The following is a 55,723-nucleotide window of genomic DNA, read 5'->3' on the forward strand; positions in this document are numbered from 1 at the left end:
GCAGCCGCTTCACCATGGGTCGCGCCGCCGCCGTCGCGCAAATCCCCGAACTTCGGGTCATCGAGATCAACCGCCGTGGCGATGAGATCGAGCGTCCGCGCACCGTCGTCCCCTGGGCGCTGGCGATCAAGGCGCGCGCCCGCAACCGCCTGATCGTCACTGGCCTGGGCCTCGACAGCGAATGGCGCGCCGATCTCGACATTGGCGGCACCGTCACCAATCCCGCCATCGGGGGCACCGCCGACCTCGTCCGCGGCACCTATGATTTCGCCGGCCGCCGCTTCGACCTCAAGGAAGGCAAGATCCAGTTCGACGGCCGCACCCCCGTCAACCCTATGCTCGACATCGATGCGGAGGCGAATGTCAGCGACCTGACCGCCACCATCCATGTCGGCGGCACGGGTCTCAAGCCCGTCATCAGCTTCACCAGCGTACCGGCGTTGCCGCAGGACGAACTGCTCTCCCGAATCCTCTTCGGCACATCGATCACCAACCTGTCCGCGCCAGAAGCGCTGCAATTGGCTTCGGCGGTCGGTTCGCTCCAGGGGCAGGGCGGCCTTGACCCGATCAACGCCGTGCGCAAGGCGGCGGGGCTGGATCGTCTCCGCATCATCGCCGCTGACCCGACGCAGGGGCAGGGGACTTCCATCGCGGCGGGCAAATATCTGACGCGCAAGACCTATGTGGAGCTGATCACCGACGGGCAGGGCTATTCCGCCACGCGCATCGAATATCAGGTCACGCGCTGGCTCTCGCTGCTGGGCGCCATCTCGACGCTGGGCCGTGAAAGCGTCAACGTCCGCGTTTCAAAGGATTATTGAGCGTGACCAAGTCCCGCATCGACGCCGCCGCCGCAATCAGCGTCATGGACCTGTTCACCATCGGCATCGGTCCGTCCAGTTCCCACACGGTCGGCCCGATGCGCGCGGCGCTGCTGTTCATGGACTCGCTGCCCGCAACCCCGACGCGGGTGCAATGCGAACTTTACGGCTCGCTGGCCCTCACCGGCAAAGGCCACGCCACCGACACGGCGATCCTGCTCGGTCTGTCCGGCTATCGTCCTGAAGGCGTCGATCCGGACGCTGTTCCCACGATCCTTGCCGCCATCCGCCGCGAAGGTCGCATCCGCGCGGGCAGCGCCGTCAAGCTCTTCATCCCCTTTGACGAAGCCACCGATCTCCTCTTCCGCAAGGGCGAATTTCTGGAAGCGCATAGCAACGGCATGCGCTTCTCCGCCTGGTTCGAGGGCAAGGACGATCCGCTGATCCGCGACTATTATTCCGTCGGCGGCGGCGCCGTCCTTCCCGGCACGGCGGAAGGGTTCGATCCGCAACTCGGCCATAATGTCGTCCAGCCGCATCCCTTTTCCTCCGGCGCCGAAATGCTCGCCCTGGGCGAAGCGACCGGCCTCAGCATCGCCACCCTTGTCCTGCGCAACGAGGGCGCCTGGCGCACCCGGCCGGAAACCGAAGCCTTTCTCGACAGCGTGATCGACGCCATGAGCGCCTCGATCGACCGGGGTCTCAAGGAAGAGGGTCTGCTCCCCGGCGGGCTCAAGGTCCGTCGCCGCGCCCGCTCCATCCACAATCGGCTGGTCTTGCAGCAAAACGCCCTCGGCCCGGCGCAGATCTTCGAATGGGTCAGCCTGTTCGCCCTCGCCGTGAATGAGGAAAATGCCGCAGGCGGCCGCGTCGTCACCGCGCCCACCAATGGCGCGGCGGGCGTCATCCCGGCGGTGCTGCATTATTATCGCCGTTTCGTCCCCGGCGCCGACCGCGAAGGGGAGCGCTGCTTCCTGCTCACTGCCGCGGCGATCGGTTTCCTCTACAAGAAGCGCGCCTCCATCTCCGCCGCCGAAATGGGTTGCCAGGGCGAAGTCGGCGTCGCCTGCTCCATGGCCGCCGCCGGCCTTGCCGCCGTGCTGGGAGGCACCAACCAACAGATCGAAAATGCCGCCGAAATTGGCATGGAACATAATCTCGGCCTCACCTGCGATCCGATCGGCGGCCTCGTCCAGATCCCTTGTATCGAGCGCAACACCATGGGCGCGGTAAAGGCGATCAACGCGGCCTATCTCGCCCTGCAAGGCGATGGCCGTCACATCGTCAGCCTGGATGCGGTGATTGAAACCATGCGCCAGACCGGCGAGGACATGGCCAGCCGATACAAGGAAACCAGCCTCGGCGGCCTTGCCGTCAATGTGGTGGAATGCTGATCGGCTCGTCGTCCCGCCCGCTCATCTTCGCGGCGAATGGACTTCATTTCGTGACATTAATGACACATAATCAATCGTTTATCTGAGGTTCATGAAACCTGACGGCATCTCCATGACTTCACCGTCTTCCCTCCTGACAGGGGGACGAGAAGAAGAATGGAGTATCCGAATATGCGTAAGATCCTGGCCGCAACCCTCCTGACCGGCGCAGCGGTCGCAAGCCCCGCTCTGGCGCAGGAAGCCGCCCCGACATTCACTGGTCCGCGCGTCGAAGCGATATTGGGCTATGATCATACCGGCGCAGGCAGCAGCGTCGACAATGACAATAATCGCAACGATCAGTCGATTGACGGCCTGCTCTACGGCGTCGGTGCCGGTTATGACGTGAACCTTGGCAGCGCCGTCGTCGGCGTGGAGGGGGAATATACCGACTCCACCTCAAAGAGCAGCCGGACCGACTTCACCGACCAGTTCGGCTTCGGCCGGGTCAAGCAGGGCCGCGATCTTTACATCGGCGCGCGGGCGGGCATCCTCGCCAGCCCCAACACGCTGGTCTATGTGAAGGGCGGCTATACCAATACGAAGCTCGACGTGCTGGCTGGCGACACCAATCAGGAAACCAGCACCAATTTCAAGCTGGACGGCTGGCGCATCGGCGCGGGCGTGGAGCGGGCCATCAACGCCAACACCTTCGCCAAGCTCGAATATCGCTATTCCAAATATGAGGATGCGCATATCGACTTCGCCAACGGCGCGACCAGCGACGAATTCGGCATCGACACCGATCGTCATCAGGTCGTGGCCAGCCTCGGCTGGCGCTTCTGACGGAAGGGAGGGGCCGGGTCGCTCCGGCCCCTTCACCTCACGCCATGGCGCGCAGCCCTGTCGGCGCCACTGCGGACCTGCTATGACGGTCGCCGTGCGCGACGCGATTCCCCATCTTTATTCTGTCGGCATCAAGCCGGATGACATCGACTTCATGGGTCATGTCAACAATGCCAGCTATTTGAAATGGGTGCAGGCGGCGGTGCTGGACCATTGGCGCGCACTCGCTCCGACGGAGGTGGTTACGCGCCATCTCTGGGTCGCGCTCAAGCATGAGATCACCTATCGCAAGCCGACCTTTCTGGAGGACGACGTGATCGCGACCGTCCTGCTTGAAAAGGTGCAGGGTGCGCGAGCCTTTTACGAAACGATCATCCGCCGGGGCGAAGAGGTTCTGGCGGAGGTCAAGTCGAGCTGGTGCTGCCTGGATGCCGACACGCTGCGCCCCGCGCGCCTGGCGCGCGAAGTCATCCAGCATTTCTTTGCGGCCGATCAGGAAAACGGTCGCAACGGCAAAATCTAGAGCGTCGCCTCGATTTCGCGAGCGGCAATATCCGGCTTCTCCGCCAGGCTGATCGGCCGCCCGACCACCAGGATCGAGGCGCCCCGATCCAGTGCCTCACGCGGCGTCACTGCCCGCTTCTGATCGCCCATCGCGCCACCGGCGGGGCGGACTCCCGGCACCACGAAGAAGCCGTCGCCCCAAGCCTTCTTCGCCAGCCCGACTTCCTCGCCGGAACAGACGATCCCGTCCAGCCCCGCGCTGCGCGCCAGATCGGCCAGACGCGCCACCTGATCCTCAGCCCGGCCGCCCACGCCGATGTCGAGCAGGTCGCCATTGTCCAGGCTGGTCAGCACCGTCACCGCGACGACCTTTGTATTGATGCCCGCCGCCGCCTTGGCATCCTCCAGCATTGCGCGCCCGCCCGCCGCATGGACGGTCAGGATAGCCGGTTCCAGCATATGCAGCGCCTGCACCGCCTTGGCCACGGTATTGGGGATGTCGTGCAATTTCAGGTCCAGGAAGATCGGCAGGCCGAACTTCATCATCTCATGCACGCCATGATGGCCATGGGCGCAGAAAAATTCCAGGCCCAGCTTCAATCCGCCCACATGATGGCGCACCTGCTGCGCAAGTTCCTGAGCCTTGCGCAGGTCGGGCGTATCGATGGCGACGTAGATCGGGCTGGTCATGCTTGTCCTGTAACGGAGAGGGAAGGGGCCGAAGCCGCCGGATTGACGGCGGCGGGGACGGCGGGGGAAGGGGCTGCGGTGGCGGCGACCAGCGCTCTTTCGGTGCTTTCCAGCTTGCGCTTCATTCGCCAGCGCGTGGCCCGCGCCATGATCCAGAAAGGCAGCGCCCCCAACAGATAGGCGCCGATCAACAGGACTGGGAGCTTGGTTTCCATGACCAGGTCGCCCCACAGATTGACTTCCACGCGAGTATAGTTTGCCACGCAGAATAACGCCAGGGCGACGGCGATGACGACCCAGAAGGCAGTCCGCAGAAATTGCATCAACGCTCCTATAGCTGCTGAACGATGCAGCTTAGGCGATTTTATCGCGCTTCGGAAGCGCTTCGTCGGATGTACCGGCCGCGATGCGCGGAAAGGCGCCTTTTTCCTGCCCGCGCCGTCTCCGCCGCCGCTCTTCGGAACCCGCGCCGCACCCCGCGCATTTCGTCCTGGCAAAGGAGGCAGCACGCCATGGCCGCGCGCGCATATTGGCAGGGCCAGATCCGTCTGGCGCTGGTGTCCATCCCCGTGGAGATCTACGCCGCCACCAAATCCGGTGCGCAGATCGCCTTTCACCAGATCCATCAGCCCAGCGGCAAGCGGGTCCGCTACGAAAAGACAGTCCCCGGCCTGGGGCCGGTCAAACCCGAGGACATCGTCAAGGGCTATGAGGTGTCGAAGGGCGACTATGTCCTGCTGCAACCCGACGAGATCGAGGCGGTGAAGCTGGAGAGCAAGAAGACGCTCGAACTCACCCAGTTCGTCGATGCGGCCGAGATCGACGTCCTCTATTATGAGCGGCCCTATTATGTCGTCCCCGCCGACGATCTGGCGGAGGAAGCCTTCATCGTCCTGCGGGAAGCGCTGCGGCGGACGAGGAAGGTGGGCCTTGGCCAGCTCGCCATGCGGGGCCGCGAATATATCGTGTCGCTAAAGCCCTGCGGCCGGGGCATGGTGCTCGAAACGCTGCGCTATGCCGATGAGGTCAACCGCGCCCAAGGCTATTTTCGCGACATTGAAGATGTGAAGCCGGACGCCGAATTGCTCGACCTGGCCGAAACGCTGATCGAGAAGAAGACCGCGCCCTTCAAGCCCGACAGCTTCCACGACCGCTATGTCGATGCGCTGGAACGGCTGATCGAGAAGAAGAAAAAGTCGAAGGGCCGCCGCATCATCGAGGACGCGGAAGAGGCTCCGGCCCGGCGCGGCAGCAATGTGATCGATCTGATGGCGGCGCTCAAGAAATCGGTCGATACAGGCGCTCCCCCCAAAACGCCCGCCGCCAAGACCTCAGCGCGGAAGGCGCCCGCCAAGCCGACTACCCGCAAACGGGCCTGATCCATGGCTGAGGTCGACCCGCTCAGCACCTATAACCGCAAGCGCGATTTCACCCGCACGAAGGAGCCGTCGGGCAAGCGCGGCCGCAGCCACGGCAACAGCTTCATCGTGCAGAAGCATGACGCGACCCGCCTGCATTACGACTTTCGCCTGGAAATGGATGGAGTCCTCAAGAGTTGGGCAGTGACTCGCTGTCCCAGCCTCGATCCGGAAGACAAGCGCCTCGCCGTCCGCACGGAGGATCATCCGCTGTCCTATGCGACGTTCGAAGGCACGATTCCCAAGGGCGAATATGGCGGCGGCACCGTGATGCTCTGGGACGAAGGGACGTGGGAACCCGTCCCCGGCAAGAGCGTGCATGATCTGGAGAAGGGCCATCTCCACTTCATCCTGCATGGGCAGAGGATGCGCGGCGAATGGCTGCTGATCCGGCTGAAACCCCGCGGCAGGGAGAAAGGGGAGAATTGGCTGCTGCGCAAGATCGAGGATGGCTATGCCGGCAGCGCGGAAGACCTGACCGCCCGCGAACTGACGAGCATCAGGAGCGGCCGGACCATGGGCGAAATCGCGACCGACGCGCCGGCCATATCCCTGAAGGGCAAGAAGGGAAAAGCCTTTGACGCGGCGATGAAACAAGCCGTTCGCGCAACCCCGGTCAAGCCGCCAGACAAGGCCAGGACGCGCCCCGCGCCCGCTTTCCAGCCGCCGCAACTCGCGACGTTGGTCGATGCCGTTCCCACTGGCAATGGCTGGATGCATGAGATCAAATATGACGGCTATCGCTGCATGCTCTCCGTGGCGGGGGAGAAGGTCAAGATCTTCACCCGCACAGGTCTCGACTGGACGGAGCGTTTCGCGGCTCTTGCGGGCGAAGTCGCGGCCATGGATCTTCCCGCTGCATTGATCGACGGGGAGATCGTCGCGCTCGACAGCGACGGAAACCCGGACTTCTCTACCCTTCAGCAGATGTTGAAGGGGGAGGCCAAGGCGGCGCTCCACCTTTTCGCCTTCGACCTGCTCCAGCTCGACGGACAGGATTTGACCTCGCTGCCCAATATCGCGCGCAAGGAAAAGCTGGCCGCTTTGCTGGGGGACGGCTCGGCGCATGTCCATGTCGGAGATCATGTCGTCGGCGCAGGGGAAAGGCTGTTCCAGGCCATGTGCGGGGCAGGGCAGGAGGGGATAGTCTCCAAGCGCGCCGACGCTTCCTATCGCGGCGCCCGCACGAAGAACTGGCTCAAGGTCAAATGCACCCGCCGCCAGGAATTCGTCATCATCGGCTGGACGCCCAGCAGCGCCAGCGGGCGCGCCATCCGCAACTTGCTGCTCGGGCAGCGGGAAGGGGAAGGACTGGTCTATGCGGGCAAGGTCGGCACGGGCTTCAACGCCGCCAATAGCGAAGGGCTGATCGCTGCCCTGCGCAGGCGGGGGCGCAAGACCGCCGCGCTGGCTGTGCCCCGCAGCGAAAGCCGTGGCGCGCAATGGGTCCGCCCCGATCTGGTCGCTGAAATCGCCTTTGCCGAGTTCACGGCGGAGAATATCGTCCGCCATGCCAGCTTCCTCGGCTTGCGCGAGGACAAGGCGGCCAGCGATGTTCAACGCGAGAAAGCCATGCCGACGCCCGAAACCCGCAGTGATGTCACGATCAGCCATCCCGACCGCCTGATCTTTCCGGAGGCGAAGGTCACCAAGGGCGAGCTTGCCGACTATTATGCCGCCATGGGTGCGGCAATGCTGCCCTGGATCGCGCACCGTCCGATCAGCCTGGTCCGCTGTCCGCAGGGGCGGGCGAAGAAATGCTTCTTCCAGAAACATGACAGCGGCAGTTTCGGTGATCATGTGAAGCATGTCGCGATCCGCGAGAAAGCGGGGAATGAGGAAGATTATCTCTATGTAGAAGATAGCGACGGACTTCTTGCCTGCGTTCAGATGGGGGCGATCGAATTTCACGGCTGGGGTTCCAGCGTCGCGGATGTCGAGCGGCCCGACCGCATGATCTTCGATCTCGATCCGGATGAAGGGCTGGATTTCGGGGATGTCAAAAAGGCCGCTCGCGATATCCGGCGGGCACTGGAGGATTTGGGGCTCACCAGCTTTGCCATGCTCTCGGGCGGCAAGGGCATTCATGTCGTCGTGCCGCTGACGCCGCAGGCGAAATGGCCGCAGGTCAAGGATTTTGCCGACCGTTTTGCCCGCGCGCTGGCCGCTTCGGAAGCGGATCGCTTCACGGCGACCATGAGCAAGGCGAAGCGCAAAGGCCGCATCTTCATCGACTGGCTGCGCAACCAGCGCGGCGCGACGGCCGTGCTGCCCTATGTTGTGCGAGCCCGCGAAAAGGCCTCCGTCGCCGCGCCGGTCAGTTGGGAGGAGTTGGACGATATCGACAGCGCCGCGCATTTCACGGTGAAGGATGCCGCCATATTGCTGGAGCGGGCCTCTTCGCGCGACCTTCGCGGCTGGGGTGAAGCGCATCAGCCCCTGCCAGCGCATTAGGGCGCGGGCGCGTGGGGATTCAGCCCATGCTGCGCGCAGGGAGGATTTTTTAGATCCAATATTTTCGCCGCATCCGCCTTTTCTGCGATCATGCTTTGTTGCATATCGGGAATCACCATGACGAAGCCGATCGAAGAAGCGCCCGAAAGCGGCGCCGCAACCCCCGTCTCCTCCACCGCCGACAAGACCGATATGGCCACCGCCGCGCGCAAGTCGGCGGGCAAGGCCGTCTGGATGGGCACCGCCGTCGGCATCGGCTCCGCCGCGATCGTCGCGGCTTTGCTCTACGCGAACAAGAAGCGCGGCTGACTTCCCTACGGCGCAAAAAAGAGGCGGCATGGCCTTCGCTCCATACCGCCTCATGATGCGACCCGTTTTGGGCTCTACCCCCGCCTCGGGACGGGGAATTTCTCCTATCCGGCGCCGCCGCTCAGATAGGCGATCAGTTCCGGCTTGCTGATGCTCGTGCTCTTGTCCGCATCGGCCGTGACGAAAGCGCCATCGGCCCAGGCCGTGACCTCGGCTGGCGCAAGCGATTTTCCGGTGGCCTTCAGTTCCTGATCCTTGAGCGCCACCATCCAGCGCGAAAATTCGGACTTGTCGAGCTGGCCGTCATGATTCTGGTCATAGGCCGGAAATTCCGTGTCCACGATCGAGGCGACCGCATCGCCGGATGTGGCGGGCTGCGCCTGATTGCCCTGCTGCGCGGGCGCGGCCTCCTGCGGCACGGCACCGGCCTGCGCCAGCGCGGGCGTCGCTACGAAAAAGGCACTCGCCAAAAGAAATGCGCGGATCATCCTATGCTCCAGGTCTGGCCGTCCGAATTTCGCATGTCACAATAGCCAAATAAAACATGGAGTTCCTGAACTTTTATTCACGATGCTCCATTCACCTGCCGATTCGGCTCGATTCGCCGCCTGATGCTGCGATTAATGGGACGAAGCACGGAAAAGCGCGTCGCTCCGCGTTCCTTGGCTGTCCGATTTGCCCCGGAAAGGCGGTGCTGCTAGGCGGCGCAGCGACTTTCAACTCATGCACGCAGGATTCGCCCGATGGTCCCCCGTTACGCCCGCCCGCAAATGACCGCCCTCTGGGAACCGGAAGCCCGCTTCAAAATCTGGTTCGAGATAGAGGCGCATGCGACCGAAAAGCTGGGTGAGCTGGGCGTGGTGCCCGAGTCCGCCGCCAAGGCGCTGTGGGACTGGTGGGCGACCAACCCCGCCATCGACGTGCCCGCCATCGACGCGATCGAGGCCGTCACCAAGCATGACGTGATCGCTTTCCTGACCTGGGTGGCCGAACAGGTGGGCGACGAAGCCCGCTTCATGCATCAGGGCATGACGTCGAGCGACGTGCTGGACACCTGCCTTGCCGTGCAGCTCACCCGCGCCGCCGATATCCTGATCGATGATCTCGACAAGCTGCTGGAGGTCGTCAAGCGCCGCGCCTATGAGCATAAGCTGACCCCGACCATCGGCCGCAGCCATGGCATCCATGCCGAGCCGGTGACCTTCGGCCTGAAAATGGCCGAAGCCTATGCCGAGTTCAGCCGCTGTCGCGCCCGTCTGGTCGCTGCGCGTGAGGAAGTCGCCACCTGCGCTATTTCCGGCGCGGTCGGCACCTTCGCCAATATCGACCCCCGCGTCGAGGAGCATGTCGCGGAGAAGCTGGGCCTCGCCATCGAACCGGTTTCCACGCAGGTCATCCCGCGTGACCGTCACGCCATGTTCTTCGCGACGCTGGGCGTCATCGCCTCGTCCATCGAGCGCCTCGCCGTCGAGGTTCGTCACCTCCAGCGCACCGAGGTATTGGAGGCTGAGGAATATTTCTCGCCCGGCCAGAAGGGCAGCTCGGCCATGCCGCACAAGCGCAATCCGGTGCTGACCGAGAATCTCACCGGTCTGGCCCGCATGGTGCGCAGCTATGCCCTGCCAGCGATGGAGAATGTCGCTCTGTGGCATGAGCGCGACATCAGCCACTCGTCGGTCGAACGCTATATCGGGCCGGATGCGACCATCACGCTCGATTTCGCGCTGGGCCGCCTGACCGGCGTCATCGACAAGCTGCTCGTCTATCCTGAGCGGATGATGAAGAATCTCGACAAGATGGGTGGCCTCGTGCACTCGCAGCGCGTGCTGCTGGCGCTGACCCAGGCGGGCGTGTCGCGGGAGGACAGCTACCGCTATGTCCAGCGCAATGCGATGAAGGTGTGGGAATCGGATGGCCAGCTTTCGCTGATGGAATTGCTGAAGGCCGATCTGGATGTGGCGGCGGCGCTGACCGCTGAGCAGATCGAGGAGAAGTTCAACCTCGATTACCACTTCCGTCAGGTCGATACGATCTTCCGCCGGGTGTTCGGGGAATAGGATCAGGGTGAGATAAGGACACGCTGAAAGGGCGCGGGAACGCGCCCTTTTAATCCTCCCCCTCTATATGCTTCCGCCCCGAGTCAGGTGCGGCTCTTGCTCCGGGGATGGCCGCTGGCGTCCAGCACGGTTTCCATCGCGACATAGGTGGAGGTGCTGGCGACATGTGGCAGGCTGGAGATCTTCTCCCCCAGCACCGCGCGATAGCGGCGGATGTCGGCCGTCCTGACCTTCAGCAGATAGTCGAAGCTGCTGGCGATCATATGGCATTCCTCGACTTCGGGAATGCGGCGGACGGCGGCGTTGAACTCATCGAGCGCCTTTTCCCGCGTGTCGGACAGTTTCACCTCGGCAAAGGCGACATGATCCATGCCAAGCTTCGCCGGATCGACGATGGCGCGAAATCCGCGGATCACGCCCGTTTCGATCAGCCGGCGCAGGCGGACCTGACAAGGGGTCTTGGAAAGGCCCACCGTCTGGGCGAGATCGGTGACGGTCATGCGGCCATCCTCGATCAGGGCGGCGATGATCTTGCGATCGAATTCGTCCATTTCGACCGTGGATGTCGGATTTTTCATGGATTTTGCCATGGAAGCAGGATGCCGTGAAATAGCTTAGGATTTCCGACAAGTATAATGGTCGGGGAGAGAGGATTCGAACCTCCGGCCCCTGCCTCCCGAAGACAGTGCTCTACCAGGCTGAGCTACTCCCCGACCGATAGCAGGTCCGTTTCGAGGCGGTCCCGCTGGGCAGGTCGCAGCCTATAGAGGCGGCTTTTCCGGCTGGCAAGCGGCGGAAGGCGTTTTTTTTGGGCGGCTCATAAAAGCCCCGCCTCGCGGAAGCTGAAACGGCTCTGGCCGCCGTGAATCACATGATCCGCCAGCCCGATTTCCATGGGGCGAAGGCGTTTCGACAGGGTTCGCGTCAGGCGGATGTCCGTCCAGTGGGGAAGGGGGCTGTCGGGGCGCTGCTGTTCGATGGCCAACCAGTGGCTGTCCCATTGGAGCAGCGTATCCACGGTACGGCGCCAGTCCTGGTCCGCGCGCAGCCGGTGGAGCGGGCGCCATTCGTCATCGAGGATGAGCAGATTGAGGGAAGCGGGATCGCGCATTCGTCACAGGATGCTCGTGTGACGCATTTACGGTAGGGGAAGGCTGGTCCCTTTTGGAGAGAGCGGCGCATAATCCGATCCGTTTCGCAGCATTTGGCGCGGGCGGTCGGCTGGGCTACATGACGATGCTATCGTCAGAATCATGGCTAAAGCTATGCCAGAAATCATGAGAGTGCCCGCTTTGACCAGCCTGCCTTCCTTGTCCGAGCCGCATTATGAGCAGCAATATCTGGACCTGATGCGGCGGATCTGGCTGCATGGCGGTGAACGGATCGACCGGACCGGCGTGGGAACGCGGTCTGTTCTGGGCGCGACGATGCGATTCCCTCTGGCGGATGACGCAGTGCCGCTGCTGACCACCAAGCGCGTCTATTGGAAGGTCGCGGCGCGGGAGATGCTGTGGTTCCTGACCGGCGACACCAATATTCGCGAGCTGGTGCGGCAGGGCGTGCATATCTGGACCGATTGGCCGCTGGATGCCTATCGGCGCGCGACGGGCGAGCAGATCGATCGCGATGCCTTCGAAGCGCGGATCGTCGAGGATGCCGCGTTCGCGGCGCGCTGGGGCGATCTGGGGCCGGTCTATGGCGCGCAGTGGGTGAACTGGCCGCGCTATGAGGAGGTGGGGGATGGCCTCTACCGGCGGGCGGCGCAGGGGCACAACCAGATAGCCGATCTGGTCGAGGGGATTCGATCCAATCCGGGGTCGCGGCGGCTGCTGTTCACAGGCTGGAATGTGGATGAGGTGTCGCGCATGGCGCTGCCGCCCTGCCATATGACCTATCAGTTCCAGGTAGCGGATGGGCGGCTCAATGGGCTGCTGTTCCAGCGGAGCTGCGACCTGGGGCTGGGCTTCGCCTTCAATATCTTCGGTCTGTCGATGATCACGCGGATGTTGGCGCAGCAATGCGATCTGGAGCCGGGTGAGGTCGTCTGGCAGGGCGGGGACGTGCATCTCTACCTCAACCATGCCGAGCTGGTGGAGGAACAGATCAGCCGAAATCCATCCGGCGCACCCAAATTGCGGATCAATCGGCGGCCTTCATCCATTTTCGATTATCGGATCGAAGATTTCGAGGTGATTGATTACGCACCGCAAAGGCACATCGCCGCGCCGGTCGCCGTCTAGCGGCGAGGACCGATCTGCGACGAAATGGGTCAGTAAGGCTTGCCTTTGCGGGCGTTGTAATATAATAATTGCACAGAGCAATATTATTGCAATGCACAAGAGGAGGCAGGATGAGCGACCGGATCGATTCGGACGCTGGAAGGGATGGGGCGGCGCTTGGATCGGGGCGCAATCTGCCTCCGCTCCGTCTGCATGTGCCGGAACCGAAATTCCGGCCGGGCGACACCGCCGATTTCAGCGATTTCGACATTCCGCCAGCGGGCGCTCAGGCGCGGCCTGATGAGGTCGCACAGCCGGGCGAGATGCGGGAACTGGCCTATGGGCTGGTGCGGGTGCTCGATGAAAATGGTGCGGCGGTCGGCCCCTGGGATCCGAAGCTGCCCGCCGAGACGCTGCTGAAGATGCTGCGTGCGATGGCGCTGACGCGGGCTTTCGATGGACGCATGTTCCGGGCGCAGCGCCAGGGCAAGACCAGCTTCTATATGAAGTCGACGGGCGAGGAGGCGGTGTCGATCGGCGCGGCGCTGGCTTTGGCGAGCGACGACATGTGCTTCCCCAGCTATCGCCAGCAGGGCATATTGATCGCGCGGGGCTGGCCGATCATCGACATGATGAACCAGATCTATTCGAACAAGGGCGACCGATTGAAGGGGCGCCAGCTCCCGATCATGTATTCGGCGCGGGAGGCGGGATTCTTCTCGATCTCCGGCAACTTGACGACGCAATATCCGCAGGCGGTGGGCTGGGCGATGGCCAGCGCAGCGCGGGGGGATACGCGGATCGCGGCGACCTGGTGCGGCGAGGGATCGACGGCGGAGGGCGACTTCCATTCGGCCTGTACTTTCGCCAGCGTCTATCGGGCGCCCGTCATCATGAACGTCGTGAATAACCAGTGGGCTATCAGCAGCTTTTCGGGCTTTGCGGGAGCGGAAGCGACGACCTTCGCGGCGCGGGCCATCGGCTATGGGATCGCGGGGCTGCGGGTCGATGGCAATGATGCGCTGGCGGTCTATGCCGCGACGCGCTGGGCTGCCGACCGGGCGCGGGCTAATGCCGGGCCGACGCTGATCGAGCATTTCACCTATCGGGTTGAGGGGCACAGCACGTCGGACGATCCCAGCGCCTATCGCTCCGCCGATGAAGCGAGCCATTGGCCGTTGGGCGATCCGATCGCGCGCTTGAAGAAGCATTGCATCGGCCTTGGCATCTGGGACGAGGAACGCCACGCGGCGATGGACAAGGAGCTGGCCGAAATGGTCCGCGACGCGGCGCGGGAAGCCGAGAAGAACGGCATCCTTGGCCATGGCCTCCACCATCCGATGGAATCGATGTTCGAGGATGTGTTCGAAGAGATGCCCTGGCACCTTAAAGAGCAGCAGCAGAAGATGCTGGACGAATGGAAGGCGGCTGGGCTGTGAGCGACACCGTGACGGAGGCACGCAGCGAAATCGTGCAGATGAACATGATCCAGGCGATCAATAGCGCGCTGGACGTGATGATGGGCCGTGACCCGGATGTGGTCGTGATGGGCGAGGATGTCGGCTATTTCGGCGGCGTCTTCCGCGCGACGGCGGGGTTGCAGCAGAAATATGGCAATCACCGGGTGTTCGACACGCCGATCACGGAGTGCGGGATCATCGGCGTGGCGGTGGGCATGGGCGCCTATGGGCTGCGGCCGGTGCCGGAGATCCAGTTTGCCGACTATATCTATCCGGCGCTGGACCAGTTGGTGTCGGAGGCGGCTCGGTTGCGCTATCGCTCGGCGGGGGAGTTCATCTCGCCCATGACCGTGCGGTCGCCCTTTGGCGGCGGGATTTTCGGCGGGCAGACGCACAGCCAGTCGCCCGAGGGCATTTTCACCCATGTGTCGGGGGTGAAGACGGTCATCCCCTCGACGCCCTATGATGCCAAGGGGCTGCTGATCGCGGCGATCGAGGATAATGATCCCACCATCTTCTTCGAACCCAAGCGCATCTATAACGGGCCGTTCGACGGGCATTATGATACGCCCGCGAAGAGCTGGGCGGGGCATGAGCAGGCTCAGGTGCCGACCGGCTATTATCGCGTGCCGCTGGGCGAAGCGCGGGTGACGCGGGCGGGCGAGGCGCTGACCGTGCTCTGCTATGGTACGATGGTGCATGTGGTGGAGAACACCGTGGCCGAAATGGGCGTGGATGCGGAAATCCTCGATCTGCGGACGCTGGTGCCGTTGGACATTGAGGCGATCGAACAGTCGGTGCGCAAGACCGGGCGCTGCCTGATCGTGCATGAGGCGACGCGGACCAGCGGCTTTGGCGCGGAATTGATGGCGCAGGTGCAGGAGCGCTGCTTCTACCATCTCGAAGCGCCGATCGAGCGCGTGACCGGCTTCGACACGCCTTATCCGCATAGTCTGGAATGGGCTTATTTTCCGGGGCCGGTGCGCATTCGCGAAGCCATCAACAAGATTTTGAAGGATTGAGGGGCTGTCATGGCGCTTTTTACATTCAAGTTGCCGGACATCGGTGAGGGCATCGCGGAAGCGGAGATCGTCGGCTGGCATGTGAAGGTCGGTGACCGCGTCGAGGAAGACCAGCCGATAGCCGACATGATGACCGACAAGGCGACGGTGGAGATGGAAAGTCCGGTCGCGGGCACGGTGGTCCGGCTGGCGGGCGAGCCGGGGCAGCAGATCGCCATCGGGTCGATGCTGGTGGAGATTGAGACGGAGGGGGAGGGTGAGGCTTCTTCCAAGGCCGAGGAAGCGGCTCCCGCGCCAGCACCCCTACCCAATGTGGAGGGATCGGGGAAGGGCGACGAGTCAAGCGAACCCGCTCCTGTTATTACAGAAGCAAAGCCGACAGTGCCGACGCCCTCCCCGATGGAGAAGGGGGCTATTAAGACGGAAGTTCTCGCTTCCCCCGCCGTTCGGGCTCGGGCGAAGGAATTGGGGATCGATCTGAGCCAGGTGAAGCCGAGCGGCGATCATATCCGGCATTCCGACCTCGACGCCTTCCTGCTCTATGGTTCGGGGCAGGGCTATCGGCCTGCGGGGCGGTCGACCAAGCGCGCCGATGAGGAGGTCAAGGTCATCGGCCTGCGCCGTCGCATTGCCGAGAATATGGCCGCCTCCAAGCGAGCCATCCCGCATTTCTCCTATGTCGAGGAAATCGACGTCACCGCGCTGGAGGAAACCCGCGAGCAGTTGAACGCCAATCGTGGGGAGCGGCCCAAGCTCACCATGCTGCCGCTGCTGATCGCGGCGATTTGCCGGGCGTTGCCGGAATTTCCGATGCTCAACGCTCGCTATGACGATGAGGCGGGCGTGGTCACGCGCTATGGCTCCGTGCATATGGGCATTGCGACGCAGACCGATGCGGGGCTGATGGTGCCGGTGATCCGGGACGCGCAGGACCGCAATGTCTGGCAGCTTGCGGCGGAGATCAGGCGGCTGGCCGACGCGGCGCGGACGGGCAAGGCGAAGTCGGAGGAGTTGTCCGGCTCTACGCTGACGCTGACATCGCTGGGGCCGCTGGGCGGGGTGGCGACGACGCCGGTCATCAACCGGCCGGAAGTCGCGATCATCGGACCCAATCGCATCATCGAGCGGCCGGTGTTCCGGGGCAAGGAAGTGGTGCCCGCCAAGCTCATGAATCTGTCGATCAGTTGCGACCATCGCGTGGTGGATGGTTGGGACGCGGCGAGCTTCGTTCAGGCGGTGCGGAAGCTGCTGGAAACGCCGGTCCTGCTGTTTGCGGACTAGGATATTGGAATTGGTTTAGGCACGCTTTGGGTGGGAAGCGGACGGTCTGCTTCGTAATGCTTTTCTTGAAGCGCATCGTGCTCCTGCGAAGGCAGGAGCCCAGTTCTTATGGTGCGATGATCCACAAGCGGCGGAACTGGGTTCCTGCCTTCGCAGGAACACGTATCACTTAATGGCTTGCATTGGCCAATTCCGGCCAAATTCCTGCATGCCTTAACGAACCGTGGCGCGGTAGCTGAGGCGGCCGCTCTCGCCGGGCGTGATCTCGTCGGGCACGGTCCAGCGGACATGGGTGATGTCGGCGGGGATAGCGCGGCGGGTGCCGCCCAGCGCGGTCGGCAGCCAGAAATCGGTGAGGCGGCCCCAATGGGCGCCGCCGTCGACCGAAACCTGCATCGCGGGATTGCTAAGGTCGAGCTGGGCGCCGCGTGGAACGGCGTTGGTGACGGCCAGGTTGCGGACGGGACGGCTGCCTTCGTTGCGCCAGTTGACCACCAATATCAGTTGGTCGCCTGATCCGGCACGGTCGGCGCTTTGCAGGATGCGGCGGGCGCGGCCGTTGATGTCGGTGCTCACCCGCTCGACGAACATTTGCGTGTCCAGCCTGATTCCCTGCCGGATATCCTGTCGGCTCTGGGCCATTTGCGGCGCGCCGATACAGGCCAAAGCGATGAGCCACCCCACCGATTTCATGCCAATCCCCCGTCTCTTTGTGGGCCGAATGTGGCAGCCAAGTGCCGAAGATTTGGTTAAAACCTTGTTTCCCTTGCTATCTGCCTGTTTCGCTGATGTAAATTGACGGGCGCAAATGGACGGGCCTAAATAGAGGGGCTGGGGCCGCCGGTGACATAAGGACGGCGGCGCGGGGATATTTCACGGGTGACACCTCAGGAACAGCAGGAGATCAACAGACGGCGGGACCGGCTGTTGGCGTCGATCGCGCTGACGACGGGAATCGGGCTGGTCCTGGCCATGCCCTTCGCCTTGCGCGAGGGGGCGGAGTTTTTTCTGCCGCTGACCGCCGCGCTGGTGATCGCGATCGCGCTGGTGCCCTTTCTGGAGTGGATGGAGCGGCGGCGGGTGCCATCGGCCCTTGCGGCGCTGACGGCGGTAATAGCCTTCCTCATTGTGGCGAATACGGCCTTGGTGCTGATCATCGTGCCGGCGGCGGACTGGTTTCGCCTCTTGCCTGAGCGCCTGCCCAAGATTCAGAATAATCTGGCGCCGCTGATCGACTTTTATTCGCAGCTTCAGCGCTTCGTGGATGAAACGGTGCGGATGCTGGCGACCGGGCCGGTGGCGGCGGCGCAGACGGCGGCAGTGGATGCACCCCGGTCGCTGCTGCAATTTGCCGCGACCTCTGCGCCTTCGGCCATCATCCAGATGGTGTTCGCGATGCTCATCATCTATTTTTTCCTGGCCGGTTGGACGAAGCTGCGGCGGCGGACGATCAACAGCCGGGAGAGTTTCGACGGCGCCATGGCGGTGGCGCGGGTGATCCAGAATGTCGTGGATGCGACCTCCGCCTATGTGCTGACCATCGCGACGATCAATCTGTGCCTGGGGCTGGCGGTCGCCTTTGCGCTTTGGCTGATCGGCATGCCGTCGCCGCTGATGTGGGGCGGGATCGTCGCGCTGCTGAATTTCGTGCCCTATTTCGGGCCGATGCTGGTCGCTGTGCTGCTGGCGCTCGGCGGCCTGATGGTGTTCGACGATGTGTGGAAGGCGCTGTTGCCCGCCGCGCTCCAGATCGGCTTTCATCTGGTGGAGGCCAATTTCGTGACGCCGACGATTCTCGGGCGGCGGCTCACCATGAATCCGCTGCTGATTCTGGTGTCGCTGACCTTCTGGGGCTGGGTGTGGGGGACGCCGGGGGCTTTGTTGGGCGTGCCGCTTCTGATCATCATCCAGACCGTCGTTTCGGCGGCCGGAACGCCCGATATTGCCGGTTTCCTGTTCGAGCGCGGCACGCTGACAGTGTCCCCGCGCAAAGAAAATGACGAAAGCCGTGAAACTGATGTTGCAGGCAGTTGACAGGGGGAACGGGGCCGCATAGATGCCCGCCCACACCGAACGCGGGTGTAGCTCAGTTGGTTAGAGCGCCGGCCTGTCACGCCGGAGGTCGCGGGTTCGAGCCCCGTCACTCGCGCCACTTTCCTTAGGGGCAAGTGGATGGTTTTTCAGATCAGCATCGTCTGGTGGCTTCATGAGGCCGCGCCAAGATGCCGCCCTGCGCGGGTGTAGCTCAGTTGGTTAGAGCGCCGGCCTGTCACGCCGGAGGTCGCGGGTTCGAGCCCCGTCACTCGCGCCATTCTCTTCGGATCGAGTTTGGCTGGAGCCAGCTTTCCCCATTTTCGTCATGCCAGCGAAAGCTGGCATCTCCGTCGAGATGGCACGATCTAGCCTCACGAGATCCCTGCTTTCGCTGGGATGACGATGAAGATGGTAAGGGAAGCCTTAAAAACCTCGCCAGCGCCCTGTCTCCATCCAGGCCAGCAGGCGCCGCAGCGGCAGGACCCAAATCCAGATCAGGCCGAGGAAAATATAAACCGGCACCTGCACGATCATCGGCAACTGCCCGATCATGCCGGACAGGCTGCCGACCAGCACCGCCCAGAGCGCGATCAGCCCCAGGATGATGAACATGCCCGCCGGTTTGCGCCAACTCGGCTTGTAGACGTGCCGGGGATCGATGCTCATGCTTCTTTGCCTTCGATCAGTTCGATTTCGGTCAGGATCAGGTGCAATGGCAAGTCCCACGGATCGGCGGGCAGGGCGTCATGTTCCTGCACCGACCAGGCGAGGCCTATGCGCAGGGCATCGGGATAACGCGCGAAAATGCGGTCATAATAGCCGCCGCCTTGCCCCAGCCGGTTCATCGCCCGGTCAAAGCCGATCAGCGGGGCGATGATGACGTCGGGAACCACCGGATCACCCGCGGCTTGCGGGTGGCTGGTGCCGAACAGGCCGGGGAAGAGCTGATCCTCCGGGCGCCAACTCAGGAAATCCATGCTGCCCAGGCGATCGATGACGCGGGGCAGGGCCAGCGTCTTGCCCAGGGCTTGCAGGGGCGCGGCCAGCCGCTGGGCCGGGGCTTCGTCATCCAGCCCCATATAAAGAGCCACGACTTGCGCATCGGCCAGCCGCCGGGCGAGGGGGGAGGGGATCACCTTGAACGCCAGCCGGTGCGCCAGCGGATCGAGCGAGGCCACGAAAGCGCGCCGCCTTTCCCGGGCGATCGCGCGCAGGGTCGCCTTTTCGGTGTCGTCGCTCATCTTGGGGCCTTAGGTCGGGGAAATGGGGCTTGGAGGGAGGAGGGTGACGGGACCGCCTCGGCCGTTTGCTGGAAGATCCTCTGACGCCTCAACGTCAGGTGGGAACCATGTAGATCGGGCCGGAACCCGCCCAGGGACAGCCCCCGTGGATGTGATTATCGCCTCAGGGATGTTCGCTAAAGCTCGTACCGCGCAGTACCCGTCACCTTCCTATCTAGGCTTCGGGCGCGGCTGCGACAAGCCTTTCCCGCAGCTTTTCTATGCGGGCGGCGAGGGATTCGAGCGCGCGGACGGCGGGTTCGTCCTCCGGCTCCAGCGCCAGGGTCTGCTGGCGGCCGATGGCCTCGCGCTTCAGGTCGTTGAGTTCGTCCGCCAGGAAAAGCGCGGCAAACAGCAGGGTGCGCACTTCGGTCAGGCCCGGCGTGTTCTGCTGGGCAAGGCGGGCCTTGCGTTCGATCAGGTTGGCGAGATGCGCCAGATGCGCTTCCTCGCCGTCGCGGCAGCGTATGTCATAGACGCGTCCGGCGATGTGCAATGTGGTTTCAGCCACCGGCCTGCCCCTTCAATTCGGTGATGAGACTGTCCAGCGATTGCAGCGCCGCTCGGGCAGCCGCAGTATCAACGCCGGAGGAGGTTTCAAAGGAGGCGGCCGACGAAAAGCCGTTCACATCCTGTTCGAGCTGGTCGATCGCGCGCTCCAGCGTGCGGATCGCCTGCATCATGCGGTCGCTTGCCATGTTCTCACGCATAGACAAAGTTTTCGCCGCGCAAAAGCAGTCATTCGGCGGCTTGGCGTACCCAGGGGGCCGCCCGTGGTTGACGCCTTGTCCCTGAGTCGACAAAGGGAGCGCAAACTCGACTCGACGGCCTGAACAGGGGGCCGGTTGAAAAGCCAGGAAAGACGCCGCTTCGATGACCGTTTCCGAAAAGTCCCTCGCCAACGCCATTCGGGCGCTCTCCATGGACGCGGTGCAGGCCGCCAACAGCGGCCATCCGGGCATGCCGATGGGCATGGCGGATGTCGCGACCGTGCTGTTCAAGGATTATCTGAAGTTCGATCCGAAGGCGCCGAAATGGGCCGATCGCGACCGTTTCGTGCTGTCGGCGGGCCATGGGTCGATGCTGATCTACTCGCTGCTGCACCTGACCGGCTATGCCAAGCCGACGATCGAGGACATCGCGAACTTTCGTCAGCTCAGCAGCCCCTGCGCCGGGCATCCTGAGAATTTCGAACTAGCGGGCGTCGAGGCGACCACCGGGCCGCTGGGTTCCGGCCTTGCCACTGCGGTCGGCATGGCGATTGCCGAACGGCATCTGAATGCGCAGTTCGGGGACGAGATCGTCGATCACCGGACCTGGGTGTTGGCCGGCGACGGCTGCCTGATGGAAGGCATCAACCATGAAGCGATCGGTCTGGCGGGGCATCTGAACCTGGGCCGCCTGATCGTGCTGTGGGACGATAACAAGATCACCATCGACGGCTCGATCGACCTGTCGAGCAGTGAGGATGTACGGGCTCGTTACGCCGCGACCGGCTGGCATGTCGTGTCCTGCGACGGGCATGACGTGGCCGATGTGCGCCGCGCCATCGATGAAGCGCTGGCCGATCCGCGTCCGTCGCTGGTCGCCTGCGCCACCAAGATCGGCTATGGCGCGCCCAACAAGGCGGGCACTTCGGGCGTTCATGGTTCGGCCCTGGGCGAGGCGGAAGTCGCTGCGGCCCGCGAGTTCCTTGGCTGGACGGCTGAGCCTTTCGTCATTCCCGAGGATATCGCCGCCGCCTGGCAGGCCATTGGCGCGAAGGGTGCGGATGCGCATGCGACTTGGGCCGATCGCCTGGGCAGCAACGGGCAGAAGGCGGAGTTCGAGCGGCGCATGGCTGGTGAACTGCCCGCCGATTTCTCGCTCGACGCCTATATCGACACGCTGATCGCCAATCCGCAGAAGGTCGCGACCCGCAGGGCGAGCGAACTGGCGCTGGGCGCGATCAACGACCTGCTGCCCGAAACGCTGGGCGGCTCGGCGGACCTCACCGGCTCCAACAACACCAAGACCAAGTCGACCGGACCGCTGACCAGGGACGATTATTCGGGCCGCTATGTCTATTACGGCATTCGCGAATTCGGCATGGCCTGCGCGATGAACGGCATGGCGCTGCATGGTGGCGTCATTCCCTATGGCGGCACTTTCCTGGTCTTTTCCGACTATATGCGCGGCGGCATCCGCCTGGCCGCGCTCCAGCAGATCCGCGCCATCCATGTGCTGACCCATGACTCCATCGGTCTGGGCGAGGACGGCCCGACCCACCAGCCGATCGAGCATGTCATGTCGCTGCGCATGATCCCCAATCTCGACGTCTATCGTCCGGCGGACATCGTCGAGACGGCGGAGTGCTGGGAACTTGCCTTGAAGGATGCGACCGGCCCGTCGGTGCTGGCGCTGACCCGCCAGAACCTGCCGCAGCTTCGCACCGAGAAGAGCGAAAATCTCTCCGCCAAGGGCGCCTATCGCCTGCGCGCCGCTAAGGGCGATCGCAAGGTGGTGCTGGTCGCCACCGGCTCCGAAGTCGAGATCGCCGTCGCCACCGCCGCCCTGTTGGAAGAGCAGGGCATCGGCGCCGACGTCGTCTCCATGCCGAGCTGGGCGCATTTCGACGCGCAGCCGCAGGCCTATAAGGATGATCTCCTTCCCCACCATGTCCTGCGCGCTTCGATTGAGGCGGGGACGACTTTCGGGTGGGAACGGTATGTCGGCATTGCCGGCCTGCGCTTTGGCATCGACACGTTCGGCGCTTCGGCTCCGGCGGAAGTACTCTACGATCATTTCGGCCTGACCGCCGCCAAGATCGCGCCGCAGATCGTGGCGGCGCTCGACTGATATTTCAATCCAACCGTAAAACCGGGAGACAAGTGCAGTGGCAACGAAGGTAGCAATCAACGGTTTCGGCCGCATCGGCCGTCTGGTGGCGCGCGCCATTCTTTCGCGCACCGACCATGATCTGGAACTGGTGAGCATCAACGACCTGGGCGATGCCAAGTCCAATGCCCTGCTGTTCAAGCGCGACTCCGTGCACGGCAACTGGGCCGGTGAAGTTAGCGTCGACGGCAATTTCCTGGTCATCGACGGCAAGCGCATCGCCGTGACTGCCGAACGTGACCCGGCGAACCTGCCGCACGCCGCGCAGGGCGTCGACATTGCCCTCGAATGCACCGGCATCTTCGCTGACAAGGCGAAGGCGAGCGCGCATCTGACCGCGGGCGCCAAGCGCGTGGTGATCTCCGCTCCCGCCACCGGCGTCGACAAGACCGTGGTGTTCGGCGTCAATCATGAAACGCTGAGCGCCGACGACGTGGTGATCTCGAACGCGAGCTGCACCACCAACTGCCTCGCGCCGCTCGCGAAAGTCCTGCATGATGCCATCGGCATCGAACGGGGCTTCATGACCACCATCCACAGCTACACCAACGACCAGAACACGCTGGACCAGCTGCACAAGGACATGCGCCGCGCCCGCGCCGCTGCCCTGTCGATGATCCCGACAACCACCGGCGCCGCTCGCGCCGTGGGCGAGGTTCTGCCGGAACTCAAGGGCAAGCTGGACGGCTCGTCGGTACGCGTGCCGACCCCGAACGTCTCGGTCGTGGACCTCAAGTTCGACGCCAAGCGCGCGACCACCGTGCAGGAAGTCAACGAACTGCTGAAGGCCGCTTCGGAATCCGGTCCGCTTAAGGGCGTACTCGGCTATTCGGACGAGCCGCTGGTGTCGATCGACTATAATGGCGACGCCCGCAGCTCGACCGTCGACAGCCTGGAAACGGCGGTGATCGACGGCACGCTGGTCCGCGTGCTGAGCTGGTACGACAATGAATGGGGTTTTTCGAACCGCATGATCGACACGACCGGCGTCGTGGCGAAGTTCCTCTAAGACCCGATAGCCCCGCCGGACCATCCGGCGGGGTTTTTGATCACTGATTATATTTTACTGCCAGCACAGGGAGCGATCATGGCAAAGCCGTTCAAGACACTCGACGACATGGGAGACATCACGGGCAAGGTGGTGTTGGTGCGCGAGGATCTGAACGTGCCGATGCAGGATGGCTCCGTGTCCGACGACACCCGCCTGCGCGCGGCGATGCCGACGGTGCTGGAACTGGCCGACCGGGGCGCGAAGGTGCTGATCCTTGCCCATTTCGGCCGTCCCAAGGGGCAGAAGAACCCGGAATATTCGCTCTCGAAGATCACCCGGCCGCTCTCGGCCGTGCTGGGCCGGGAAGTGCAGTTCATCCCCGATTGCCAGGGGGAAGCGGCGGTTGATGGCATTGCAGTGATGCGGCCGGGCGATATCGCGATCCTGGAAAATACCCGCTTCCATGCCGGTGAAGAGAAGAACGATCCCGCACTGGCCGAGGCGATGGCGGCGATTGGCGATCTCTATGTGAATGACGCTTTCTCCGCAGCGCACCGCGCCCATGCCTCGACCGAGGGGCTGGCGCACAAGCTGCCTGCCTTTGCTGGGCGTTCGATGGAGAAGGAACTGGATGCGCTCCAAGCGGCGCTGGGCGAGCCGGTGAAGCCGGTCGCGGCGGTCGTCGGCGGCGCCAAGGTTTCGACCAAGCTCGACGTGCTGAACAACCTGGTCGCGAAGGTCGATCATCTGATCATCGGCGGCGGCATGGCCAACACCTTCCTCCATGCGCGCGGGGTCGATGTCGGCAAATCGCTGTGCGAGAAGGATCTGGCCGAGACAGCCGATGCGATTTTCGACAAGGCGGAGGCCGCCGGCTGCACCATCCATCTGCCCTATGACGTGGTGGTGTCGAAGGAATTCGCCGCCAATCCGCCCAGCTTGCGTACCTGCAATGTGCATGAGGTGGCTGAGGATGAGATGATCCTCGATGTCGGCCCCGCTGCTGTGGAGGCATTGGGCGATGCGCTCAAGAACTGCCGGACGCTGGTGTGGAACGGGCCGCTTGGCGCGTTCGAGATCGCGCCTTTCGACAAGGCGACCGTGGCGCTGGCGAAGACCGCCGCGGCGCTCACGAAGGAGGGCGGCCTGACGTCCGTCGCGGGCGGCGGCGATACCGTCGCGGCGCTCAACCATGCCGGTGTGGCGGCCGATTTCAGCTTCGTTTCGACCGCTGGCGGCGCTTTCCTGGAGTGGATGGAAGGCAAGGAACTGCCCGGCGTCAAGGCGCTGATGGCCTGAACAAGATTGCGGGGCCGGCTTTGGAGAGTGGCCGGTCCGGCTCGACCGTGGACGCCGTGCAAGGCGTCCTACCCCTAGACGCGCTGCCGGGAGGGCGGCGCATCCAACAAAGAGGTATGTGCAGATGCAGTTCGAGGACATGAAGGCGAAGATCGAGGGCGGCAACGGCTTCATCGCGGCGCTCGACCAGAGCGGCGGTTCGACGCCCAAGGCGTTGAAGGGCTATGGCATCGAGGAAGACGCCTGGACCAGCGAAGAAGAGATGTTCGGCCTGATTCACGCCATGCGCAGCCGCATCATCACCTCGCCGGTCTTTTCGGGTGAGAAGGTGCTGGGCGCGATCCTGTTCGAGCGCACCATGGATGGCGAAGCCGGCGGCAAGTCCGTGCCTCAGGCGCTGATCGAGCGCGGCGTGGTGCCCTTCATCAAGATCGACAAGGGGCTTGAGGATGAAGCGAACGGCGTCCAGTTGATGAAGCCGAACCCCGGTCTGGACACGCTGCTGCACCGCGCCAAAGCTTTGGGCGTGTTCGGCACCAAGGAGCGTTCGGTCATCAACCTCGCCAATCGCGAAGGCATTGCCGCCGTCGTGAAGCAGCAGTTTGAAGTCGGCAGCCAGGTTCTGGCCGCCGGTCTGGTTCCGATCATCGAGCCGGAAGTCAACATCAAGAGCCCCGAACGCGCCGAGGCCGACCAGATTCTGCTGGAGGAAACCCTCAAAAATCTCGACGCGCAGCCGGGCGACGACAAGGTGATGCTGAAACTGTCGCTGCCCACCAAGGCCGGGCTGTTCGACCCGTTGGTCGATCATCCCCGCGTGCTGCGGGTCGTCGCTCTGTCGGGCGGCTTCTCGCGCTCGGAGGCCTGTGTCGAGCTGGCGAAGAATCGCGGCATCATCGCCAGCTTCAGCCGCGCGCTGCTGAACGATCTGCGTCACCAGATGAGCGAAGATGAGTTCAACGCCTCGCTGGGCGAAGCGATCGACGAGATCCACGGCGCGTCGACCCGGAAGGTGGCCTGATCCGATAAAGGAGCCGCCGGTGCCTAGAGCGTTTTCTAAGCAGATAGAATCATCTGCTGACTCGGAAAACGCGGCAAAACAAATGCCTAGAGCAGCCGATCCGATGCAATCGGGTCGGATTCTGCTCTAGACTCCGGCGGCTTCCTTCAAAATGCGGGCGTCGATGATCGCCTGCGCGTTATAATCATTGTTGAAATAGGGCCAGACGGTCCGATCCTCAGGATCCTGCACCTTCATTCATTCGGCCCAATCCACCAGCCTCTCGCGCGAATAACCGCCGCGATATTTTCCCTTGGTGCGGATGCCAATCGGACATAGGCGGTGGCGCCACGCAAAGGGCAACACTACCGTGTCGAATTGTTCGGCATCGAAGGCGAACCAGTTTTTCGCCGCCATCTTCTCCGGTAGAAGCGCCCGCGCCAATCCCGATAATTTCATCCCCAGCAACCGATCCTGATCATGGGGAGAGAAACGTTGCCGGGGCGGGATAGGCTCCGCTCTTTTCCAACCCGCCCAAAAGCGGCTAAGGCGATGGCATGACCGATTTCACAGATGAAGAACTGGCCCTCGATCCGAATTTCGCTGACCGCTTCGAGCAGGGCTTTCGCCCCGCCTGTCAGCTCTATCTGATCTCGCCGCCAGTAATCGAGGCGGGCTTTGTCGAGAGCCTGAAGGCTGCCTTGGACGGAGGCAGCGTCGCGGCTTTCCAGTTGCGGTTGAAGGGTCTGGATGACGACGCCATCGCCCGCGCCGCCGAGCCGCTGCAAAAACTCTGCGCCGAGCGGAACGTCGCCTTCATCATCAACGACAGTATGGCCCTTGCCAAGCGGCTGGGCGCGGATGGGGTGCATCTGGGGCAGGGCGACGGTGATCCGCGAGAGGCTCGCAAGCTGCTGGGGCCGTCGGTGCAGATCGGCGTCACCTGCCATGACAGCCGCCATCTGGCGATGGAAGCGGGCGAGGCGGGGGCGGATTATGTCGCTTTTGGAGCCTTTTATCCGACCATGACCAAGGAAACCCTTCATCGGCCCGATCCGTCGATCCTGGGCTGGTGGACCGCGCTGTTCGAGCTGCCCTGCGTCGCCATTGGCGGGATCACGGCGGACAATGCCGCGCCGCTGGTGAAGGCGGGGGCGGATTTTCTGGCGGTGAGTGGGGCGGTGTGGAACCATCCGGAAGGTCCGCAGGCGGGCGTGGCGGCATTTGGGGCGGTGCTGGCACGGAAATAAAAATCGTGCCGCCGTGCTCCTGCGAAGGCAGGAGTCCAATTCAGGCGTTGCGATAAAGAACCAGCAGCAGGACTGGGCTCCTGCCTTCGCAGGAGCACGGCGGGAAAGCGAGGCAGGCAGCTTTCTCGCACTTTGCGCGTTTCCTCTTCCACAATCGGGAGAGTATCGCTTTGAAAAACCATGCCCTGATCCTCGCGCTGCTATGCTCAGCCTGTAACATGACCATTACGGAAGCGGATGAAAGCGCCCCGTCAAATGCTGCCTCCCATCAACCGAAGCAGGCGGCGCGCCCCGCCGCACCCGCCACCGATCCCTACGCCTTCGTCCTCGTGCCGGAACCGGCAGGGGCGCCGGCGCGGGTTGAGGCCGTGCTCCAGGCGCAGGTGGCGCTCGACCGGGCGGGCTTTTCGCCGGGCGTGCTGGATGGAAAGGAGGGCATGTCCTTCACCAGCGCGCTCAAGGGATTTCAGGAGGCCAGGGGGCTGCCGCAGACCGGGCAATATGATGAGGCGACGGCCAAAACGCTGCTGGGCGAGCGGCCTCAGCCCGCGACATGGCTGGTGAAGATTCCTACAGGGTTCGCCAAGGGACCGTTTTTCGCGGTTCCCAAGGATCTGAACGATCAGGCGAAGCTGCCGGCGCTGGGCTATCGCAATCTGCTGGAGAAGCTGGCCGAGCGGTTCCACACCAGGCCGGAGGTGCTGATGACGCTCAACCGGCCCGATGCCAGGGTCGGCGCGGGCACCACTGTCCGCGTGCCGGCGATCGCGAACCAGCCGGTGGCGCGGATCGAAGGGGATGAGCGGGACTGGGGCGAGACGCTTGCGAGTCTGGGTGTCGCCAAGGAGCAGCCGCAGGCCGACCATATCGTGGTGGACAAATCGGACGGGCTGCTGCGCGCCTATGATGCGCAGAACCGGCTGATCGCGCAGTTCCCCGCCACCACGGGATCGCAGCATGATCCGCTGCCGATCGGAACATGGGAAATCAAGGGGTTGAGCCGCAATCCTGACTTTCACTATAATCCGGACCTGTTCTGGGATGCCTCTTCCACCGACCAGAAGGCGGTGTTGAAGCCGGGCCCCAATGGCCCTGTCGGCGTGGTGTGGATCGACCTCTCCAAACCGCATTACGGCATTCACGGCACGCCCGAGCCGCAGACGATCGGGCGGACGGAAAGCCATGGCTGCATTCGCCTGACCAATTGGGATGCGGCGCGGCTGGCGCAGATGGTGCAGTCCGGCGTCAAGGCGGTGTTCCAGCCATGAGGGCGCGCGGCTGGGCGGGGATCGGGTTTGCCGTCCTGCTCAGCGTGGCCTTTCTGCGGCTGTGCGTGCGGATCGTGCCGGCGGATGGGCCGAGCGAGAGGACGCCATCGCGTCCTGCCGCGGCGGAAGCTGGTGCATTGCTGATCCCGGTGGAGGGCGTTCCGCCGACCGCGCTCACCGACACCTTCACCCAAGCCCGCGCCAACGGCGCGCGGCCGCATGACGCGATCGACATCATGGCGGCGCGGGGCAGGGCGGTATTGGCGGCGGCGGATGGACGGATCGAAAAGCTGTTCTGGAGCGAGGAGGGCGGACGAACCGTTTACGAGCGGTCGTCCGACGGGCGGCATATCTATTATTATGCACATCTGGACGGCTATGCGCCGGGTCTGCGGGAAGGACAGGCGCTCCGGCGCGGGCAGCGGATCGGTACTGTCGGCAGCAGCGGCAATGCCGATCCATCGGCGCCGCACCTCCACTTTGCCGTGCATGAGATGGCGGCGGGCGAGCCATGGCATGGCGGGCGGGCGATCAACCCCTATCCCTTGCTGGCGAAGCCGCGATAGGATGCTCCCTCTTGCCCTTCGGCCCTTCCCGATGTAAGGGCGCGGCCAGCCTCCAGAGGCCGGCTCTTTTCACCTTCAGACATATAGGCAGGCTCTTCCCATGAAGATCAGCGGCGTCGAGATTCGTCCCGGCAACAACATCGAATATGACGGCAGCCTGTGGCGCGCCGTGAAGATCCAGCACACGCAGCCCGGCAAGGGCGGCGCCTATATGCAGGTGGAACTCAAGAATCTGATCGACGGACGCAAGAACAACGTCCGATTCCGCTCCGCCGAGACGGTCGAGCGTATCCGCCTCGACACCAAGGATTTCCAGTATCTCTATGCCGAGGGCGACATGCTCGTCTTCATGGATACCGAAACCTATGAGCAGATCAATTTGCCGCTGGACCTGATCGGTGACGCTGCCGCCTTCCTGCAGGACGGCATGATGGTCATCCTCGAAATGTATGAGGAGCGCCCGATCTCCGTGCAGTTGCCCGAAACGATCGAAGCGACGGTCGTGGAGGCGGACGCCGTGGTGAAGGGCCAGACCGCTTCGGCCAGCTACAAGCCCGCCATCCTCGACAATGGCGTGCGCGTCATGGTGCCGCCGCACATCGTCACCGGCACGCGCATCGTTGTCGATGTGTACGAACGCGAATATGTAAAGCGCGCGGACTAAAAGACAATTCACCCCTCCCTTTCAAGGGAGGGGAAGGGGGTGGGTGGCGAGCGCAGCGAGCCTTCTGCCCCCTCCTTTTTTGAGGGCCGCTTGGGCGGCCGCCCACCCCCGGCCCCCTCCCGCCTGTGGGAGGGGGGGAGAAAGAAAAATGGTTTCCCATTCAGGCCTTCTGACCGTCATGGAACGCGCAGCGCGCAAGGCCGGCTCCAAGCTGCGCCGCGACTTCGGGGAGGTCGAGCATCTGCAGGTGTCCCGCAAGGGACCGGCGGACTTCGTGTCCAAGGCTGACCAGCAGGCGGAAAAGACCCTGGTCGAGGAATTGCAGAAGGCGCGCCCCGATTGGGGTTTCCTGCTGGAAGAGGGCGGGGAAATCGCCGGCGATCCGGGCAAGCCGCGCTGGATCATCGATCCGCTCGACGGCACCAGCAACTTCCTGCACGGCATTCCGCATTTCGCGATCTCGATTGCCGTCGAGGAGCCGCTTTATGGCGGCAAGCGGGAGGTCACCACCGGCCTGATCTACCAGCCTGTCACCGACGAAAGCTATTGGGCGGAAAAGAGCCGGGGCGCCTGGCGGCATGACCAGCGTCTGCGCGTGTCGGCACGGCGGGACATGGGGGAGTGCCTGATCGCGACCGGCATCCCATTCATGGGCCATGGCGATTTTGCCCAGTGGACGCGCATCTTCGGCGCGGTGGCGCCTTCCGTCGCGGGCATTCGTCGCTTCGGCGCGGCGTCGCTCGACCTCGCCCATGTCGCTTCCGGGCGCTATGACGGCTTTTGGGAAAGCGGATTGCAGCCCTGGGATGTCGCCGCGGGCCTGCTGATGGTGCGGGAAGCTGGCGGCTTCGTCTCGGACTTCCGCGGCGGCGACCAGGCAATCGAGCGCAAGGAAGTCATTGCGGGCAACGACGCCATCCACAGCAAATTGCATAAGCTGGTGGCTGGCGCGCTGCGTTGAAGTCACGGTTTTGGTGACGCGATCGGCCCGCTGCAATTGTTGCGAATCATTCTCATGCCTGCGGGCCTTGCTTCGCATATGCAGCGGGCCTAAAGCGCGCCCGTAAATCATTTTCGCCCAGGGGACTCCGTTGGTCGATCTAGCCCAATATCTGCCGATCCTGATCTTTCTCGGGATCGCCTTGCTGCTTTCGAGCGCATTTGTGTTCCTGCCGATGCTCGTGGGGCGCCTGACCGGCTCTCATCAGCCCGACCCGGCCAAGCTCAGCGAATATGAATGCGGTTTCCCCGCCTTTGAAGAACCGCGCAGCCAGTTCGACGTGCGTTTCTACCTCGTCGCCATCCTGTTCATCATCTTCGATCTGGAAGCGGCGTTCCTCTTTCCCTGGGCGGTCAGCCTCGACCAGATCGGCTGGGCCGGCTGGGCGACGATGATGATCTTCATAGCGGAGCTGGTGCTCGGCCTCGTCTATGCGTGGAAGAAGGGAGCACTCGATTGGGAGTAGAACTTGACCGTCCGGTTCCTGGCACGCTGTTGCCGGCCGGCACGCAGCCCGACCAGGATTTCTTCAACGCGCTGAGCAGCGAAGTCAGCGACAAGGGTTTCCTTGTCACTTCGACCGAGGAACTGTTCCAGTGGGCGCGCACCGGCTCGCTATGGTGGATGACCTTCGGCTTGGCCTGCTGCGCGGTGGAAATGATCCACGTCAACATGCCGCGCTATGACATGGAGCGCTTCGGCGCCGCGCCACGCGCCTCTCCGCGCCAGTCGGATGTGATGATCGTTGCGGGGACCCTCTGCAACAAGATGGCTCCGGCGTTGCGCAAGGTTTACGACCAGATGTCCAATCCGAAATATGTGATTTCGATGGGCAGCTGCGCCAATGGTGGCGGCTATTATCATTACAGCTATTCGGTAGTTCGTGGCTGCGACCGCATCGTGCCGGTCGATATTTATGTGCCGGGTTGTCCGCCGACCGCAGAGGCCTTGCTCTACGGCATCATGCAGTTGCAGCGGAAGATCCGCCGGATCGGGACAGTTGAGCGTTAATATGGGTCATTCTGCTCCTAAGATCGCGAACCCAGAAGGGATCGCGCAGGAAATCGCCGGGCTGCTGGGATCGATGCTGGTCGAGACCGTCGACCATGCCGATGAGCTGAGCTTCACCGTCGTGCGCGAAAAGCTGGCCGAGGCGATGATGCTGTTGCGCGACAAGGCGGGCTATCAGCAGCTCATGGAAATCGCCGGGGTCGATTATCCCGATCGTCCCGACCGGTTCGAGGTTTGCTACCATCTGCTCAGCGTCACGCGGAACCATCGCGTCCGTGTGAAGGTGTCGACCGACGAGGATACGCCCGTTCCCACCGTCACGCATCTCTGGCCGGTCGCCGGCTGGCTGGAGCGTGAGGTGTTCGACATGTATGGCGTCATTTTCGAAGGCAATGCCGACCTGCGCCGCATCCTGACCGACTATGGCTTCAAGGGCCATCCGCAGCGCAAGGACTTTCCGCTGACCGGCTATGTCGAGCTGCGCTATTCCGAAGAGGATAAGCGCGTCGTCTATGAGCCGGTGAAGCTGGCGCAGGACTTCCGCAGCTTCGACTTCATGAGCCCGTGGGAAGGCGCGCAATATGTGCTGCCGGGCGACGAAAAGGCTGAGGCCAAGGACCAGGGGAGCAAAGCCTGATGTCCGATTATCTCGAAAAGCTGGATCATAAGGTCGACGCCGCCGACCCGACCTACGGCGACACCGAAATCCAGAACTATACGATCAACTTCGGCCCCCAGCATCCGGCGGCGCACGGCGTGTTGCGTCTGGTCATGGAGCTGGACGGCGAAATCGTCGAACGCTGCGACCCGCATGTCGGCCTGCTGCATCGCGGCACCGAGAAGCTGATCGAATATAAGACCTATATGCAGGCGCTGCCCTATTTCGACCGGCTGGACTATTGCTCGCCGCTCGGCATGGAGCACTCCTACGTTCTGGCCATCGAGAAGCTGCTGAATCTGGAAGTGCCGCTGCGCGCGCAATATCTGCGCGTGTTCTTCGCGGAACTGACCCGCATCTGCAACCACATGCTGAACCTCGGCTCGCACGTCATGGACGTCGGCGCGATGACGCCGAACCTGTGGCTGTTCGAAATCCGCGAGGATTGCCTCAACTTCTTCGAGCGTGCCTCGGGCGCCCGCATGCACTCGGCCTATTTCCGGCCGGGCGGCGTGCATCAGGATGTGCCGCTCAAGCTCTTGACCGACATTGCCGACTGGCTCGACACCCGTCTGCCGCGCCTGTTCGAGGACGCGATGAGCCTGGTGGTCGACAACCGCATCTTCAAGCAGCGCAATGTCGACATCGCCGTGGTGAGCAAGGAAGACGCGCTGAAATGGGGCTTCTCCGGGCCGATGATCCGTGGCTCCGGTATCCCTTGGGATATTCGTAAGGCGCAGCCTTACGACGTCTATGACCGCATGGAATTCGATATTCCGGTCGGCACCAACTATGACTGCTATGACCGCTTCATGGTGCGCGTCGAGGAAGTCCGCCAGTCCGCGCGGATCATGAAGCAGTGCCTCAATGAAATGCCGGAAGGGCCGATCGCCAGCTTCGACCGCAAGGTTTCGCCGCCCAAGCGTGGCGAGATGAAGCGCTCGATGGAAGCGCTGATCCACCATTTCAAGCTCTATACCGAAGGCTTCCACGTGCCCGCTGGCGAAGTCTATGTGGCGACCGAAAGCCCCAAGGGCGAGTTCGGCGTCTATCTGGTCGCGGACGGCTCCAACAAGCCCTATCGCTGCAAGATCCGCCCGACCGCCTTCTCGCACCTTCAGGCGATGGATTTCATGATGAAGGGCCACATGCTGGCCGATACCACCGCTGTCCTGGGCGCCATGGACATCGTGTTTGGAGAATGTGACCGCTAATGGCTGACGCAGTTCATATCCCGGACGAGGCCGAGACCCGCGCGCGCTGGGGCGCGTTCGCGTGGACGGCCGAGAACGCCGAACAGGCGAAGAAGGTCATTGCCCGCTATCCTGCCGGCCGTCAGCAGTCGGCGGTGATGCCGCTGCTCGATCTGGCCCAGCGTCAGGTGGGCGCGGAAACGCAGACGAACGGCTGGCTGCCGGTGCCGGTGATGGAATATATCGCTGACCAGCTCGAAATGCCGTACATGCGCGTTTACGAGGTCGCGACCTTCTACACCATGTACAACCTCGCGCCGGTCGGCCGCTATCATGTGCAGGTCTGCGGCACGACGCCGTGCATGCTGCGCGGCTCGGACGATGTGTTTTCGGCCTGCAAGAACAAGGGTCTGGTCAAGGGCGGCACGACCCCCGACGGCCTGTTCACGCTGAGCGAGGTCGAGTGTCTGGGCGCCTGCGCCAACGCGCCGATGGTCCAGATCAACGACGATAATTTCGAAGACCTGACCTATGACAGCATGAGCGCGATCCTCGACGATCTCGCCGCTGGCAAGCAGCCCAAGATCGGGCCGCAGATCGATCGCCAGACGAGCTGCCCCGAAGGCGGGCCGACCACGCTCAAGGAGATGGTCAACGGCAACCATGATTATCGCGAGGAATGGGCATGAGCGACGTGATTGCGCCTCTCAGCGACAAGGATCGCATCTTCACCAACGTCTATGGCTTCCAGGATTGGGGCATCGACGCGGCGATCAAGCGCGGCGATTGGGACAATACCAAGAAGCTGCTGGAAATCGGCCAGGACGAAATCATCGAGCGCATCAAGGCGTCTGGCTTGCGCGGTCGTGGCGGCGCGGGCTTCCCGACCGGCATGAAGTGGAGCTTCATGCCCAAGGAAAGCAAGGATGGCCGTCCGAGTTTCCTGGTCATCAACGCCGACGAATCCGAGCCGGGTTCGTGCAAGGACCGCGAAATCATCCGCCACGATCCGCACAAGCTGATCGAAGGCGCGCTGGTCGCCGGTTTCGCGATGCGGGCGCGGGCCGCCTATATCTACATCCGCGGCGAGTTCATCTATGAGGCGAAGGTCCTCTTCGCCGCCGTCGAACAGGCCTATGAAAAGGGCTTCCTTGGTAAGAATGCGTGCGGTTCGGGCTATGATTTCGACGTCTTCGTCCATCGCGGCGCGGGCGCTTACATCTGCGGCGAGGAAACCGCGCAGATCGAGAGCCTGGAAGGCAAGAAGGGCCAGCCGCGTTTGAAGCCGCCTTTCCCGGCGGGTGCGGGTCTTTATGGCTGCCCGACCACGGTGAACAATGTGGAATCCATCGCGGTCGCGCCGACGATCCTGCGCCGTGGGTCCGAATGGTTCTCCAGCTTCGGCCGCGAGAATAACAAGGGCACCAAGCTCTTCCAGATCAGCGGCCACGTGAACAAGCCCTGCGTCGTCGAAGAGTCGATGGGCATCAGCTTCAAGGAACTGATCGACCGGCATTGCGGCGGCATTCGCGGCGGCTGGGACAATCTGCTGGCGGTGATCCCCGGTGGGTCTTCGGTGCCGCTGGTGCCAGCGCGTGAGATCATGGACGCGCCGATGGATTTCGACGGGCTGAAAGCCGTGGGGTCCGGCCTTGGTACCGCCGCTGTTATCGTCATGGACAAGTCGACCGACATCGTCCGCGCCATTTCGCGCCTGTCCTATTTCTACAAGCATGAGAGCTGCGGCCAGTGCACGCCCTGCCGCGAAGGCACCGGCTGGATGTGGCGCGTGATGGAACGGCTGCGTTCGGGCGATGCCGATATCAGCGAGATCGACATGCTCCAGCAGGTGACCAAGCAGGTCGAAGGTCACACCATCTGCGCGCTCGGCGACGCGGCGGCCTGGCCGATCCAGGGCTTGATCCGGCACTTTCGTCCGGAAATCGAGCGCCGGATCAATGAAAACAAGGGTAGCGCCCCCGTCATGGAGGCAGCGGAGTAACCATGCCGAAGGTCAAAGTAGACGGCGTAGAACTCGAAGTTCCGGCGGGCGCCACTGTCCTCCAGGCCTGCGAGCTGGCGGGGAAGGAAATACCCCGTTTCTGCTATCATGAGCGGCTGAGCATCGCGGGCAATTGCCGCATGTGTCTGGTCGAAGTGAAGCCTGGACCGCCCAAGCCGCAGGCGTCTTGCGCATTGCCCGCCGCCGAAAATCAGGAAATCTTCACGCAGACCGAGATGGTCAAGAAGGCGCGCGAAGGGGTGATGGAGTTCCTGCTCATCAACCACCCGCTCGACTGCCCGATCTGCGATCAGGGCGGCGAATGCGACCTTCAGGACCAGTCGGTTGCTTACGGCAAGGGCACGAGCCGCTTCGACGAGAATAAGCGCGCCGTCACCGAGAAATATATGGGTCCGATCGTCAAGACGGTCATGACCCGTTGCATCCAGTGCACCCGTTGCGTGCGCTTTGCCGAGGAAGTCGCGGGCGTGCCGGAAATCGGCGCCATCTATCGCGGCGAGAATATGCAGATCACCACCTATCTCGAACATGCCGCGAAAAGCGAGCTGTCGGGCAATGTGGTCGATCTCTGCCCGGTGGGCGCGCTGACGTCCAAGCCCTATGCGTTCGAAGCGCGTCCGTGGGAGCTGAAGAAGACCCATGCGATCGACGTGATGGACGCGGTCGGCACCAACATCCGCCTCGACAGCCGTGGCCGTCAGGTGCTGCGTGCCGTGCCGCGTATCAATGACGACGTGAACGAGGAATGGGCGAGCGACAAGACCCGGCACAATGTCGACGGTCTGGTTCGCAAGCGTCTCGACAAGCCCTTTATCCGCAAGGACGGCAAGCTGGTTCCGGCGACCTGGAACGAGGCTTTCGTGGCGATTGCCACCGTCAAACATGGCGGTTCGGTCGCGGCTCTGGCCGGTGATCTGCTCGACTGCGAGACGATGTTCGCGGGTAAGGCGCTGGTCGAGAAGCTGGGCGGTAACCTGCTCGAAGGTCGTCAAACCGGCCTTGCCTATGATGTGTCGAGCCTGTCGGCGGTGAACTTCAACACGACGCTGGCCGGTCTGGAGACCGCTGACGTGATCCTGCTGGTTGGCACCAATCTGCGCTGGGAAGCGCCGCTGGTGAACACCCGCATCCGCAAGGCGATCAAGAAGGGCGCGAAGGTCTTCGCCCTCGGCCCGCAGGTTGACCTCACCTATAAGGTCGAATGGCTGGGTAACGACGCGTCGCTGCTCGCCAAGCTGCCGCAAGCGGTGGTCGAAGCGTTCGGTAAGTCGGCCCGTCCGGCGATGATCGTCGGTGGCGGCGTGCTGGCCAAGGACGGCGCGCATGGCGATACGCTGGCGCTGGTCGAGACGCTGGGTCTGATCAAGGACGGCTGGAACGGCTATAATGTCCTGCACTTCGCGGCGGCGCGCATGGGCGGGCTGATGCTCGGCTATGCGACGCAGGGCGGCATCAAGGCGGTGGCGGCGGCCAAGCCGAAGCTGCTTTTCTCGCTCGGCGCGGACGAGGTCGATTATTCGGCGTTCGAGGATAGCTTCAAAGTCTATGTCGGCCACCATGGCGACAAGGGTGCCCATGCGGCGGACGTGATCCTGCCGGGCGCGAGCTATGCCGAAAAGGCTGGCACCTATGTCAATCTGGAGGGCCGGGTGCAGCGTGGCGAAAAGGCCGTGTTCGCGCCGGGCGATGCCCGCGAGGACTGGTCGATCCTGCGTGCCCTGTCGGAAGTGCTGGGCGCGACCCTGCCGTTCGACAGCTTCGAAGCGCTGCGCGCCGAAATGGCCAAGGCGGTTCCGGCGCTCGGCGTTGAGGGTCTGGCTGACTATGGCTGGCCAAAAGACCTCAAAGACTTGCCGTCGCTGCCGACTGGCGCCACCGGCGAGTTCGGTTCGCCGATCAAGGATTTCTACCTGACCAACGCCATCTGCCGCGCCAGCCCGACGATGCAGCAATGCTCGGCCGAGCTGATCCATGGTGTGACCTTCGCGGAGGCCGCAGAGTGACCGCTTTCTTCAATAATCTGGGCCTGCCCTATGAAGGGGCGTGGCTGCTTTCGACGATCATCGGCATTTTGCTGATCGCACTGCCGCTGATGTTGGCGGTCGCGATGATCATCTATGCCGACCGCAAGATCTGGGCGGCCATGGCGCTGCGCCGCGGCCCGAACGTCGTGGGTCCCTTCGGCCTGCTCCAGTCCTTCGCGGACGGCGCCAAGGTTTTCCTCCAGGAAACCATCATCCCGTCGGCGTCCAACCGCGCACTGTTCCTGATCGCGCCGATCATCACCTTCACGGTCGCGCTGATGGCCTGGGCGGTGATCCCGTTCCAGGTGGGCGTGGTGCTGGCGAACATCAATGTGGGGCTGCTCTACATTCTCGCGATCAGCTCGCTCGGCGTGTACGGCGTGGTGCTGTCGGGCTGGGCCTCCAACTCCAAATATCCCTTCTATTCGGCGATCCGCGCCAGCGCGCAGATGATCAGCTATGAAGTCTCGATCGGCTTCATCCTGATCTGCGTCGTCCTCTGGGCCGGCAGCTTCAACCTGACCCAGATCGTCGAGAGCCAGAAGGGCTATTATGGCTTCCTGAACGGTAACGGCTTCAACCCGCTGCTCTTCCCGATGGCGATCATGTTCCTGATTTCGGCCATGGCGGAAACGGCGCGCGCGCCCTTCGACCTCACCGAAGCGGAATCCGAACTCGTCGCGGGTTACCAGACTGAATATTCGTCCATGGCCTTCGCGCTGTTCTGGCTGGGCGAATATGCGAACGTGATCCTGATGTGCGCGCTCAACGCGATCCTGTTCTGGGGTGGCTATCTGCCGCCATTCGACTGGGCGCCGCTTTATTATGTGCCGGGCATCCTTTGGCTGTTGGCCAAGATTCTGTTCTTCTTCTTCGTCTTCTCCTGGGTGAAGGCGACGGTGCCCCGCTACCGTTATGATCAGCTGATGCGGCTGGGCTGGAAGATCTTCCTGCCGACCTCGCTGCTGTTCGTCTTCCTGGTTTCGGGCTTCCTCATGTTCACGCGTTACGGAGGCGCTCAATGAGCCTCGGATACTACGTAAAATCCTTCACCCTCTGGGAGTTTGTGAAGGCGCATTGGCTGACCTTGAAATATTTTTTCAAGCCCAAGGCGACCATCAACTACCCTTATGAGAAGAACCCGATCTCGCCGCGGTTCCGGGGAGAGCATGCGCTGCGCCGCTATCCCAATGGGGAAGAGCGCTGCATCGCGTGCAAGCTGTGCGAGGCGATCTGCCCGGCGCAGGCGATCACCATCGAAGCGCAGCCGCGCGACGACGGCAGCCGCCGGACGACGCGCTACGACATCGACATGACCAAGTGCATCTATTGCGGCTTCTGTCAGGAAGCCTGCCCGGTGGATGCGATTGTCGAGGGTCCGAACTTCGAATTCGCCACCGAAACGCGCGAGGAGCTGATCTACGACAAGGCCAAGCTCCTTGAAAATGGGGACAAGTGGGAGCGGGCGATTGCCGCGAACCTTGCCGCCGATGCACCCTACCGTTAAGCCGCAGCCGCCCAAGGGGAACATGGTCCTGTGATTCACGTGCTTGCCTTTTATCTGTTCGCCACGCTGGTGGTGTGCAGCGGCGCGCTGACGATCCTGTCGCGCAATCCGGTTCATTCGGTGCTGTGGCTGATCCTCGCCTTCTTCAACGCGGCGGGCCTGATGGTCCTGCTGGGCGCCGAATTCATCGCGATGCTTCTGGTCATCGTTTATGTCGGCGCGGTCGCCGTGCTGTTCCTGTTCGTCGTCATGATGCTTGATATCGATTTCGCCGAGCTGCGCGCCGGTTTCGTCGATTATCTGCCCTTCGGGCTGCTGATCGCGCTGGTGCTGCTGGCCGAGATCGTGCTGGGTATCGGCCTGTGGAGCGCCGGTCCCATCGAGCTGGCGCAGCGCGCCGCGCCGGTGAACCCGGAACTTAGTAACATTCAGGCGATCGGCGGGCTGCTCTACACCCGTTACATCTTCCTGTTCGAAGCGGCGGGCATCGTCCTGCTGGTCGCGATGATCGGCGCCATCGTGCTGACCCATCGTGCCCGTGGCGGCGTGCGTGGCCAGAATGTCGCGAAACAGAACCGCCGCCGTCCGCAGGATGCCGTGCGGAACGTCAATCAGCCCGTCGGGCAGGGGGTGGAGCTGTGATCGGCCTTCAGCATTATATGGTGGTCAGCGCGATCCTCTTCGTGATGGGCGTGCTGGGCATCTTCATCAATCGTAAGAATGTCATCATCATCATGATGGCGATCGAGCTGATCCTCCTCAGCGTGAACATCAACCTTGTCGCCTTTAGCGCTTTCCTTGGCGATCTGGTGGGTCAGGTCTTCTCGATGTTCGTGCTGACCGTCGCGGCGGGTGAGGCAGCCATTGGCCTTGCCATCCTCGTTATTTACTTCCGTGGTCGCGGCACCATCGCCGTCGACGATGTCAACCGGATGAAGGGCTAAAGCTCGATGATCCAGCTTATCGTCCTTCTCCCGTTGCTGGCTGCTGCCATCGCCGGTCTTGGCAACAAGGCCCTTGGCAAGCTGCCCGCGAAGATCGTCACCACCGGCGCGCTTTTTGCCTCCTGCGCAATGAGCTGGCCGATTTTCCTGAGCTTCGTGACTGGCCATGCTGAGCCCTATGTCGCGCCCGCCTTCACCTGGATTCAGTCGGGCAGCTTCGATGCTCAGTGGGCGCTGCGCGTCGACACCATGACCGCGGTCATGCTGGTGGTCATCACCAGCGTGTCGAGCCTCGTCCACCTCTATAGCTGGGGCTATATGGAGGAGGAGCCGGATCAGCCGCGCTTCTTCGCCTATCTGTCGCTTTTCACCTTCGCGATGCTGATGCTCGTGACGGCGAACAATCTGTTGCAGATGTTCTTCGGCTGGGAAGGCGTCGGTTTGGCATCCTATCTGCTGATCGGCTTCTGGTTCCGTAAGCCCTCGGCCAATGCCGCCGCGATCAAGGCGTTCGTCGTCAACCGCGTTGGTGACCTTGGCTTCATGATGGGCATTTTCGGTACCTATCTGGTGTTCAACACCATCTCGATCCCGGAAATCCTGGCCGCCGCGCCGTCCATGGCCGGTTCGACCATCGGCTTCCTCGGTCATCGTTTCGACACCATGACCGTGCTCTGCCTGCTGCTGTTCATCGGCGCGATGGGTAAGTCGGCGCAGCTGGGCCTCCACACCTGGCTGCCGGACGCGATGGAAGGCCCGACCCCGGTGTCGGCGCTGATCCACGCGGCGACCATGGTGACCGCGGGCGTGTTCATGGTGTGCCGCCTGTCGCCGATGTTCGAAACTTCGCCGACGGCATTGCATTTCGTCACCATCATCGGCGCGGCCACCTGTCTGTTCGCGGCGACCGTGGGCACCGTGCAGAACGACATCAAGCGCGTCATCGCCTATTCCACCTGTTCGCAGCTCGGCTATATGTTCTTCGCGGCGGGCGTCGGCGCCTATGGCGCGGCGATGTTCCACCTCTTCACCCACGCCTTCTTCAAGGCGCTGTTGTTCCTTGGCGCCGGTTCGGTCATCCACGCGATGCACCATGAGCAGGACATGCGTTACTATGGCGCGCTCAGGAAGGAGATTCCGATCACCTTCTGGACGATGACGTTGGGCACGCTGGCCATTACCGGCGTAGGCCTGCCGCTCGTTGGCGTCGGCTTTGCGGGCTTCTATTCGAAGGACGGCATTCTCGAAGCGGCCTATGCTTCGGGCGGTGCGGGTGTGGGCGCCTATCTGGTCGGCGTCTTCGCGGCGCTGCTCACCAGCTTCTACAGTTGGCGTCTGGTGTTCCTGACCTTCTTCGGCAAGCCCCGCTGGGCCGCTTCGGAGCATATCCAGCATGCGGTCCACGGCCATCATGAGACGCCGGAAGAAGAAACCGAGCATGACGGCCATGGCCATCATGACGAGCATGGGCATGAGCTGACGGGCACGGCGGGCTATCATCCGCATGAAAGTCCCTGGGTCATGCTGGTGCCGCTGGTGGTGCTGAGCCTTGGCGCGGTGTTCGCGGGCTTCCTGTTCCATGACCAGTTCATAGGGCCGGAAGGCGGCATCGAGTTCTGGAAGGGCGCGATCGCGTTCGACAGCCACCTGATGCACGCGAGCCATGAAGTGCCGACCTGGGTCAAGTTCGGTCCGTTCACGGTGATGCTGACCGGTCTCGTGATCGCCCTGCTGGCCTATCTCAAGTTCACCGACTGGCCGCGTCGCTTCGTCGCGACCTTCGGCGCTCTCTACCAGTTCCTGCTCAACAAATGGTATTTCGACGAGCTGTACCACTTCCTGTTCGTCAAGACTGCCTTCGCCATCGGCCGCTTCTTCTGGAAGTTCGGTGACGTGGGCTTCATCGACCGCTTCGGGCCTAATGGTCTGGCTGCGCTGGTCGTGCAGGGCAATAAAGTCACCCGTCGGCTTCAGTCCGGCTACCTCTACACTTACGCGCTGGTGATGCTGATTGGCCTCGCCGCAGCCGCAACCTGGGCGATGACACGATAATGGACGGCTTCCCCATCCTTTCCCTGATGATGGCAGTGCCGATGGCGGGGGCCATCGCCTGTCTCTACTCGGGCGCCAGTCAGGCGCGCCTGATCGCGCTGGTGGCGACACTGGTCGATCTGGTGCTGGGCGTCGTGCTTTGGGCGCATTTCGACCAGTCGGGCACCGCCGCGCAGTGGCAGTTCCAGGAATATGCGCCGATCTTCGGGCGCTTCGCCTGGGCGCTGGGCATTGACGGCATCGCGCTGGTGCTGATCATGCTGACCGTCTTCCTGATGCCGATCTGCATCGGGGCGAGCTGGCACGCGATCGAAAAGCGCGTCGGCGAATATATGGCGGCGTTCCTGTTCATGGAGGTGCTGATGATCGGCGTCTTCACGGCGCAGGATCTCTACCTCTTCTACATCATGTTCGAAGCCGGCCTGATCCCGATGTATCTGATCATCGGCATCTGGGGTGGCGCGGATCGTATCTACGCTTCATACAAATTCTTCCTCTACACGCTGCTCGGCTCGGTGCTGATGCTGATCGCGATGATGTGGATGGTGCATGACGCGGGCACGACCGACATCCCGACGCTGATGGCCTATAATTTCGACCCGAAAATCCAGATCTGGCTGTGGCTGGCCTTCTTCGCCAGCTTCGCGGTGAAGATGCCGATGTGGCCGGTCCATACCTGGCTGCCCGACGCGCACGTTCAGGCGCCGACCGCCGGTTCGGTCATTCTGGCGGGCGTGCTGCTGAAAATGGGCGGCTATGGCTTCATCCGCTTCTCGCTGCCGATGTTCCCGGAAGCCTCGGCGCAGTTGGCGCCGCTGGTCTGGGGTCTGTCGATGGTCGCGGTGGTCTATACCAGCCTCGTCGCCCTCGTTCAGTCGGACATGAAGAAGCTGATCGCCTACTCGTCGGTCGCGCATATGGCGATCGTCACCGTCGGTCTGTTCGCCTTCAACCAGGCGGGCATCGAAGGCGCGATGATGGTGATGCTGGGCCATGGTCTGGTGTCGGGCGCGCTCTTCCTGTGCGTCGGTGTCATCTATGACCGCCTGCACACCCGTGAGATCGCCCGTTATGGCGGCCTCAGCATCAACATGCCGAAATATGCGGTGCTGTTCATGCTGTTCACCATGGCGTCGGTCGGTCTGCCCGGCACCAGCAACTTCGTCGGGGAATTCCTGTCGCTGATGGGCATTTACCAGGCGTCGAGCTGGGTGGCGCTGGTCTGCACCACGGGCATCATCCTGGGCGCGGCCTATATGCTCTATCTCTATCGCCGCATCTGCTATGGCGACCAGAAGAATGCCGACGCGGCGGCCATGCCCGACCTGTCGATGCGGGAAGTCTGGCTGCTGGCGCCGATCGCTGCGGCGGTGCTGTGGATGGGCATCTATCCGGAAAGCTTCCTCAGCCCCATGCGTTCCGACATCCGCGCGCTCGAAGCGCGCATCGCCTCCGCCGCTCCGGCGGGTGATTCCAGGATCAAGATGGGTCCGGTGCTTCCGGGTGCTGAGGCTCATCATGAACCTGCCGCTGCAATATCCCATGAAAAAGCGTCGGGGGAGGCGCACTGATGATTGATTCCGCTTCCCTTCTGGCGGTCCTGCCGGAGCTGGTGCTGACGGCCGGTGGCCTGATCCTGCTGCTGATCGCGGCCTATGGCGGCGATGGCACGACCCGGCTGATCAATTGGCTGTCGGTCGCCACGCTGGCGATTGCCGGGCTGACGCTCTCGACCTCGCTGGCCCATGGGCCGGTGGCCTTTGACGGGCTGGTCCGGGCTGACGCCTTCTCGGTCTTTGCCAAGGCGCTGATCTACGGCGCGGCGGCGGCGGCGATCCTGCTGGCGCCTCGCTACTTCATCACTGGCGGCGCCCTGCGTCCCGAATATCCGATCCTGATCCTCTTCGCCGCCATCGGCATGGGGATGATGGTGTCGGCGGGCGACATGCTGACGCTTTATGTTGGCCTCGAAATGAACAGCCTTGCCTCCTATGTGCTGGCGAGCTTCATGCGGCAGGACGAGCGTTCGTCCGAAGCGGGCCTCAAATATTTCGTGCTGGGGTCGCTGGCGAGCGGCATCCTGCTTTACGGCATTTCGCTGCTTTACGGCTTCACCGGCGGCACCGGCTTTGACGGCATCGCGGTCGCGCTGGGCGACGGCGTGTCGAAGGGCGAGCTGTTCGGCCTGGTGTTCGTGCTGGCGGGTTTGGCGTTCAAGATCAGCGCCGTACCGTTCCATATGTGGACGCCCGACGTCTATGAAGGCGCGCCCACGCCGGTCACGACCTTCTTCGCCAGCGCGCCCAAGGTCGCGGCCATGGGCCTGACCGTCCGCGTGGCGATCGAGGCGCTGGGTCCGGCGGGGCTGGACTGGCAGCAGATCGTGATCTTCGTGGCGCTGGCCTCGATTCTCTTCGGCGCGGTCGCGGCCATCGGCCAGACCAACATCAAGCGCCTGATGGCCTATTCGTCGATCAACAATGTCGGCTTCGCGCTGATCGGCCTGGCGGCGGGCACCCCCGCTGGCGTGGCCGGGACGATGAGCTACATGGCGATCTATGTCGTGATGACCATCGGCGCTTTCGCCTGCATCCTGCAAATGCGCGATGCGGATGGCCGTCCGGTCGAGACGATTGCGAGCCTTGCCGGTCTGTCGCGTTCGCGCAAGGGTCTGGCGGCGGCGCTGGCGATCTTCATGTTCTCCATGGCCGGTATCCCGCCGCTCTTCGGCTTCTGGGCGAAGTTCCTGGTGTTCGATGCGGCGGTGGCGGCAGGGCTGACGGCGCTGGCCGCCTTCGGTATCGCGGCCTCCGTGATCGGCGCCTTCTATTATCTGAAGGTCATCAAGACGATGTATTTCGACGAACCCGCTGACGCCTATGAAGCGCGCGGCGGGGCGGTCGAAAATGTCATCCTGACGGCCTGCGCCGTGGTGATCGTCTTCGGCTATCTGCTCAACCCGATGCTCGACAAGGCGAGCGCTGCGGCAGCGGCGGCGTTGTTCTGACCGATCTTCGCTTCGTTGAGGAGACTGGCTCCACCAATGCCGACATGCTGGCGTTGGTGGAGCAAGGCGTTTCAGAGGGCTGCTGGCTGCGCGCAGGACGCCAGACCGGCGGGCGGGGGCGCATGGGGCGCAATTGGGAAAGCCCCGACGGCAATCTCTATTGTTCGACGGTGATCCGCCTGCGGGCGGGCGATCCGCTGCCGCATACGCTGGCGCTGGTGGCGGCCAATGCCGTTCATGCGCTGGTGGCGCCGCTTTGCGCGGGTCAGGCGCGGATCAAATGGCCCAATGATGTGCTGGTCGATGGCGCGAAGATCGCCGGCATCCTGCTGGAGCGGGCTGGCGATGCCATCGTCGCGGGGATCGGCATCAATGTGACGGGGCATCCGGTCGGGCTGGATCGTCCGGTGACGAGCCTCTTCGCGCAGGGCGCGTCGGACGTTGACGCAGCCGCCTTGCAGGCGCGGCTGGCGGAACTGTTCGCGCACTGGCTGGCGATCTGGCGGGTGCAGGGGCTGGATCCGGTGCGGACGCATTGGCTGCTCAACGCTCATCCCACCGGTACGCCGATGCGGGTGGTGCAACCCGATGGCGAGACGATCGAGGGAGCCTTTGATACGCTCGACCGGCAGGGCATGCTGATCCTGCGCTTGGCGAATGGGCAGAGCCGTGCCATTCATGCCGGCGACATCCTTCTCATCTGATATCCGGGGACGGGCTATGCTTCTCGCGATCGACGCGGGTAACACCAATGTGGTTTTTGCGCTGCTCGACGGGCGGGACATCCGCGCGCGGTGGCGGATCGCGACCGATCCCCGCCGCACGGCCGACGAATATGCGGTATGGCTGAACCAGCTTCTGATGCTGGAGGGCTTTGCCATCGGAGACGTCGATGCGGTGATCATCGCGACCGTCGTGCCGCGGGCGCTGCATAATCTTCAGGTGCTGGCCGAGAAATATTTCAAGACGACCGCGCTCATCGCCGGGCAGGCGCCGGTGGAGTGGGAGATTGAACTGGACGTGGCCGAACCGGCCTCGGTCGGCGCGGACCGGGTTGTAAATGCCATCGCCGCCCACCATCTCTACGCGGCCGATCTTATCGTCATCGATTTCGGCACGGCGACGACCTTCGACGTAATCGACTATCATGGCGCTTATAAGGGCGGCATCATCGCGCCGGGCATCAACCTGTCGCTGGATGCGCTGGTGGCGGCCGCCGCCAAGTTGCCCAAGATCGCGATCGCGCCGCCGGAGAACCGGTCGGTTATCGGTCGGACCACCGAAGCGCAGATGCATATCGGCGTCTTCTGGGGCTATGTTGCGATGATGGAGGGGTTGGTCGCCCGCATCCGTGCGGAGATCGGCCGGCCGGCCAAGGTGATTGCGACGGGGGGCTTAGCGGTCCTCTTTGATGACAATAGCGATATTTTCGATGCGATCGCGCCCGATCTCACGATCCAGGGCCTCGCATTGCTGTATGAACGGAGTTTGAAAACATAATGACACCTGGAAATGAGCTGATCTTCCTGGCCCTTGGCGGGTCGGGGGAGATCGGCATGAATGTGAATCTCTACGGTTGCCAGGGCAAATGGGTAATGGTCGATCTGGGCCTCACCTTTGCCGATCCGGCCTATCCGGGCGTCGAGCTGGTGTTGCCCGACCTCGCCTTTATCGAGGAACGCAAGGACGACCTGCTCGGCATCGTGCTGACGCATGGGCATGAGGATCATATCGGCGCGATTCCCTATCTCGCCGCCGATCTGGGCGTGCCGCTCTATGCGACGCCCTTTACCGCTGGGCTGATCCGGCTGAAGCTGGAGGAAGAGGGACTCAGTCGAGAGGTCGAGCTCAACGTCATCGACAATGAGGGCAGCTTCGCGCTGGGGCCGTTCGGTTTCCGCTATGTGCCGCTGGCTCACTCGATCCCCGAAGGCAATGCGGTGCTGATCGACACGCCTTATGGCAAGATATTCCATACCGGCGACTGGAAGCTGGATGAGGCGCCGCAGTTGGGCCAGCCCTCAACGCCCGAGGAACTGACCGCGATCGGGGATGAGGGCATATTGGCGCTGGTGTGCGACAGCACCAATGTCTTCAATGCAGAGGCGAGCGGCTCCGAAGGCGATGTGCGCATAGGGCTGATGGAGACGATCAAGGGCGCGAAGGGCCGGGTGCTGGTCACTACCTTCGCCTCCAACGCCGCGCGTCTGCAGACCTTGGGCGAGGTCGCCAATGCCGTGGGGCGCAAGCTCTGCGTGGCGGGGCGGTCGCTCGACCGGATCATCTCGACGGCACGCACTGCGGGTTATCTCAAGGATTTTCCGCCCACCGTCGATTGGGACGATGTGATGGCGCTGCCCCATAATGAGGTGATGATCATCGCCACCGGCGGGCAGGGGGAGGCGCGCGCGGCATTGTCCCGCATCGCCTTTGACAGCCATCCGATCAAGCTGGACGAAGGCGATTTGGTCGTCTTCTCCTCCAAGCAGATTCCGGGCAATGAGATCGCCATCGGGCGCATCCAGAATGCGCTGGCGACCAAGGGCGTGCTGATGGTGACGGATCGTCAGGCGGAGGTCCATGTGTCGGGCCATCCGGGGCGGCCTGAACTGGAGGCCATGTATCGCTGGGTGCGGCCGCAGATCCTGCTGCCGGTGCATGGCGAGCGGCGGCATATGGCCGAGCAGGCGCGGCTGGGGCTGGCGAGCGGGGTGCCTTCCGCCGTGGTGCAGTCCAACGGCGATATGCTGCGGCTGGCACCGAACGGGCCGGAGATTATCGGCCAGGAAGCCACTGGGCGGCTGGTGCTGGACGGCGATGTCATTCTGCCGGCAGATGGCTCGACGATGAATGAGCGGCGGAAGGTCGCGCTGCATGGGCAGATCAGCGTGGCGGTGGCGCTCGACGGCAAGGGGCGGGTGATCGGCACTCCTGCCTTGCGGACCCAGGGCGTGCCGGTCGAGGAAGACAAGACGGCCTTTCTGCAGGAAGCCGCCGAGGAAGCTGCCGCCGTCGTGGCCAAGGGATCGCAGGAAGAGGAAGCGCTGCGTGAGCGGGTGCGACTGGCGGTGCGGCGCACGGCGACGCGCTGGACAGGCAAGAAGCCCGTGGTAGACGTGCTGCTCATTCGCGCCTAAAGCCTGACCTCCATGAACTGGTATGCGATTTTTGCCATTTATGTGCTGTTCTGGGTGATCAGCGCATTCATCGTGCTTCCCTTCGGCATTCGTACGCCTGACGAAACGGGCGAGGTGTTGCTGAAGGGGCAGGCGGACAGCGCGCCCGGCAATTTCCGGCCGGGCCGGGTCGCCATCCGGGCGACCATCCTGTCGGCGGCCTTGTTTGGCCTCTATTATGCCAATTATGTCGAAGGCTGGATCACGCTGGAGCGGTGGACGCATATCGGCTGAGCGTCTGGTGGAGCGGCGCGCGGAGGCGATTTCACCGATTTATCGCGCGTCAGCGGCGATCACCATCATGTGCATCCGCGCCCGCACCCGAAAGCCGAGCGTCTCGTAGAGCGCGACCGTTGCCTCATGCGCGGCATAAGCATGGAGGAAGGGCGTTTCTCCCCGTTCCAGCATGGCTCTGGCGACGATCTGCATCAGCCTTTTCGCATGGCCCTGTCCGCGATGGTCGGGATGGGTGCAAACCCCGCTGACTTCGGCAAAGCCGGGCATGCGCATCCGCTCGCCCGCCATGGCGATCAGCTTACCCTGCTCCTTGATGCCGATGAACCGGCCGAGCCGGTGGGTGAGGGGCAGGAACGGTCCCGGCTTCGTCATCAGAGCCAGGGCGCGCATCTCCGCCGCATCCTCTTCGGTCAAGATGACGGGGTCGAAGGGGACGGGATCGCCAAGGATTTCTTCCGCCACCATCTGCGCCAGCATCGCTTCCCGCACCAGGCGGGCGCCGGGTGGTGGCGTCGGGGCTTCCGGTTCGACGATCCATGCCTCGCCATCCTTCGGCACCAGCGCCGCCAGTGCGGCCTGCGCCGTCGGCCCATCATCCGCGGCGGCGGCGAAGGGGCCGTAGCGCGGATCGATCCGCAATGCATGCGCATCGCCTTGGGCCAGCGGCATCCAGCCGCTGTTGAGGGCGTTCCAGACGGGGCGATGCAGAGGATGATCTGTCATGACGGTCCTATTTTCCGGTTAAGAGCAGGGATGGCAAGCCCTTCCCGTCTCCATCCGGCGGCGGGCCGTGGAAACTGTCGATTCCGTAACAATCCGCTTGTTTCGGGCGTCTTTGCGGGGCGTGATTTACCAAATGGAAATCATGTTTCGGCAAAGGTGGCGATGACGTGCCACGCCATGAACGAAACTTGATCGCAACCTTGCGCGGGCGCCTTGCCCCGGACACTCAGCAAAGCGCTGAAGTGCAGGCGAATCTCGTCAAATCCCTCTATGCTTCCCCGGCATCGCTGATGATCGGCGCGGTGGCGGGCGGGGCGCTGAGTCTGGTGGTCGCGTGGCATGCGCAGATTACCGCCATTACCGTCATTTGCGGATTGATCTGTTTGGTAGGGCTCAGCCGATCGATCTCCGCCGTCTATTTTCAGCGGCAGCTTGCCCATCAGCATGGCGTGACCCAGCCGATCTGGGGGCTGGCTTATGAGCTGGGCGCCTGGTGCTATGCGGCGCTGCTGGGAATTTTGTCGTTCGCGACACTGCTATTGTCCAACGACGCGAAGCTGCACGTCCTGGCCGTCTGTCTGGTGGCGTCCTATTCAGGTGGCATTTCCGGCCGCAATGCGGGGCGCATCCAGGTCGCGGTCGGCCAGACCTGCCTCTCGCTGCTACCGACTTCGCTGGGCCTCATCCTTTCGGGTGGGCTGGGCTATACGGTGCTCGGCATCCTCTGCTTCCTGATGATCTTCGCCATGGCGGACATCACCAAGACGACGCACCGCATCGTTCTGGAGGCGTTGCAGGGCAAATATGAAAAGTCCCAGCTCGCCACCAAGTTCGAGCGTCTGGCCCGGTTCGACAGCCTGACCGGCGTCGAAAACCGCATGGCGATGCAGATGCGGCTGCGCGAACTGTTCGACGGGCGACGATCCGATCAGGATCCGATGGCCGTGTTCTGGATGGATCTGGACCGGTTCAAGGAAATCAACGATTCCCTGGGGCATATGATTGGCGACCAGCTATTGTGCGGGGTCGCTGAAAGGCTTTCCCATGCGCTGGACGGCCGGGGCCATGTCGCGCGCTTCGGCGGGGACGAGTTCGTCCTGATCTGTCCGGGCGCCGACCGGCGTGCGGCGGAGCATATCGCCGCCGATGTGATGGCGGAATTCGCGCATGACTTCGATGTCGGCGGCTATCGTCTGGGCGTGACCGCCTCCATGGGCATCGCCGTCGCGCCGGAGGATGGGCAGGACAGCGAGGAACTGCTCCAGCATGCGGATATGGCGCTCTATCAGGCGAAACATGCCGGGCGGAACCGCCATGCGCAGTTCACCTGGTCGATGAAGGAGCGGCAGAACCGCACCTACGAGCTGGAAATGGGCCTGCGCAGCGCCATGGCCAATGATGAGCTGATGCTGCACTATCAACCGATCTTCGATACGGAGACGGGGAAGATCGCGATCTGCGAAGCGCTGATGCGCTGGGATCATCCGACGCTTGGCCGCATTTCTCCGGCGGAGTTCATCCCGATCGCGGAAAGCAGTTCGATGATCGAGCCGATCACCGCCTGGGCGCTGGAGCGGGCCTGCGAGGATGCGATGGAATGGGATGAGAATGTCCGCGTCGCCGTCAATATCTCGCCCGTACTGATCAAGAGCGACGGTCTGCCTCGCGCGGTGATATCGGCGTTGATGCAGTCGGGGCTGAAGGCGCGCCGGCTGGAGCTGGAGGTGACGGAATCGATCTTCCTGGAGGATAGCGGGCGGACCAACCTGATCCTGTCCGACCTGCGGCGCATCGGCCTGCGGCTGGCGCTGGACGATTTCGGCACGGGCTATTCCTCGCTCGGCTATCTGCGCGACTATGCCTTCGACACGATCAAGGTCGACCAGAGCTTCATGCGCGGGGTGGATGGCAATTCACGCCACCGGGCGATCGCCCAGTCGGTCGCTTATCTGGCCCATGCGCTGGACGTGGAGACGGTGGCCGAAGGCATAGAGACGGAGGATCAACTGCGGTGCGCCCATGAGATGGGCTTCACCAATGTCCAGGGCTTCGTGCTGAGCCGGCCGGTGCCTGCGGCCCAGGTGTTGGAGATGATGCGGCGCATGAACGACGACAGCGGCACCGTGGCGATGTTGCAGGACCGGCGGCGCGCCTGATCCTATTTCTGCAGGCGGGTTTGGGCCGAAGCCAGGCGGCGCATCATCCGCACGCTCTTCGGATCGAGCTTGAGCGCGGTGGCCGCCCAATTTTCGACGATGTCCTTGAGTTCCTCATATTCCAGCGGATCGACACGTCGGCCCGCCTGGAAAACGCCGACATGGCCCGCATGACGGGACAGGCTGCCCGCTATATAGTCGCGCACCGCCTGTTCGCCTTCGCCATCCTCCACCAGCGTATGGACGACGCCCATGTCGTACATTTCCTGCGCGCTATAGACCTTCCCGGACAGGATCATCCGCTCGGCCATCAGCCGGCCCAGCTTGCGCGCCAGGATGGAATAGGCACCCATGCCGGGGAACAGACCGAAGAGCATTTCGGGCAGGCCGAAACGGGCGCTGCGTTCAGCGATCACCACGTCGAAGCAGAGCAAGGCTTCGAACCCGCCGCCCAGCGCATCGCCCTGCGCCAGCGCGATCGAGATCACCGGCAGGTCGCCATTGCGCCAGGTGCGGTGCACCACGTCGATGCAGGCGTGGCCATAATCGACCAGTCCCGGCAGGTCGCCCCGCTCGATGCAGCCGGCGAACAGTTCCAGATCGCCTCCCAGGTTGAAGACGCCGGGAAAGCGCGATCCCGCCACCATATATTTGACCGGCAGCTTGCCGGCGTCGAACAGCCGCTTCGTCTCCACATACCAGTAACGGACGTCGCGCAGCATCGCCGGACTGAAGTTGGGCCGATTCGCGGGTGTCATGAATGCCCACAAAGTGGCCGCCGCCGCGTCCCAGCTCACGTCGATCTGGCCCAGGTCGAACATCGTCGACGTGCCGATGTCCGGCGCGGAAGTCACGCTTTCCGTAACGGCAATGAGGGCAGCGTCCTCCTCCGCCGGGAGATGGGCGGGAGTCAGCTCGTCCATATGTTCACGCGCGGAATTAAATCGCCCGGAATCAACCATCTGAGCCCCCAAACTGCGACAGATAATGAGCAGAACAGTGTTGCGGCACTTATGCAACCGCCGCGGTCGAGGTCGCTCCGGAATTAACCATTTTTATTAGCTACTGTTGCGTACATGTCGCCCAAAAGAGGGTTATCGAAGGGTAAATGTTGCACTAATGCAACAAATCGCTGTTTTGACTGCCGGTCGCAAATTCGGCGCAGGCCTTTGTTAACCTTTATTAATTAGGACGGGCGGCATGAATACGCCCCGAACCGATACGCAGCTTGTGACCCTGCTGCTGCACGATCTGCAAGGTGAGTCATGGCGGCTCAGCCTGTCTGCGGATTGCCTTTGCTTCATCGGCAATTATCGCCGGGTGGAGGGCTTCAACGTCGACGCGATCGTGGCATTGGACGGGTTGCGCAAGAAGGGCTGAACCGCGCCTTTGCGACCTTGTATGGCGCGTCTTTCAACCTTACAGCGCGCAGCGTGACCAATCCCCGTTTCTCCTTTTCGATCGCCGCGACCGACGGCAAGGCCCGCACCGGCACCATAAAGATGCGGCGCGGCGACATCCGCACGCCTGCCTTTATGCCGGTGGGCACGGCTGCCACGGTCAAGGCGATGCGCCCTGCCGAAGTGCGCGCGACAGGCGCCGACATCATCCTGGGCAACACCTATCATCTGATGCTGCGTCCCGGCGCGGAACGCATGGCGCGGCTGGGCGGGCTGCACGGCTTCATGGGCTGGGACCGGCCGATCCTGACCGACAGCGGCGGCTATCAGGTAATGAGCCTCAGCGCGCTGACCAAGATGAGCGAGGAGGGCGTCGCCTTTTCAAGCCATATCGACGGGTCGAAGCATATGCTGACCCCGGAACGGTCGATGGAAATCCAGCGGCTGCTGGACAGCGACATCGTCATGGCGTTCGACGAGTGCACGAAAAACGGCTGCACCCATGACGAGGCAGCCAAGTCCATGGAGCGCTCCATGCGCTGGGCGAAGCGTTCGCGCGACGGCTTCGATGCGGGCGGGCAGCATGCCGCCAAAGACCACCCCGAACGAGCGGCTTTGTTCGGCATCCAGCAGGGATCGCTTGACGAAGGGTTGCGGCGGATTTCGGCGGAAAAGCTGATCGAGATCGGCTTCGACGGCTATGCCGTTGGCGGGCTGGCCGTGGGCGAGGGGCAGGAGGCGATGTTCGCCACGCTTGATTTCGCGCCGGACATGCTGCCGGTGGACAAGCCGCGCTATCTGATGGGCGTGGGCAAGCCCGACGACATCGTCGGCGCGGTGGAGCGCGGCATCGACATGTTCGATTGCGTGCTGCCGACGCGCAGCGGGCGCAACGGGCAGGCCTTTACCTGGGCCGGGCCGCTCAACATCCGCAATGCGCGCTTTGCCGAGGATATGGGTCCGCTTGATCCACGCTGCGACTGCCCGGTCTGCGCGACCTGGAGCCGCGCCTATCTGCATCATCTGGTGAAGGCGGGCGAGATGCTGGGCGCGATGCTGATGACGCAGCACAACATCCATTTCTACCAGGCGCTGATGCAGGGGATCAGGCAAAGCATAGCCGAGGGGCGGTTTGCGGGTTTCGCGGCGGATTTCCGGCGGGATTATCGGCGGGCTTGAGGGGCGAAGACGGCGTTGGGGCGGGGCGTGCGGATCGTCCCTCGCTCCAGGCCTAATCCAGCACCGTAATCGCTATCGCATAATCCCCCGTTTCCGGATCATGCTCCAGCGGCGCGCGCAACTGGCGGGACAGGCCGGTGAGAACCCGTCCATAGCGTTCCTCCAGCCGGGCGGTCATGTCCGGCGATCCGCGCAGGGCGGGCGAGAGAATGTGGAGCACCGCCCGGCCGGTGCTGCCCGGTTCCAGTTGCACCGATATCCGCATCGCGGTGCGCGGGTTGGACAGCATGGCGAGTTCGACCAGTTCGGTCAGCAGGAAGGCGATCGGCACGGCGACGTCCTGGCTGATATGCAGATTGTCGCTGTCGATCTGAATGCCGAAGCGGCGCGCTTCGGCGGGGGCGGTGCTGCGCAGACTGGCCGACAATTCGCTGATGAGCGAGCGCACGCCGACGCCGCGATGCTCCTCCAGCTCCGCATAATGGTTGCGGTGGACGACGGACAGCGCATCGACCCGGCGCTGGATCGTCGCATAGGCCTCGATCGCTTCCGTATCATGGGCAGATCGCGCGTGGAGATTGATCAGGCTGGCGATGATCTGAAGGTTGTTCTTGACCCGGTGATGGACCTCGCGGGTCAACTTGCGCTGGGTTTCCAGACCCTCCGCCATTTCCGCCTCATGGGTCGCGACATCCTCGCTGATTTCGCGGAAGGTGTCGCCCAGCGCCACGATCTCCTGCGCGGGGGTGCGGATGCGGCGCATCGGTTCCAGCACCTCGCCGGGCTGATAGGCCGCCACCGATCGGCGCAGCAGCACCAGCGGCCGGATCAGCAGGCGGTTGACCACGAACCAGCCTATCGCCGCCGCCGCGAACCACATGACCAGCGGCAGGAACAGCGAGAGCATGCGCGCAACCGTGACCGGGGGATCGCGCAGCGTCATGGTGAGGATGATGCCCGGCGAATCGAGCCGGGCCGAAAGCGTCGTGCTATGGCCGCTCGGCAAGCTGGCGGGGCGCGTGATGAGCAGGCTGTGGCGGCTATCGTGCAGGGTGATCTGCCGGTTCTGCAACGTGCCTGCCGGGTTGGTCATCGCCTCCAGATAGGCGCGCGAATAATATGCGATCGCCACGACCGCGCCGTTGCTGCTTTGTGCGCGGCTGACGAGATAGGGCGCATTGGGAAGCAACTGGGCGGGGGCGCTGCTGAAGCGCAGCGAGGGCGGCAGGCCGGTGGGCTCCGGCAAGGAGGAGCCGCATAGCCGCCGGCCTGCGCGGTCGTAAATATAATAGCGCCCCCCGCCGCGATCGTGGGAGTTCAGGAACACCGAAAGGCGCGCACACATGCCCCGATCCGGCCCGGACGTGGCGAAACTGTTGGCCGTCAGCATCAGCGCCGTACGATCCGAGGCCAGATCCGCCGATAATTTACGCGCGCTCTGGGTGACGGCGACGCGCAGCAGGGCTTCCTTTTCCAGATCGGTCGTGCGGATCGCCTGGAGCGACGCCACCAGCGCGATGAGCCCAAGCGGCAGCAGCGCCAGCGTCAGGATGAGGAACATCTTGACGCCGGTCGAATGGGAAATGTTGTTCAATCTTTGCACGAAGGAGAGAAGGGCCGGAGGAGGCGTGGCTTCGATGGGCGGCGGTGCGGGGCTTGTGTCCATTATCTGACGCTGAACATCAAACGCCGGTTTTCCCAGGAAGGCAACATCCGCCCGCCGGATTTTTCCAGAAGCGCCATATCCCCT

General features: G+C 63.2%; 56 protein-coding genes, 3 tRNA genes, 1 other RNA gene and 1 pseudogene (1 of these 61 only partly in view). 45 read left to right on the plus strand and 16 right to left on the minus strand.

Translation table 11 applies throughout. From position 1 onward, the window contains the following. From K426_RS07685 to K426_RS07700, 4 genes are all read left to right on the plus strand, one after another. Positions 1-821 carry the 3' end of a translocation/assembly module TamB domain-containing protein gene (locus tag K426_RS07685; RefSeq protein ID WP_066555686.1) on the plus strand. The gene continues 3,361 nt to the left of window position 1, outside the view, so 821 of the gene's 4,182 nt are visible here — the last part of the coding sequence; its start codon lies off the left edge, out of view; the stop codon is at positions 819-821. A gap of 2 nt (positions 822-823) precedes the next feature. Further along, positions 824-2,215: an L-serine ammonia-lyase gene (locus tag K426_RS07690; RefSeq protein ID WP_066555688.1), complete on the plus strand. Its 1,392-nt coding sequence runs from the start codon at positions 824-826 to the stop codon at positions 2,213-2,215. A 171-nt stretch (positions 2,216-2,386) separates the two neighbouring features. Beyond that, positions 2,387-3,040: an outer membrane protein gene (locus K426_RS07695; RefSeq protein ID WP_066561499.1), complete on the plus strand. Its 654-nt coding sequence runs from the start codon at positions 2,387-2,389 to the stop codon at positions 3,038-3,040. An 82-nt stretch (positions 3,041-3,122) separates the two neighbouring features. Next, complete coding sequence (locus K426_RS07700; RefSeq protein WP_066555690.1) at positions 3,123-3,563, plus strand: acyl-CoA thioesterase; 441 nt, start codon at positions 3,123-3,125, stop codon at positions 3,561-3,563. Here the strand turns inward: K426_RS07700 and pyrF are convergent. Next, positions 3,560-4,234, minus strand: coding sequence for an orotidine-5'-phosphate decarboxylase (pyrF, locus tag K426_RS07705; RefSeq protein ID WP_066555692.1), 675 nt, complete (start codon positions 4,232-4,234; stop codon positions 3,560-3,562). The two genes, K426_RS07700 and pyrF, sit on opposite strands and share 4 nt — an antisense overlap. Continuing rightward, on the minus strand, positions 4,231-4,557 hold the full coding sequence (locus K426_RS07710; RefSeq protein WP_066555694.1) for a lipopolysaccharide assembly protein LapA domain-containing protein: 327 nt from the start codon (positions 4,555-4,557) through the stop codon (positions 4,231-4,233). Before K426_RS07710 ends, pyrF begins: the two co-directional genes overlap by 4 nt. 189 nt (positions 4,558-4,746) lie before the next feature. Here K426_RS07710 and ku point away from each other — a divergent pair, with 189 nt between their 5' ends. The 3 genes from ku to K426_RS07725 all read left to right on the plus strand — a co-directional run bounded on the left by ku (position 4,747) and on the right by K426_RS07725 (position 8,415). Next, on the plus strand, positions 4,747-5,613 hold the full coding sequence (gene ku / locus K426_RS07715) for a non-homologous end joining protein Ku (protein ID WP_066555696.1): 867 nt from the start codon (positions 4,747-4,749) through the stop codon (positions 5,611-5,613). A gap of 3 nt (positions 5,614-5,616) precedes the next feature. Further along, positions 5,617-8,106, plus strand: coding sequence for a DNA ligase D (ligD, locus tag K426_RS07720; protein WP_066555699.1), 2,490 nt, complete (start codon positions 5,617-5,619; stop codon positions 8,104-8,106). Positions 8,107-8,223: 117 nt separating this feature from the next. Continuing rightward, complete coding sequence (locus tag K426_RS07725) at positions 8,224-8,415, plus strand: hypothetical protein (protein WP_066555701.1); 192 nt, start codon at positions 8,224-8,226, stop codon at positions 8,413-8,415. 104 nt (positions 8,416-8,519) lie between these two features. Here the strand turns inward: K426_RS07725 and K426_RS07730 are convergent, their stop codons facing one another. Next, complete coding sequence (locus K426_RS07730) at positions 8,520-8,903, minus strand: EF-hand domain-containing protein (RefSeq protein WP_066555703.1); 384 nt, start codon at positions 8,901-8,903, stop codon at positions 8,520-8,522. Between the two features lie 255 nt (positions 8,904-9,158). Between K426_RS07730 and purB the strand changes: the two genes are divergently transcribed. Then, positions 9,159-10,472, plus strand: a complete 1,314-nt coding sequence (purB, locus tag K426_RS07735) for an adenylosuccinate lyase (protein ID WP_066555707.1) — start codon at positions 9,159-9,161, stop codon at positions 10,470-10,472. Positions 10,473-10,555: 83 nt separating this feature from the next. Here purB and K426_RS07740 read toward each other — a convergent pair whose 3' ends face one another. The 3 genes from K426_RS07740 to K426_RS07750 all read right to left on the minus strand — a co-directional run bounded on the left by K426_RS07740 (position 10,556) and on the right by K426_RS07750 (position 11,583). Further along, positions 10,556-11,050: an Lrp/AsnC family transcriptional regulator gene (locus tag K426_RS07740; protein WP_066555709.1), complete on the minus strand. Its 495-nt coding sequence runs from the start codon at positions 11,048-11,050 to the stop codon at positions 10,556-10,558. Positions 11,051-11,108: 58 nt separating this feature from the next. Continuing rightward, positions 11,109-11,185 (minus strand) — tRNA-Pro (locus tag K426_RS07745). Positions 11,186-11,289: 104 nt separating this feature from the next. Further along, the gene (locus K426_RS07750) at positions 11,290-11,583 is read right to left on the minus strand and encodes a JAB domain-containing protein (protein ID WP_066555710.1); all 294 of its coding nucleotides are present in this window, start codon (positions 11,581-11,583) and stop codon (positions 11,290-11,292) included. A 166-nt stretch (positions 11,584-11,749) separates the two neighbouring features. Here K426_RS07750 and thyA point away from each other — a divergent pair, with 166 nt between their 5' ends. From thyA to K426_RS07770, 4 genes are all read left to right on the plus strand, one after another. Further along, complete coding sequence (gene thyA, locus K426_RS07755) at positions 11,750-12,712, plus strand: thymidylate synthase (RefSeq protein ID WP_066561500.1); 963 nt, start codon at positions 11,750-11,752, stop codon at positions 12,710-12,712. A gap of 110 nt (positions 12,713-12,822) precedes the next feature. Beyond that, on the plus strand, positions 12,823-14,130 hold the full coding sequence (locus K426_RS07760; protein WP_066555712.1) for a 3-methyl-2-oxobutanoate dehydrogenase (2-methylpropanoyl-transferring) subunit alpha: 1,308 nt from the start codon (positions 12,823-12,825) through the stop codon (positions 14,128-14,130). Positions 14,131-14,168: 38 nt separating this feature from the next. Continuing rightward, complete coding sequence (locus K426_RS07765) at positions 14,169-15,173, plus strand: alpha-ketoacid dehydrogenase subunit beta (RefSeq protein ID WP_066561502.1); 1,005 nt, start codon at positions 14,169-14,171, stop codon at positions 15,171-15,173. Between the two features lie 9 nt (positions 15,174-15,182). Then, positions 15,183-16,454: a dihydrolipoamide acetyltransferase family protein gene (locus tag K426_RS07770; RefSeq protein WP_066555714.1), complete on the plus strand. Its 1,272-nt coding sequence runs from the start codon at positions 15,183-15,185 to the stop codon at positions 16,452-16,454. A 213-nt stretch (positions 16,455-16,667) separates the two neighbouring features. Here the strand turns inward: K426_RS07770 and K426_RS07775 are convergent, their stop codons facing one another. Beyond that, a complete protein-coding gene (locus tag K426_RS07775) occupies positions 16,668-17,147 on the minus strand; it encodes a hypothetical protein (RefSeq protein WP_066555716.1) in 480 nt (159 codons plus the stop codon). A gap of 186 nt (positions 17,148-17,333) precedes the next feature. Between K426_RS07775 and K426_RS07780 the strand changes: the two genes are divergently transcribed. The 3 genes from K426_RS07780 to K426_RS07790 all read left to right on the plus strand — a co-directional run bounded on the left by K426_RS07780 (position 17,334) and on the right by K426_RS07790 (position 18,765). After that, complete coding sequence (locus K426_RS07780) at positions 17,334-18,488, plus strand: AI-2E family transporter (RefSeq protein WP_066555717.1); 1,155 nt, start codon at positions 17,334-17,336, stop codon at positions 18,486-18,488. A 41-nt stretch (positions 18,489-18,529) separates the two neighbouring features. After that, a tRNA-Asp gene (locus K426_RS07785) sits at positions 18,530-18,606 on the plus strand. 82 nt (positions 18,607-18,688) lie between these two features. Next, positions 18,689-18,765: transfer RNA gene (locus K426_RS07790), tRNA-Asp, on the plus strand. Between the two features lie 146 nt (positions 18,766-18,911). Here K426_RS07790 and K426_RS07795 read toward each other — a convergent pair. The 5 genes from K426_RS07795 to K426_RS07810 form a co-directional block, all read right to left on the minus strand. After that, positions 18,912-19,154 carry a DUF2842 domain-containing protein gene (locus K426_RS07795; RefSeq protein ID WP_066555718.1) on the minus strand — a complete coding sequence of 81 codons (243 nt, stop codon included), beginning with the start codon at positions 19,152-19,154 and terminating at the stop codon, positions 18,912-18,914. Next, positions 19,151-19,729 (minus strand): 5-formyltetrahydrofolate cyclo-ligase, encoded by a 579-nt coding sequence (locus K426_RS07800; RefSeq protein ID WP_066555721.1) that lies wholly within the window; start codon positions 19,727-19,729, stop codon positions 19,151-19,153. The genes K426_RS07795 and K426_RS07800 overlap by 4 nt, the downstream gene beginning before the upstream one ends. 45 nt (positions 19,730-19,774) lie before the next feature. After that, positions 19,775-19,931: non-coding RNA, 6S RNA (gene ssrS, locus K426_RS33060), on the minus strand. A 12-nt stretch (positions 19,932-19,943) separates the two neighbouring features. Then, on the minus strand, positions 19,944-20,279 hold the full coding sequence (locus K426_RS07805) for a cell division protein ZapA (RefSeq protein ID WP_066555723.1): 336 nt from the start codon (positions 20,277-20,279) through the stop codon (positions 19,944-19,946). Then, positions 20,272-20,466 (minus strand): hypothetical protein, encoded by a 195-nt coding sequence (locus tag K426_RS07810; RefSeq protein WP_237229980.1) that lies wholly within the window; start codon positions 20,464-20,466, stop codon positions 20,272-20,274. The genes K426_RS07805 and K426_RS07810 overlap by 8 nt, the downstream gene beginning before the upstream one ends. Positions 20,467-20,641: 175 nt before the next feature. Between K426_RS07810 and tkt the strand changes: the two genes are divergently transcribed. From tkt to K426_RS07830, 4 genes are all read left to right on the plus strand, one after another. Beyond that, positions 20,642-22,606 (plus strand): transketolase, encoded by a 1,965-nt coding sequence (gene tkt, locus K426_RS07815; RefSeq protein ID WP_066555725.1) that lies wholly within the window; start codon positions 20,642-20,644, stop codon positions 22,604-22,606. Between the two features lie 37 nt (positions 22,607-22,643). Next, on the plus strand, positions 22,644-23,654 hold the full coding sequence (gene gap, locus K426_RS07820) for a type I glyceraldehyde-3-phosphate dehydrogenase (RefSeq protein ID WP_066555727.1): 1,011 nt from the start codon (positions 22,644-22,646) through the stop codon (positions 23,652-23,654). 78 nt (positions 23,655-23,732) lie between these two features. Beyond that, positions 23,733-24,935 carry a phosphoglycerate kinase gene (locus tag K426_RS07825; protein ID WP_066555729.1) on the plus strand — a complete coding sequence of 401 codons (1,203 nt, stop codon included), beginning with the start codon at positions 23,733-23,735 and terminating at the stop codon, positions 24,933-24,935. Between the two features lie 124 nt (positions 24,936-25,059). Beyond that, a complete protein-coding gene (locus K426_RS07830) occupies positions 25,060-25,956 on the plus strand; it encodes a fructose bisphosphate aldolase (RefSeq protein WP_066555730.1) in 897 nt (298 codons plus the stop codon). Positions 25,957-26,193: 237 nt separating this feature from the next. Here the strand turns inward: K426_RS07830 and K426_RS32480 are convergent, their stop codons facing one another. Further along, entirely contained in the window at positions 26,194-26,394 is a 201-nt protein-coding gene (locus tag K426_RS32480) for a hypothetical protein (RefSeq protein ID WP_237229981.1), read from the minus strand. 98 nt (positions 26,395-26,492) lie between these two features. Here K426_RS32480 and thiE point away from each other — a divergent pair, with 98 nt between their 5' ends. The 23 genes and pseudogenes from thiE (at position 26,493) to K426_RS07945 (ending at position 48,512) form a co-directional block, all read left to right on the plus strand. Beyond that, positions 26,493-27,185 (plus strand): thiamine phosphate synthase, encoded by a 693-nt coding sequence (gene thiE, locus K426_RS07835; protein WP_066555731.1) that lies wholly within the window; start codon positions 26,493-26,495, stop codon positions 27,183-27,185. 170 nt (positions 27,186-27,355) lie between these two features. Beyond that, complete coding sequence (locus K426_RS07840) at positions 27,356-28,453, plus strand: L,D-transpeptidase family protein (protein ID WP_066555734.1); 1,098 nt, start codon at positions 27,356-27,358, stop codon at positions 28,451-28,453. Beyond that, positions 28,450-29,019 carry a M23 family metallopeptidase gene (locus K426_RS07845; protein WP_066555736.1) on the plus strand — a complete coding sequence of 190 codons (570 nt, stop codon included), beginning with the start codon at positions 28,450-28,452 and terminating at the stop codon, positions 29,017-29,019. Before K426_RS07840 ends, K426_RS07845 begins: the two co-directional genes overlap by 4 nt. A gap of 100 nt (positions 29,020-29,119) precedes the next feature. Next, positions 29,120-29,683, plus strand: coding sequence for an elongation factor P (gene efp / locus K426_RS07850; protein WP_066555738.1), 564 nt, complete (start codon positions 29,120-29,122; stop codon positions 29,681-29,683). 148 nt (positions 29,684-29,831) lie between these two features. After that, on the plus strand, positions 29,832-30,644 hold the full coding sequence (locus K426_RS07855) for an inositol monophosphatase family protein (protein ID WP_066555739.1): 813 nt from the start codon (positions 29,832-29,834) through the stop codon (positions 30,642-30,644). 130 nt (positions 30,645-30,774) lie between these two features. Beyond that, entirely contained in the window at positions 30,775-31,149 is a 375-nt protein-coding gene (locus tag K426_RS07860) for an NADH-quinone oxidoreductase subunit A (protein WP_066555740.1), read from the plus strand. Continuing rightward, the gene (locus K426_RS07865) at positions 31,140-31,694 is read left to right on the plus strand and encodes a NuoB/complex I 20 kDa subunit family protein (RefSeq protein ID WP_066555741.1); all 555 of its coding nucleotides are present in this window, start codon (positions 31,140-31,142) and stop codon (positions 31,692-31,694) included. The genes K426_RS07860 and K426_RS07865 overlap by 10 nt, the downstream gene beginning before the upstream one ends. 1 nt (position 31,695) lies before the next feature. Then, positions 31,696-32,307 (plus strand): annotated as a pseudogene (locus K426_RS07870) (NADH-quinone oxidoreductase subunit C); the annotation flags it as partial. A 23-nt stretch (positions 32,308-32,330) separates the two neighbouring features. Next, positions 32,331-33,566 (plus strand): NADH-quinone oxidoreductase subunit D, encoded by a 1,236-nt coding sequence (locus K426_RS07875; protein ID WP_066555745.1) that lies wholly within the window; start codon positions 32,331-32,333, stop codon positions 33,564-33,566. Further along, a complete protein-coding gene (nuoE, locus tag K426_RS07880; RefSeq protein ID WP_066555747.1) occupies positions 33,566-34,234 on the plus strand; it encodes an NADH-quinone oxidoreductase subunit NuoE in 669 nt (222 codons plus the stop codon). The genes K426_RS07875 and nuoE overlap by 1 nt, the downstream gene beginning before the upstream one ends. Next, positions 34,231-35,547 (plus strand): NADH-quinone oxidoreductase subunit NuoF, encoded by a 1,317-nt coding sequence (gene nuoF, locus K426_RS07885; RefSeq protein WP_066561509.1) that lies wholly within the window; start codon positions 34,231-34,233, stop codon positions 35,545-35,547. Before nuoE ends, nuoF begins: the two co-directional genes overlap by 4 nt. A gap of 2 nt (positions 35,548-35,549) precedes the next feature. Next, the gene (gene nuoG / locus K426_RS07890; protein WP_066555749.1) at positions 35,550-37,571 is read left to right on the plus strand and encodes an NADH-quinone oxidoreductase subunit NuoG; all 2,022 of its coding nucleotides are present in this window, start codon (positions 35,550-35,552) and stop codon (positions 37,569-37,571) included. Continuing rightward, positions 37,568-38,617: an NADH-quinone oxidoreductase subunit NuoH gene (gene nuoH, locus K426_RS07895; RefSeq protein WP_066555750.1), complete on the plus strand. Its 1,050-nt coding sequence runs from the start codon at positions 37,568-37,570 to the stop codon at positions 38,615-38,617. Before nuoG ends, nuoH begins: the two co-directional genes overlap by 4 nt. After that, positions 38,614-39,099 (plus strand): NADH-quinone oxidoreductase subunit NuoI, encoded by a 486-nt coding sequence (gene nuoI / locus K426_RS07900; RefSeq protein WP_004211738.1) that lies wholly within the window; start codon positions 38,614-38,616, stop codon positions 39,097-39,099. The genes nuoH and nuoI overlap by 4 nt, the downstream gene beginning before the upstream one ends. A 30-nt stretch (positions 39,100-39,129) precedes the next feature. Continuing rightward, positions 39,130-39,741, plus strand: coding sequence for an NADH-quinone oxidoreductase subunit J (locus K426_RS07905; RefSeq protein WP_066555751.1), 612 nt, complete (start codon positions 39,130-39,132; stop codon positions 39,739-39,741). Then, on the plus strand, positions 39,738-40,043 hold the full coding sequence (gene nuoK / locus K426_RS07910; protein ID WP_066555752.1) for an NADH-quinone oxidoreductase subunit NuoK: 306 nt from the start codon (positions 39,738-39,740) through the stop codon (positions 40,041-40,043). Before K426_RS07905 ends, nuoK begins: the two co-directional genes overlap by 4 nt. A 6-nt stretch (positions 40,044-40,049) precedes the next feature. Then, positions 40,050-42,095, plus strand: a complete 2,046-nt coding sequence (gene nuoL, locus K426_RS07915) for an NADH-quinone oxidoreductase subunit L (protein ID WP_066555754.1) — start codon at positions 40,050-40,052, stop codon at positions 42,093-42,095. After that, positions 42,095-43,666 (plus strand): NADH-quinone oxidoreductase subunit M, encoded by a 1,572-nt coding sequence (locus tag K426_RS07920; protein ID WP_066555756.1) that lies wholly within the window; start codon positions 42,095-42,097, stop codon positions 43,664-43,666. The genes nuoL and K426_RS07920 overlap by 1 nt, the downstream gene beginning before the upstream one ends. Continuing rightward, positions 43,666-45,102: an NADH-quinone oxidoreductase subunit NuoN gene (gene nuoN / locus K426_RS07925; protein ID WP_066555758.1), complete on the plus strand. Its 1,437-nt coding sequence runs from the start codon at positions 43,666-43,668 to the stop codon at positions 45,100-45,102. The genes K426_RS07920 and nuoN overlap by 1 nt, the downstream gene beginning before the upstream one ends. Further along, positions 45,099-45,806 carry a biotin--[acetyl-CoA-carboxylase] ligase gene (locus K426_RS07930; RefSeq protein ID WP_082748473.1) on the plus strand — a complete coding sequence of 236 codons (708 nt, stop codon included), beginning with the start codon at positions 45,099-45,101 and terminating at the stop codon, positions 45,804-45,806. The genes nuoN and K426_RS07930 overlap by 4 nt, the downstream gene beginning before the upstream one ends. 16 nt (positions 45,807-45,822) lie before the next feature. Then, positions 45,823-46,602: a type III pantothenate kinase gene (locus K426_RS07935; RefSeq protein ID WP_066555761.1), complete on the plus strand. Its 780-nt coding sequence runs from the start codon at positions 45,823-45,825 to the stop codon at positions 46,600-46,602. After that, entirely contained in the window at positions 46,602-48,239 is a 1,638-nt protein-coding gene (locus K426_RS07940) for a ribonuclease J (protein ID WP_066555763.1), read from the plus strand. Before K426_RS07935 ends, K426_RS07940 begins: the two co-directional genes overlap by 1 nt. A gap of 12 nt (positions 48,240-48,251) precedes the next feature. Beyond that, positions 48,252-48,512 carry a DUF1467 family protein gene (locus tag K426_RS07945; protein WP_066555765.1) on the plus strand — a complete coding sequence of 87 codons (261 nt, stop codon included), beginning with the start codon at positions 48,252-48,254 and terminating at the stop codon, positions 48,510-48,512. Positions 48,513-48,551: 39 nt separating this feature from the next. Here the strand turns inward: K426_RS07945 and K426_RS07950 are convergent, their stop codons facing one another. After that, complete coding sequence (locus tag K426_RS07950; RefSeq protein WP_066555767.1) at positions 48,552-49,238, minus strand: GNAT family N-acetyltransferase; 687 nt, start codon at positions 49,236-49,238, stop codon at positions 48,552-48,554. Between the two features lie 188 nt (positions 49,239-49,426). Between K426_RS07950 and K426_RS07955 the strand changes: the two genes are divergently transcribed. Further along, entirely contained in the window at positions 49,427-51,394 is a 1,968-nt protein-coding gene (locus tag K426_RS07955) for a putative bifunctional diguanylate cyclase/phosphodiesterase (protein WP_206377456.1), read from the plus strand. 2 nt (positions 51,395-51,396) lie between these two features. Here the strand turns inward: K426_RS07955 and K426_RS07960 are convergent, their stop codons facing one another. After that, on the minus strand, positions 51,397-52,356 hold the full coding sequence (locus K426_RS07960) for a crotonase/enoyl-CoA hydratase family protein (protein ID WP_066555770.1): 960 nt from the start codon (positions 52,354-52,356) through the stop codon (positions 51,397-51,399). A 238-nt stretch (positions 52,357-52,594) separates the two neighbouring features. Here K426_RS07960 and K426_RS07965 point away from each other — a divergent pair, with 238 nt between their 5' ends. Together K426_RS07965 and tgt are read left to right on the plus strand one after the other, a co-directional pair. Next, on the plus strand, positions 52,595-52,774 hold the full coding sequence (locus tag K426_RS07965) for a hypothetical protein (protein ID WP_066555771.1): 180 nt from the start codon (positions 52,595-52,597) through the stop codon (positions 52,772-52,774). Between the two features lie 53 nt (positions 52,775-52,827). Further along, positions 52,828-53,973 carry a tRNA guanosine(34) transglycosylase Tgt gene (gene tgt / locus K426_RS07970; protein ID WP_066561511.1) on the plus strand — a complete coding sequence of 382 codons (1,146 nt, stop codon included), beginning with the start codon at positions 52,828-52,830 and terminating at the stop codon, positions 53,971-53,973. A 52-nt stretch (positions 53,974-54,025) separates the two neighbouring features. On the opposite strand, the gene K426_RS07975 is transcribed toward tgt, so the two are convergent. After that, a complete protein-coding gene (locus K426_RS07975) occupies positions 54,026-55,534 on the minus strand; it encodes a sensor histidine kinase (protein WP_066561513.1) in 1,509 nt (502 codons plus the stop codon). Between the last annotated feature and the right edge of the window lie 189 nt (positions 55,535-55,723).

Source organism: Sphingobium sp. TKS (genome assembly GCF_001563265.1).
Taxonomy (GTDB): domain Bacteria; phylum Pseudomonadota; class Alphaproteobacteria; order Sphingomonadales; family Sphingomonadaceae; genus Sphingobium.

Excerpts from the sequence above, each read along its gene's own strand:
- K426_RS07695 (WP_066561499.1), top strand. The coding sequence starts at position 2,387 with ATGCGTAAGATCCTGGCCGCAACCCTCCTGACCGGCGCAGCGGTCGCA.
- K426_RS07700 (WP_066555690.1), top strand. The coding sequence starts at position 3,123 with ATGACGGTCGCCGTGCGCGACGCGATTCCCCATCTTTATTCTGTCGGC.
- pyrF (WP_066555692.1), bottom strand. The coding sequence starts at position 4,234 with ATGACCAGCCCGATCTACGTCGCCATCGATACGCCCGACCTGCGCAAG.
- K426_RS07710 (WP_066555694.1), bottom strand. The coding sequence starts at position 4,557 with ATGCAATTTCTGCGGACTGCCTTCTGGGTCGTCATCGCCGTCGCCCTG.
- ku (WP_066555696.1), top strand. The coding sequence starts at position 4,747 with ATGGCCGCGCGCGCATATTGGCAGGGCCAGATCCGTCTGGCGCTGGTG.
- ligD (WP_066555699.1), top strand. The coding sequence starts at position 5,617 with ATGGCTGAGGTCGACCCGCTCAGCACCTATAACCGCAAGCGCGATTTC.
- K426_RS07725 (WP_066555701.1), top strand. The coding sequence starts at position 8,224 with ATGACGAAGCCGATCGAAGAAGCGCCCGAAAGCGGCGCCGCAACCCCC.
- K426_RS07730 (WP_066555703.1), bottom strand. The coding sequence starts at position 8,903 with ATGATCCGCGCATTTCTTTTGGCGAGTGCCTTTTTCGTAGCGACGCCC.
- purB (WP_066555707.1), top strand. The coding sequence starts at position 9,159 with ATGGTCCCCCGTTACGCCCGCCCGCAAATGACCGCCCTCTGGGAACCG.
- K426_RS07740 (WP_066555709.1), bottom strand. The coding sequence starts at position 11,050 with ATGAAAAATCCGACATCCACGGTCGAAATGGACGAATTCGATCGCAAG.
- K426_RS07750 (WP_066555710.1), bottom strand. The coding sequence starts at position 11,583 with ATGCGCGATCCCGCTTCCCTCAATCTGCTCATCCTCGATGACGAATGG.
- thyA (WP_066561500.1), top strand. The coding sequence starts at position 11,750 with ATGAGAGTGCCCGCTTTGACCAGCCTGCCTTCCTTGTCCGAGCCGCAT.
- K426_RS07760 (WP_066555712.1), top strand. The coding sequence starts at position 12,823 with ATGAGCGACCGGATCGATTCGGACGCTGGAAGGGATGGGGCGGCGCTT.
- K426_RS07765 (WP_066561502.1), top strand. The coding sequence starts at position 14,169 with ATGAACATGATCCAGGCGATCAATAGCGCGCTGGACGTGATGATGGGC.
- K426_RS07770 (WP_066555714.1), top strand. The coding sequence starts at position 15,183 with ATGGCGCTTTTTACATTCAAGTTGCCGGACATCGGTGAGGGCATCGCG.
- K426_RS07775 (WP_066555716.1), bottom strand. The coding sequence starts at position 17,147 with ATGAAATCGGTGGGGTGGCTCATCGCTTTGGCCTGTATCGGCGCGCCG.
- K426_RS07795 (WP_066555718.1), bottom strand. The coding sequence starts at position 19,154 with ATGAGCATCGATCCCCGGCACGTCTACAAGCCGAGTTGGCGCAAACCG.
- K426_RS07800 (WP_066555721.1), bottom strand. The coding sequence starts at position 19,729 with ATGAGCGACGACACCGAAAAGGCGACCCTGCGCGCGATCGCCCGGGAA.
- K426_RS07810 (WP_237229980.1), bottom strand. The coding sequence starts at position 20,466 with ATGGCAAGCGACCGCATGATGCAGGCGATCCGCACGCTGGAGCGCGCG.
- tkt (WP_066555725.1), top strand. The coding sequence starts at position 20,642 with ATGACCGTTTCCGAAAAGTCCCTCGCCAACGCCATTCGGGCGCTCTCC.
- K426_RS07825 (WP_066555729.1), top strand. The coding sequence starts at position 23,733 with ATGGCAAAGCCGTTCAAGACACTCGACGACATGGGAGACATCACGGGC.
- K426_RS07830 (WP_066555730.1), top strand. The coding sequence starts at position 25,060 with ATGCAGTTCGAGGACATGAAGGCGAAGATCGAGGGCGGCAACGGCTTC.
- K426_RS32480 (WP_237229981.1), bottom strand. The coding sequence starts at position 26,394 with ATGAAATTATCGGGATTGGCGCGGGCGCTTCTACCGGAGAAGATGGCG.
- thiE (WP_066555731.1), top strand. The coding sequence starts at position 26,493 with ATGACCGATTTCACAGATGAAGAACTGGCCCTCGATCCGAATTTCGCT.
- K426_RS07845 (WP_066555736.1), top strand. The coding sequence starts at position 28,450 with ATGAGGGCGCGCGGCTGGGCGGGGATCGGGTTTGCCGTCCTGCTCAGC.
- efp (WP_066555738.1), top strand. The coding sequence starts at position 29,120 with ATGAAGATCAGCGGCGTCGAGATTCGTCCCGGCAACAACATCGAATAT.
- K426_RS07855 (WP_066555739.1), top strand. The coding sequence starts at position 29,832 with ATGGTTTCCCATTCAGGCCTTCTGACCGTCATGGAACGCGCAGCGCGC.
- K426_RS07875 (WP_066555745.1), top strand. The coding sequence starts at position 32,331 with ATGTCCGATTATCTCGAAAAGCTGGATCATAAGGTCGACGCCGCCGAC.
- nuoE (WP_066555747.1), top strand. The coding sequence starts at position 33,566 with ATGGCTGACGCAGTTCATATCCCGGACGAGGCCGAGACCCGCGCGCGC.
- nuoF (WP_066561509.1), top strand. The coding sequence starts at position 34,231 with ATGAGCGACGTGATTGCGCCTCTCAGCGACAAGGATCGCATCTTCACC.
- nuoG (WP_066555749.1), top strand. The coding sequence starts at position 35,550 with ATGCCGAAGGTCAAAGTAGACGGCGTAGAACTCGAAGTTCCGGCGGGC.
- nuoI (WP_004211738.1), top strand. The coding sequence starts at position 38,614 with ATGAGCCTCGGATACTACGTAAAATCCTTCACCCTCTGGGAGTTTGTG.
- nuoL (WP_066555754.1), top strand. The coding sequence starts at position 40,050 with ATGATCCAGCTTATCGTCCTTCTCCCGTTGCTGGCTGCTGCCATCGCC.
- K426_RS07920 (WP_066555756.1), top strand. The coding sequence starts at position 42,095 with ATGGACGGCTTCCCCATCCTTTCCCTGATGATGGCAGTGCCGATGGCG.
- nuoN (WP_066555758.1), top strand. The coding sequence starts at position 43,666 with ATGATTGATTCCGCTTCCCTTCTGGCGGTCCTGCCGGAGCTGGTGCTG.
- K426_RS07935 (WP_066555761.1), top strand. The coding sequence starts at position 45,823 with ATGCTTCTCGCGATCGACGCGGGTAACACCAATGTGGTTTTTGCGCTG.
- K426_RS07940 (WP_066555763.1), top strand. The coding sequence starts at position 46,602 with ATGACACCTGGAAATGAGCTGATCTTCCTGGCCCTTGGCGGGTCGGGG.
- K426_RS07945 (WP_066555765.1), top strand. The coding sequence starts at position 48,252 with ATGAACTGGTATGCGATTTTTGCCATTTATGTGCTGTTCTGGGTGATC.
- K426_RS07950 (WP_066555767.1), bottom strand. The coding sequence starts at position 49,238 with ATGACAGATCATCCTCTGCATCGCCCCGTCTGGAACGCCCTCAACAGC.
- K426_RS07960 (WP_066555770.1), bottom strand. The coding sequence starts at position 52,356 with ATGGTTGATTCCGGGCGATTTAATTCCGCGCGTGAACATATGGACGAG.
- K426_RS07965 (WP_066555771.1), top strand. The coding sequence starts at position 52,595 with ATGAATACGCCCCGAACCGATACGCAGCTTGTGACCCTGCTGCTGCAC.
- K426_RS07975 (WP_066561513.1), bottom strand. The coding sequence starts at position 55,534 with ATGTTCCTCATCCTGACGCTGGCGCTGCTGCCGCTTGGGCTCATCGCG.